Origin of the sequence: Xanthomonas sp. BRIP62411 (assembly GCF_003993525.1) — a bacterium.
Lineage (GTDB): Bacteria > Pseudomonadota > Gammaproteobacteria > Xanthomonadales > Xanthomonadaceae > Xanthomonas > Xanthomonas euroxanthea.
Genome location: NZ_QEZI01000018.1, coordinates 287702 through 344275 on the forward strand (window position 1 = coordinate 287702; position 56574 = coordinate 344275).

The 56574-nt window shown below is 63.6% G+C and carries 59 protein-coding genes (2 of these 59 only partly in view); 11 read left to right on the plus strand and 48 right to left on the minus strand.

Going from position 1 to position 56574, the window contains the following annotated elements:
* Positions 1-738: the 3' portion of an L-threonine 3-dehydrogenase gene (gene tdh / locus EO139_RS16055; RefSeq protein WP_206515153.1), read on the plus strand. 297 nt of this gene lie to the left of the window's left edge; the window shows 738 of its 1035 coding nt (coding positions 298-1035); its start codon lies beyond the left edge, outside the window; the stop codon is at positions 736-738.
* Positions 739-1352: 614 nt separating this feature from the next.
* On the opposite strand, the gene EO139_RS16060 is transcribed toward tdh, so the two are convergent.
* From EO139_RS16060 to EO139_RS16080, 5 genes are all read right to left on the minus strand, one after another.
* Entirely contained in the window at positions 1353-2069 is a 717-nt protein-coding gene (locus tag EO139_RS16060) for a TorF family putative porin (RefSeq protein WP_104649509.1), read from the minus strand.
* A gap of 288 nt (positions 2070-2357) precedes the next feature.
* The gene (locus tag EO139_RS16065) at positions 2358-3389 is read right to left on the minus strand and encodes a sulfate/molybdate ABC transporter ATP-binding protein (RefSeq protein ID WP_119129749.1); all 1032 of its coding nucleotides are present in this window, start codon (positions 3387-3389) and stop codon (positions 2358-2360) included.
* A gap of 7 nt (positions 3390-3396) precedes the next feature.
* Positions 3397-4350 carry a sulfate ABC transporter permease subunit CysW gene (gene cysW / locus EO139_RS16070; RefSeq protein WP_104582285.1) on the minus strand — a complete coding sequence of 318 codons (954 nt, stop codon included), beginning with the start codon at positions 4348-4350 and terminating at the stop codon, positions 3397-3399.
* Positions 4347-5207 (minus strand): sulfate ABC transporter permease subunit CysT, encoded by an 861-nt coding sequence (cysT, locus tag EO139_RS16075; RefSeq protein WP_119129705.1) that lies wholly within the window; start codon positions 5205-5207, stop codon positions 4347-4349. The genes cysW and cysT overlap by 4 nt, the downstream gene beginning before the upstream one ends.
* Before the next feature lie 3 nt (positions 5208-5210).
* Positions 5211-6311 carry a sulfate ABC transporter substrate-binding protein gene (locus EO139_RS16080; protein WP_104649506.1) on the minus strand — a complete coding sequence of 367 codons (1101 nt, stop codon included), beginning with the start codon at positions 6309-6311 and terminating at the stop codon, positions 5211-5213.
* 89 nt (positions 6312-6400) lie between these two features.
* On the opposite strand from EO139_RS16080, the gene kbl reads away from it, so the two are divergent.
* Together kbl and EO139_RS16090 are read left to right on the plus strand one after the other, a co-directional pair.
* Positions 6401-7609 (plus strand): glycine C-acetyltransferase, encoded by a 1209-nt coding sequence (kbl, locus tag EO139_RS16085; RefSeq protein WP_119129704.1) that lies wholly within the window; start codon positions 6401-6403, stop codon positions 7607-7609.
* The gene (locus EO139_RS16090) at positions 7609-7998 is read left to right on the plus strand and encodes an HNH endonuclease (RefSeq protein ID WP_104649504.1); all 390 of its coding nucleotides are present in this window, start codon (positions 7609-7611) and stop codon (positions 7996-7998) included. Before kbl ends, EO139_RS16090 begins: the two co-directional genes overlap by 1 nt.
* Here the strand turns inward: EO139_RS16090 and EO139_RS16095 are convergent.
* From EO139_RS16095 to EO139_RS16105, 3 genes are all read right to left on the minus strand, one after another.
* Positions 7952-8803 (minus strand): pseudouridine synthase, encoded by an 852-nt coding sequence (locus tag EO139_RS16095; RefSeq protein ID WP_126971444.1) that lies wholly within the window; start codon positions 8801-8803, stop codon positions 7952-7954. The two genes, EO139_RS16090 and EO139_RS16095, sit on opposite strands and share 47 nt — an antisense overlap.
* Before the next feature lie 19 nt (positions 8804-8822).
* A complete protein-coding gene (locus tag EO139_RS16100) occupies positions 8823-9338 on the minus strand; it encodes a hypothetical protein (protein ID WP_024938551.1) in 516 nt (171 codons plus the stop codon).
* 189 nt (positions 9339-9527) lie between these two features.
* A complete protein-coding gene (locus tag EO139_RS16105) occupies positions 9528-10625 on the minus strand; it encodes an OmpA family protein (RefSeq protein ID WP_104532906.1) in 1098 nt (365 codons plus the stop codon).
* 416 nt (positions 10626-11041) lie between these two features.
* On the opposite strand from EO139_RS16105, the gene EO139_RS16115 reads away from it, so the two are divergent.
* The 5 genes from EO139_RS16115 (at position 11042) to EO139_RS16135 (ending at position 18475) form a co-directional block, all read left to right on the plus strand.
* Positions 11042-12064, plus strand: a complete 1023-nt coding sequence (locus EO139_RS16115; RefSeq protein ID WP_126971446.1) for a zinc-binding alcohol dehydrogenase family protein — start codon at positions 11042-11044, stop codon at positions 12062-12064.
* 543 nt (positions 12065-12607) lie between these two features.
* Positions 12608-14647 carry an NADPH-dependent 2,4-dienoyl-CoA reductase gene (locus EO139_RS16120; protein ID WP_126971448.1) on the plus strand — a complete coding sequence of 680 codons (2040 nt, stop codon included), beginning with the start codon at positions 12608-12610 and terminating at the stop codon, positions 14645-14647.
* Positions 14648-14958: 311 nt separating this feature from the next.
* Positions 14959-16257 (plus strand): MFS transporter, encoded by a 1299-nt coding sequence (locus tag EO139_RS16125; protein ID WP_232087965.1) that lies wholly within the window; start codon positions 14959-14961, stop codon positions 16255-16257.
* A 1078-nt stretch (positions 16258-17335) separates the two neighbouring features.
* A complete protein-coding gene (locus tag EO139_RS16130; RefSeq protein ID WP_104582275.1) occupies positions 17336-17797 on the plus strand; it encodes a cell wall hydrolase in 462 nt (153 codons plus the stop codon).
* A gap of 63 nt (positions 17798-17860) precedes the next feature.
* Positions 17861-18475, plus strand: a complete 615-nt coding sequence (locus EO139_RS16135) for a glutathione binding-like protein (RefSeq protein ID WP_119129699.1) — start codon at positions 17861-17863, stop codon at positions 18473-18475.
* A gap of 192 nt (positions 18476-18667) precedes the next feature.
* On the opposite strand, the gene EO139_RS16140 is transcribed toward EO139_RS16135, so the two are convergent.
* Both EO139_RS16140 and EO139_RS16145 read right to left on the minus strand, forming a co-directional pair.
* Positions 18668-19654 (minus strand): malate dehydrogenase, encoded by a 987-nt coding sequence (locus tag EO139_RS16140; RefSeq protein WP_104582273.1) that lies wholly within the window; start codon positions 19652-19654, stop codon positions 18668-18670.
* A 116-nt stretch (positions 19655-19770) separates the two neighbouring features.
* Positions 19771-20265 carry a peptidylprolyl isomerase gene (locus tag EO139_RS16145; RefSeq protein WP_016904578.1) on the minus strand — a complete coding sequence of 165 codons (495 nt, stop codon included), beginning with the start codon at positions 20263-20265 and terminating at the stop codon, positions 19771-19773.
* Positions 20266-20483: 218 nt separating this feature from the next.
* Here EO139_RS16145 and typA point away from each other — a divergent pair, with 218 nt between their 5' ends.
* The 3 genes from typA (at position 20484) to EO139_RS16160 (ending at position 24520) form a co-directional block, all read left to right on the plus strand.
* Positions 20484-22313 carry a translational GTPase TypA gene (gene typA, locus EO139_RS16150; RefSeq protein WP_104560414.1) on the plus strand — a complete coding sequence of 610 codons (1830 nt, stop codon included), beginning with the start codon at positions 20484-20486 and terminating at the stop codon, positions 22311-22313.
* 70 nt (positions 22314-22383) lie between these two features.
* On the plus strand, positions 22384-22803 hold the full coding sequence (locus EO139_RS16155; protein ID WP_181116471.1) for a DUF2127 domain-containing protein: 420 nt from the start codon (positions 22384-22386) through the stop codon (positions 22801-22803).
* Between the two features lie 106 nt (positions 22804-22909).
* Positions 22910-24520, plus strand: coding sequence for an amidase (locus EO139_RS16160; protein ID WP_206515156.1), 1611 nt, complete (start codon positions 22910-22912; stop codon positions 24518-24520).
* Here EO139_RS16160 and EO139_RS16165 read toward each other — a convergent pair.
* The 38 genes from EO139_RS16165 to rplJ form a co-directional block, all read right to left on the minus strand.
* Positions 24510-25637, minus strand: coding sequence for a mechanosensitive ion channel family protein (locus tag EO139_RS16165; RefSeq protein WP_104582270.1), 1128 nt, complete (start codon positions 25635-25637; stop codon positions 24510-24512). The two genes, EO139_RS16160 and EO139_RS16165, sit on opposite strands and share 11 nt — an antisense overlap.
* Before the next feature lie 85 nt (positions 25638-25722).
* Entirely contained in the window at positions 25723-27114 is a 1392-nt protein-coding gene (locus EO139_RS16170) for a 3-deoxy-7-phosphoheptulonate synthase class II (RefSeq protein WP_126971450.1), read from the minus strand.
* 48 nt (positions 27115-27162) lie between these two features.
* Positions 27163-27681 carry a disulfide bond formation protein B gene (locus EO139_RS16175; protein ID WP_104582268.1) on the minus strand — a complete coding sequence of 173 codons (519 nt, stop codon included), beginning with the start codon at positions 27679-27681 and terminating at the stop codon, positions 27163-27165.
* Between the two features lie 325 nt (positions 27682-28006).
* Positions 28007-28390, minus strand: a complete 384-nt coding sequence (rplQ, locus tag EO139_RS16180) for a 50S ribosomal protein L17 (protein WP_003486665.1) — start codon at positions 28388-28390, stop codon at positions 28007-28009.
* A 180-nt stretch (positions 28391-28570) separates the two neighbouring features.
* Positions 28571-29569 (minus strand): DNA-directed RNA polymerase subunit alpha, encoded by a 999-nt coding sequence (rpoA, locus tag EO139_RS16185; RefSeq protein WP_002811635.1) that lies wholly within the window; start codon positions 29567-29569, stop codon positions 28571-28573.
* 53 nt (positions 29570-29622) lie between these two features.
* Positions 29623-30249, minus strand: coding sequence for a 30S ribosomal protein S4 (gene rpsD, locus EO139_RS16190; RefSeq protein ID WP_002811641.1), 627 nt, complete (start codon positions 30247-30249; stop codon positions 29623-29625).
* Between the two features lie 15 nt (positions 30250-30264).
* Positions 30265-30657, minus strand: coding sequence for a 30S ribosomal protein S11 (gene rpsK, locus EO139_RS16195; RefSeq protein ID WP_003486671.1), 393 nt, complete (start codon positions 30655-30657; stop codon positions 30265-30267).
* A gap of 10 nt (positions 30658-30667) precedes the next feature.
* On the minus strand, positions 30668-31024 hold the full coding sequence (gene rpsM / locus EO139_RS16200; protein ID WP_003486672.1) for a 30S ribosomal protein S13: 357 nt from the start codon (positions 31022-31024) through the stop codon (positions 30668-30670).
* A 349-nt stretch (positions 31025-31373) separates the two neighbouring features.
* Positions 31374-32741: a preprotein translocase subunit SecY gene (secY, locus tag EO139_RS16205; RefSeq protein ID WP_016900648.1), complete on the minus strand. Its 1368-nt coding sequence runs from the start codon at positions 32739-32741 to the stop codon at positions 31374-31376.
* Positions 32742-32748: 7 nt separating this feature from the next.
* The gene (rplO, locus tag EO139_RS16210; RefSeq protein ID WP_016900650.1) at positions 32749-33192 is read right to left on the minus strand and encodes a 50S ribosomal protein L15; all 444 of its coding nucleotides are present in this window, start codon (positions 33190-33192) and stop codon (positions 32749-32751) included.
* 4 nt (positions 33193-33196) lie between these two features.
* Entirely contained in the window at positions 33197-33388 is a 192-nt protein-coding gene (gene rpmD / locus EO139_RS16215; protein ID WP_104582267.1) for a 50S ribosomal protein L30, read from the minus strand.
* Complete coding sequence (rpsE, locus tag EO139_RS16220) at positions 33381-33923, minus strand: 30S ribosomal protein S5 (protein ID WP_003486682.1); 543 nt, start codon at positions 33921-33923, stop codon at positions 33381-33383. The genes rpmD and rpsE overlap by 8 nt, the downstream gene beginning before the upstream one ends.
* Positions 33924-34081: 158 nt before the next feature.
* Complete coding sequence (gene rplR / locus EO139_RS16225; protein WP_016900655.1) at positions 34082-34441, minus strand: 50S ribosomal protein L18; 360 nt, start codon at positions 34439-34441, stop codon at positions 34082-34084.
* An 89-nt stretch (positions 34442-34530) separates the two neighbouring features.
* The gene (rplF, locus tag EO139_RS16230) at positions 34531-35058 is read right to left on the minus strand and encodes a 50S ribosomal protein L6 (protein ID WP_104608441.1); all 528 of its coding nucleotides are present in this window, start codon (positions 35056-35058) and stop codon (positions 34531-34533) included.
* A 15-nt stretch (positions 35059-35073) separates the two neighbouring features.
* Positions 35074-35472, minus strand: a complete 399-nt coding sequence (rpsH, locus tag EO139_RS16235; RefSeq protein ID WP_010371096.1) for a 30S ribosomal protein S8 — start codon at positions 35470-35472, stop codon at positions 35074-35076.
* Between the two features lie 205 nt (positions 35473-35677).
* Positions 35678-35983 (minus strand): 30S ribosomal protein S14, encoded by a 306-nt coding sequence (gene rpsN, locus EO139_RS16240; protein ID WP_005917137.1) that lies wholly within the window; start codon positions 35981-35983, stop codon positions 35678-35680.
* 18 nt (positions 35984-36001) lie between these two features.
* Positions 36002-36544, minus strand: coding sequence for a 50S ribosomal protein L5 (gene rplE, locus EO139_RS16245; RefSeq protein WP_010371090.1), 543 nt, complete (start codon positions 36542-36544; stop codon positions 36002-36004).
* Between the two features lie 11 nt (positions 36545-36555).
* Positions 36556-36873 carry a 50S ribosomal protein L24 gene (rplX, locus tag EO139_RS16250; RefSeq protein ID WP_003486696.1) on the minus strand — a complete coding sequence of 106 codons (318 nt, stop codon included), beginning with the start codon at positions 36871-36873 and terminating at the stop codon, positions 36556-36558.
* Positions 36874-36888: 15 nt separating this feature from the next.
* Positions 36889-37257 carry a 50S ribosomal protein L14 gene (rplN, locus tag EO139_RS16255; RefSeq protein ID WP_003486699.1) on the minus strand — a complete coding sequence of 123 codons (369 nt, stop codon included), beginning with the start codon at positions 37255-37257 and terminating at the stop codon, positions 36889-36891.
* A gap of 14 nt (positions 37258-37271) precedes the next feature.
* Positions 37272-37541: a 30S ribosomal protein S17 gene (gene rpsQ / locus EO139_RS16260; protein ID WP_102252624.1), complete on the minus strand. Its 270-nt coding sequence runs from the start codon at positions 37539-37541 to the stop codon at positions 37272-37274.
* Positions 37542-37552: 11 nt separating this feature from the next.
* Complete coding sequence (gene rpmC, locus EO139_RS16265; protein ID WP_006450638.1) at positions 37553-37738, minus strand: 50S ribosomal protein L29; 186 nt, start codon at positions 37736-37738, stop codon at positions 37553-37555.
* Positions 37738-38151: a 50S ribosomal protein L16 gene (gene rplP / locus EO139_RS16270; protein WP_011036127.1), complete on the minus strand. Its 414-nt coding sequence runs from the start codon at positions 38149-38151 to the stop codon at positions 37738-37740. The genes rpmC and rplP overlap by 1 nt, the downstream gene beginning before the upstream one ends.
* Positions 38152-38156: 5 nt before the next feature.
* Positions 38157-38891, minus strand: coding sequence for a 30S ribosomal protein S3 (rpsC, locus tag EO139_RS16275; RefSeq protein WP_102252623.1), 735 nt, complete (start codon positions 38889-38891; stop codon positions 38157-38159).
* A 17-nt stretch (positions 38892-38908) separates the two neighbouring features.
* The gene (rplV, locus tag EO139_RS16280) at positions 38909-39244 is read right to left on the minus strand and encodes a 50S ribosomal protein L22 (protein WP_002811686.1); all 336 of its coding nucleotides are present in this window, start codon (positions 39242-39244) and stop codon (positions 38909-38911) included.
* Between the two features lie 13 nt (positions 39245-39257).
* Positions 39258-39527 carry a 30S ribosomal protein S19 gene (gene rpsS / locus EO139_RS16285; protein WP_005993369.1) on the minus strand — a complete coding sequence of 90 codons (270 nt, stop codon included), beginning with the start codon at positions 39525-39527 and terminating at the stop codon, positions 39258-39260.
* 6 nt (positions 39528-39533) lie between these two features.
* Positions 39534-40361, minus strand: a complete 828-nt coding sequence (gene rplB / locus EO139_RS16290) for a 50S ribosomal protein L2 (protein ID WP_126971452.1) — start codon at positions 40359-40361, stop codon at positions 39534-39536.
* 10 nt (positions 40362-40371) lie between these two features.
* The gene (gene rplW / locus EO139_RS16295; protein WP_002811694.1) at positions 40372-40671 is read right to left on the minus strand and encodes a 50S ribosomal protein L23; all 300 of its coding nucleotides are present in this window, start codon (positions 40669-40671) and stop codon (positions 40372-40374) included.
* On the minus strand, positions 40668-41273 hold the full coding sequence (gene rplD / locus EO139_RS16300) for a 50S ribosomal protein L4 (protein ID WP_016900669.1): 606 nt from the start codon (positions 41271-41273) through the stop codon (positions 40668-40670). The genes rplW and rplD overlap by 4 nt, the downstream gene beginning before the upstream one ends.
* Positions 41274-41285: 12 nt before the next feature.
* A complete protein-coding gene (rplC, locus tag EO139_RS16305) occupies positions 41286-41936 on the minus strand; it encodes a 50S ribosomal protein L3 (protein WP_006450633.1) in 651 nt (216 codons plus the stop codon).
* Between the two features lie 11 nt (positions 41937-41947).
* Positions 41948-42259 (minus strand): 30S ribosomal protein S10, encoded by a 312-nt coding sequence (gene rpsJ, locus EO139_RS16310; protein WP_003486723.1) that lies wholly within the window; start codon positions 42257-42259, stop codon positions 41948-41950.
* Positions 42260-42722: 463 nt separating this feature from the next.
* Positions 42723-43913 (minus strand): elongation factor Tu, encoded by a 1191-nt coding sequence (tuf, locus tag EO139_RS16315; protein ID WP_104582262.1) that lies wholly within the window; start codon positions 43911-43913, stop codon positions 42723-42725.
* A 48-nt stretch (positions 43914-43961) separates the two neighbouring features.
* The gene (gene fusA, locus EO139_RS16320; protein ID WP_046345811.1) at positions 43962-46079 is read right to left on the minus strand and encodes an elongation factor G; all 2118 of its coding nucleotides are present in this window, start codon (positions 46077-46079) and stop codon (positions 43962-43964) included.
* Between the two features lie 137 nt (positions 46080-46216).
* On the minus strand, positions 46217-46684 hold the full coding sequence (gene rpsG, locus EO139_RS16325) for a 30S ribosomal protein S7 (protein ID WP_005993356.1): 468 nt from the start codon (positions 46682-46684) through the stop codon (positions 46217-46219).
* Between the two features lie 12 nt (positions 46685-46696).
* Entirely contained in the window at positions 46697-47071 is a 375-nt protein-coding gene (gene rpsL / locus EO139_RS16330; protein WP_002811712.1) for a 30S ribosomal protein S12, read from the minus strand.
* 222 nt (positions 47072-47293) lie between these two features.
* Entirely contained in the window at positions 47294-51508 is a 4215-nt protein-coding gene (gene rpoC / locus EO139_RS16335) for a DNA-directed RNA polymerase subunit beta' (RefSeq protein WP_104582265.1), read from the minus strand.
* A 100-nt stretch (positions 51509-51608) separates the two neighbouring features.
* On the minus strand, positions 51609-55760 hold the full coding sequence (gene rpoB, locus EO139_RS16340) for a DNA-directed RNA polymerase subunit beta (protein ID WP_104535790.1): 4152 nt from the start codon (positions 55758-55760) through the stop codon (positions 51609-51611).
* A 294-nt stretch (positions 55761-56054) separates the two neighbouring features.
* Positions 56055-56420, minus strand: a complete 366-nt coding sequence (gene rplL / locus EO139_RS16345) for a 50S ribosomal protein L7/L12 (protein ID WP_008574194.1) — start codon at positions 56418-56420, stop codon at positions 56055-56057.
* A 54-nt stretch (positions 56421-56474) separates the two neighbouring features.
* A protein-coding gene (rplJ, locus tag EO139_RS16350; protein WP_104582264.1) for a 50S ribosomal protein L10 crosses the window boundary here: on the minus strand, positions 56475-56574 show its final stretch. It continues 434 nt past the right edge of the window; the window shows 100 of its 534 coding nt (coding positions 435-534); the start codon falls outside the window, past its right edge; it ends in the stop codon at positions 56475-56477.

A 56574-nucleotide genomic window follows, 5' to 3' on the forward strand; every position in this document is an offset into this window, starting at 1 on the left:
TGCCGCAACTGCCGCGGCGGCCGCCCGCACCTGTGCCCCAACACGGTCGGCATCGGCGTCAACGTCAACGGTGCCTTCGCCGAGTACATGGTGATGCCGGCCAGCAACCTGTGGCCGATCCCCGACCAGATTCCCTCCGAGCTGGCCGCGTTCTTCGACCCCTACGGCAACGCCGCGCACTGCGCGCTGGAGTTCGATGTCATCGGCGAGGACGTGCTGATCACCGGCGCCGGTCCGATCGGCATCATCGCCGCCGGCATCTGCAAGCACATCGGTGCGCGCAATGTGGTGGTCACCGACGTCAACGACTTCCGCCTCAAGCTGGCCGCCGACATGGGCGCCACGCGCGTGGTCAACGTGTCCAAGACCTCGCTCAAGGACGTCATGGCCGACCTGCACATGGAAGGCTTCGACGTGGGCCTGGAAATGAGCGGCAACCCGCGCGCCTTCAACGACATGCTCGACTGCATGTACCACGGCGGCAAGATCGCCATGCTCGGCATCATGCCGCGCGGCGCCGGTTGCGACTGGGACAAGATCATCTTCAAGGGCCTCACCGTGCAGGGCATCTACGGCCGCAAGATGTACGAGACCTGGTACAAGATGACGCAACTGGTGCTGTCGGGCTTCCCGCTGCACAAGGTGCTGACCCACCAGTTGCCGATCGACGACTTCCAGAAGGGCTTCGACCTGATGGAAGAAGGCAAGGCCGGCAAGGTCGTGTTGAGCTGGAACTGACCGGCCAATACGTTTCAACGCAAAAGGCGCCGCGAGGCGCCTTTTGCATGTCCGTTTTCAGAGCGCAGGCAACGCAAGCAAAGCTTAGTGGGTCGAGGGCGCGGCGGCCTCACTGCACCAATAAGTTAGTTGGTGCTCAGGTAAAAAAACACGCTTATTGCTAGGCGGTGAGACGCCCAGAGTTCCATAGATTGCTTGTTGGCAGTCCGCCCGTTGCTCAGCGCGCGACGGGAAAATTGTCGGACGCAAGGTGATCCGGACGATGCACGCCATGGTCTGCTTGCAACCACGCACCGACCATCTCAACTGGTCCTTGCCCGCTCACCGTCGCGGGACCTTACGCGGCATGGATGCCGCGTAAGAGCCTACAGGGACGTACTTGCGGCGTGTCCTGCGATGGTCGGCGGGCAAGGGCCCTGCAGCCAGGCAGCAGATCAGCGGCTCTGCATCTGCAAGTGATCCATCCGCACGTTGCAATCACTTAAAGACAAGACAAACGCAATTTGAGTCTTGGGGTCTTTCAACTTCAGGGCACCTAGGAGTCCGAGCATCGACTCTTCCCGCCTCATCACCACATAGCCAGATCGTCAAAACCGCTGTTCAGGCAATTGCCCTCACGGCCAGGTGACTGTCGCAGTCGCCACCAGATGGTTCTGCGAATTCTGCCGCCCGAAGCCGAATTCCGCCGCTTCGCTGGTGTCGTAATAGCCCACGCTCAGACCCAATGGACCGAACACCTTGCCGACATTCACGCCAAAGTCGTTGTAGTCGTGGTCCACCTGGCTCAGCGAGGAGGTATAGACGCTGTGCCCCGCATGCGCGCCGAAGGTGAAGTCGTGTGGCAGCGACCAGTTGGCATCCAGCGCGTAGTAGTAGCCATCGGTCTTGGTGCCATAGAGATCGTTGGTATAGGCAACGGTAAGGCTATAGGTCTTCAGGAACGTGGTCTTGGTGATCAGCTCGGCGTAATTGGACGCGCCCGCTCCCAGATACTGGTAGCGATTGACCATCACATCGAAATTGAAGTTGGTGCCCAGGTCGGTGTTGTAGCCGACAAAACCATCCACTTCCCAATCCGGGTCGCCGGCACCGTAGTCGACGTTGGAGGTCCAGGTGCCGATGTACAGGCCGAACGGCGTCTTGTAGGTGAGCCCGGCCTGGAAGGCGGGCTCCTCATTGGTCTGCGAAATACCGCGGAACAGGTAGTCGCTGGTCACCGCAAAAGTACCGCTAAAGGGGGAAGCGGAGGCTTCTTCGTCCTGCGCCTGTGCCAACGGCGCGACACCAAGCAGCAGCAACGACAGACAACACGCGAGCGAGGACGGCTTCATGGACATCTCCTGGAGCGATGGGCGGTCGGATTGCGCGAGGCGGGACTGCCATGCCTTATTAGTCCAACCGTCATTGCAGCGCAACAGACAAGTCGCGCTCGCTTGACCTGGCGCACAAGCTTGAGAGCAGATGACGCCGGTCAGGGTTCTGTCTCATCGACCGCCCGCGCGGAATCTTGATGGGCCGGGAGTGGAGATTGGAGATTGGGGATTGGGGATTAGCAGGGATTCGCTTCGCTTTTGCGAATTCCCAATTCCCAATCCCGAAATCCCGAATCCCGGCCCAAATCAGACCGGAAACACACCGTAATGCCGCGCTGCCAGCCGCAGCTGCTGCCCAGGCTGGAAGCTGCCCGCCGATGCCGGCAGCTCCACTTCCACCTCGTTGCCTGCCGGCTCCAGCGTGGCGCGCAGCCGCAGACGCGCCCCGCTGCGCTGCGACCAGGCCACCGTGGCCGGCCAGCCGGCATCGTCCGGCACCAGATCTTCCGGCCGCACGTAGACTTCTACCGGGCCGGCCGCCAACGCGGCATTGGCTGCCGGCAAGGCATGCCCGGCGACCTGGATCTGGCCTTGCGCCAGCACTCCCGGAATGCGGTTCACCGCGCCCACGAACGAATACACGAACGGCGAGGCCGGCTTGTCGTAGATCATCGCCGGCGTGTCGAGCTGCTCGATGCGGCCGCGATTGAGGATCGCCACCCGGTCGGCCAGCTCCAGCGCTTCTTCCTGGTCGTGGGTGACGAACACCGTGGTCAGGCCGGTGCGCTCGTGCAGCTCGCGCAGCCAGCGGCGCAGGTCGCGGCGCACCTGCGCATCCAGCGCACCGAAGGGCTCGTCCAGCAGCAACACGCGCGGCTCGATCGCCAGTGCACGCGCCAGCGCCACGCGCTGCCGCTGGCCGCCGGACAGCTGGGTGGGATAGCGGTGCTCGAGGCCCTGCAACTGCACCAGCGCCAGCAACTCTTCCACGCGTGCGCGGATGCGTGCTTCGGCCCAGCGCTCGGCGCCGCGCCGCACCCGCAGGCCGAAGGCGATGTTCTCGAACACGTCCATATGCTTGAACAGTGCATAGTGCTGGAACACGAAACCGACCCGGCGCGACTGCACGCTCATGCGGGTGGCGTCTTCGTCGCCGAACAGCACCTGGCCGCCATCGGCATGCTCCAGCCCGGCCATGATCCGCAGCAAGGTGGTCTTGCCGGAGCCGGACGGCCCCAGCAAGGCCAGCAACTCACCCTGACGCACGTCCAGGGTGATGTCGTCCAGCGCGGTGAACGTGTCGAACTGCTTGCGCAGGCGGTGGATGCGGATGCCCATGTTCACCTCAATGTCGGTGGTTGGCGGCGAGCGAATCGCCGTGCCGCCATTCCAGGTACGTCTTCAGCGCCAGCGTCAGCAGCGCAGTCAATGCCAGCAACGAGGCACACGCAAACGCGGCGCTGTAGGCGTATTCGTTGTAGAGGATTTCCACGTGCAGGGGCAGCGTGTTGGTGCGCCCGCGGATATGCCCGGACACCACCGACACCGCACCGAACTCGCCCATCGCGCGCGCCGCGCACAGCAACACGCCATACATCAGGCCCCAGCGGATGTTGGGCAGGGTCACCCGCCAGAACATCTGCCAACCATTCGCGCCCAGGCTCAGTGCGGCCAGCTCCTCGTCGCTGCCCTGCTGCTCCATCAGCGGCATCAGCTCGCGCGCGATGAACGGGAAAGTGACAAACGTCGTCGCCAGCACGATGCCGGGCAGCGCAAACACGATGCGCGGCAACTGGACCAGCAACTCGCCAAAAAACGGCAGCTGCAGCCGCCAGCCTTCGTCGATCAACGGCCATGCCCAGCCGCTGCGGCCGAAGATCAGCACGAAGATCAGGCCGGCCACCACCGGCGATACCGAAAACGGCAGGTCGATCAGGCTGATCAGCAAGCGCTTGCCGGGGAACCGGTGCTTGCTGACAGCCCACGCTGCCGCCACGCCGAACACCAGGTTCAGCGGCAGCACGATGGCAGTGACGATCAGGGTCAGCTTGATCGCCGACAGCGCATCCGGGTCGACGATCGCACGCAGGAAGGTCTCCCAGCCGCCGCGCAGCGCCTCGGCGAACACCAGCACCAGCGGCAGCAGCAGAAACGCCAGCAGGAACAGCAGCGCACCCACAATCATCAGCCACTGCACCCAACGCGGCTCGTTGGTGGCCGAGTCGGTGATCCGGCGCGCCTGTTCGGTCATCTGGCGGGTCTGCACCATGGCGGGCAGCGGCGAGACAGCATCGTTCATGCAGTCCTCCGTTGATAGCGCAGCAGGCGTGCCTGCAGCGTATTGACCACCAGCAGGATCACGAACGACAGCAGCAGCATCGCCGCGGCAATGGCGGTGGCGCCGGCGTAGTCGAATTCCTCCAGCCGGATGGTGATCAGCAACGGCGCGATCTCGGTGGAATTGGGCAGGTTGCCGGCGATGAAGATCACCGAACCGTACTCACCCACGCCGCGCGCGAATGCCAGCGCGAACCCGGTCAGGACCGCCGGCCAGAGCCCCGGCAGCACCACCCGCCACACGGTCTGCCAGCGCGATGCGCCCAACGTGGCGGCGGCCGCTTCCAGTTCGCGCTCGCTCTCGGCCAGCACCGGCTGTACCACCCGCACCACGAACGGCAACCCCACGAACACCAGTGCCAGCACGATGCCCAGCTGGGTGTAGGCCACCTTGATGCCGACCGCTTCCAGCCAGCGCCCGACCCAGCCGTTGCCGCCGTACAAGGCGGTCAGCGCGATGCCGGCCACCGCGGTCGGCAACGCGAACGGCAGGTCGATCACCGCATCGAACAGGCGCTTGCCCGGAAAGTTGTAGCGCACAAACACCCAGGCCACCCAGGTGCCCATCACCGCATTGAAGGCGCCGGCCGCAAACGCGGTGCCGAAGCTCACCCGCAACGCCGACAGCACGCGCGGCTCGCTCCACACCCGCCACAGGCCGTCCCAGCCCAATCCGCTGGTCTTGATGAAGATGCCCAGCAGCGGGATCAGCACGATCAGTCCCAGCCAGGTCAGCGTGATTCCAAGACTCAAGCCCAGCCCGGGCATGACGCGTCGGCGCGGTGCCGGCGCTGGGTGGGGTGCAACCGACATCTGCATCGCCTACTTTTTTGCCTGGATCTGGTCGAACACGCCACCGTCGGCGAAGTGTTCCTGCTGCGCCTTGTCCCACGACCCGAACGCGTCCTGGATGGTCACCAGCTTGATGTCCGGGAACCGTGCCAGATCGGCGGGATCGGCAAATTCCGGGTGGCGTGGGCGATAGAAATGCTTGGCCGCCAGCTTCTGCCCTTCCGGCGCATACAGGTAGCGTAGATACGCCTCGGCCACATCGCGGGTGCCGTGCTTGTCGACGTTCTTGTCGACCAGCGCCACCGACGGCTCGGCCAGGATCGACAGCTTCGGCACCACGATCTCGAACTTGTCCTTGCCCAGCTCCTCGCGCGCCAGCAGTGCCTCGTTTTCCCAGGCCAGCAGCACATCGCCGATGCCACGCTGCACGAACGTGGTGGTGGCGCCGCGCGCGCCGGTATCGAGCACCGGGACGTTGCGGAACAACGCCTGCATGTAGCGCATGATGCGCTCGCGGTCGCCCTTGAAGATGTGGTCGGCGTATGCCCAGGCAGCCAGGTAGTTCCAGCGCGCGCCGCCGGAGGTCTTGGGGTTGGGCGTCACCACCGCCACGCCCGAGCGCAGCAGGTCCGGCCAATCGTGGATGTTCTTCGGGTTGCCCTTGCGCACCAGGAACACGATCGTCGAGGTGTACGGCGCGCTGTTGTCGGGCAGGCGCTTCTCCCAGTCGCTGTCGATCAGCTTGGCCTTTTCGGCGATCGCGTCGACGTCGTAAGCCAGTGCCAGCGTCACCACGTCGGCTTCGATGCCATCGATCACCGCGCGCGCCTGTTTGCCGGAGCCGCCGTGCGAGGTCTCCACCGTGACGGTGTCCTGCGGATGCTGCTGCTTCCACTGCGCGGCAAAGGCGCTGTTGTAGTCGCGGTAGAACTCGCGGGTGGGGTCGTAACTGACATTGAGCAAGCCGATGTCGCGCGCGCCCGCCTGGCCGGCCAGGACCAGCAGGCTGCACAACACGGTCGATACAAGACGGAAGCGGGGGTGGGTCACAGCAATCTCCAAACCGTTGGGGCGCAGCTGAACAGCAAGCATGCCATGCTGCGCAGCGGCACGCAGGCGGTGAAATGACATCAAGGCCGCGCCTTATGCCGATTTTGCATGACGTAGTGGTATGCCACCGTGATCGTTAAAATCATGCGTCTCTTGCCACTGCGATCGCCATGACCAACGCTCCCGCCGCGCTGACCGCCCATTACGCCGCCGAACTGGACACCATCCAGGCCCAGGGCTTGTTCAAGTCCGAGCGCATCATCACCGGCCCGCAGTCGGCCCGGATCACCCTGGCCGATGGCCGCAGCGTACTCAACTTCTGCGCCAACAACTATCTGGGTCTGGCCGACCACCCGGACATCATCCAGGCCGCCAAGGACGCGCTGGACACGCACGGTTTCGGCATGGCCTCGGTGCGCTTCATCTGCGGCACCCAGGATCTGCACAAGCAGCTCGAGCGCACCATCGCCGACTTTTTCGGTACCGAGGACACCATCCTCTACGCCGCCTGTTTCGATGCCAACGGTGGCCTGTTCGAACCGCTGCTCGGCGAAGCCGACGCGATCATCTCCGATGCGCTCAACCACGCTTCCATCATCGACGGCGTGCGCCTGTGCAAGGCCAAGCGCTTCCGCTACGCCAATTGCGACATGGCCGATCTGGAAGCGCAGCTGCAGGCCGCCGATGCGGCTGGCTGCAAGACCAAGCTGATCACCAGCGACGGCGTGTTCTCGATGGACGGCTTCATCGCCCCGCTCGACGAGATCACCGCCCTCGCCCGCAAATACAACGCGCTGGTGCATATCGACGAATGCCATGCCACCGGCTTTCTTGGCGCCACCGGCCGCGGCTCGGCCGAGGTCAAGGGCGTGCTGGACCGGATCGACATCATCACCGGCACGCTGGGCAAGGCGATGGGCGGTGCGTTGGGCGGCTTCACCACCGCCAGGCGCGAAGTCATCGAACTGCTGCGCCAGCGCTCGCGCCCGTATCTGTTCTCCAACTCGTTGCCGCCGCATGTGGTGGCCGCCGGCATCAAGGCCTTCGAGATGCTGGAAGCCGCCGGCGAGCTGCGCACGCAACTGGTCGACAACACCCGCTATTTCCGCGAGCGCATGACCGCCGCCGGCTTCGACCTCAAGCCCGGCGTGCATCCGATCAGCCCGGTGATGCTCTACGACGCACCGCTGGCGCAGAAGTTCGCCGAGCGCCTGCTGGAAGAAGGCATCTACGCAATCGGCTTCTTCTTCCCGGTGGTGCCCAAGGGGCAGGCGCGCATCCGCACCCAGATCAGTGCCGCGCATACCCGCGCGCAGCTGGATCAGGCGATCGACGCGTTCATCAAGATCGGCCGCGAACTCGACGTCATCAAGGACTGATGCGCACGGTACTGCGCCAACGGCTGCTGCTGGCGGCGCAGACCGATACGCAGGCGCAGCTGCTGGACGGCAACTGGGAAACCCGTTGCCTGCATTGCCGTCGGCGCCTGCAGCTGCGCGCCGATGGCGAACCGCTCGGGCACACCACGCTGGAACACGTGGTCCCGCAGGCCTGGTTTGGCCGTCGCGCGGCGGCAGCGCTATGCGCGCTGGTCGACGACGATGCCAATGCAGCGCGTAATCTCGCCCTGGCCTGTGCCAGCTGCAACCACGCCAAGGGCCGTCGCCACGATGCCAACGGTGCCGGCGACGCCCGCGCCGTGGAGGTGGTCAGCGCCTTGCTCAGCGCGCGCCTGGTGCGTTGGCGGGAGCCGCCGTCAGCGCGCTGACTTCCTCCGGACTGAGCATCCGCCACGCCCCCTTGCCCAACTCGCCCATCGCCAGCGAGCCGATTGCAACCCGCACCAACCGCAGCACGCCGATCTCCACCGCCGCCAGCAAGCGGCGAATCTGCCGATTGCGACCTTCGTCCAGCACGATCTCCAGCCACGCATTGCGCTCGCCTTCGCGCAGCACGCCGACCCGCCTGGCGCGCAGCAGCACGCCCTCGCCGTCCGGGTCGGGATCGACCACGCCGGCCTGCAGCTGCGCCAGTTGCGCAGCGCTCGGGCGGCAATCGATCTGCACGTGATAGGTCTTGTCCGGCCCGGTCGCCGGGTCGGTCACGGCCGCTGCCCATTGCGGGTCGTTGCTGAAGAGCAGCATGCCTTCGCTGGCCTTGTCCAATCGCCCGACCGGGGCGATCCACGGCAGGCCGGCGCCATCGAAGCAGCGATACACCGTGTCCCTGCCCTGCTCGTCGCGCACAGTGGTGACCACGCCGCGCGGCTTGTTGAGCATCAGGTAGCAGCGCGCCGGCCCGGACAACGGGTGTCCGTCGATGCGGATGCTGGACTGCTGGTCGGCACGGACCGGATATTCGGGATCGTGCACCACGCGTGCCGCCACGCTGACCCGCCCTGCAGCGATCCAGCGCGCAGCTTCAGTACGCGAACACACGCCCAGTTTGGACAGCACGCGCGCCAGCCCGTGGCGCGGCGCGCTGGTCGCCGTGGTCATGCCGGAGGCGCGTGACGCGCCCGCCGGACCACGCGTGCGCTGCCGGGACGTCGCCGGCGCAGGCCGCCGGGTCATGCCGTCCCGACCGCGCTGCTTACTTGTTTTCGACCGACTTGGCGTCGGCCGCGGGCGTTGCGGTTGCCGCAGCAGCCGGCGCCGGCGCAGCCACCGGACGCGCCTTGACCACGCGCACGCCGCGCGCCTTCATCCAGGCGTCGAATTCTTCGGCGGTCATGCGCTTGCCGTTCTGGCTCATGTCAAAGCGCCACGGCGTGTTGTCGAATGCGGTGGTGGCCTTGTAGGCGGCCGGATCGTTCGGATTGACGGTGCCGCCGGGCGGAATGACCTTGGCGAGGTCCTGGCAGCCTTCCACGCGCAGACGCAGCAACACGCGGTCCACCGACTGCTCGGTGGTGTACGGCTGTGCCAGCACGCCAGTGGGCATGCCCAGCTGCACGCTACGGGTGTAGAACTCGGCGGCCGCCGGCGCGATGACGGTGGCGGGCAACGGCAACGGCTGGGACACCGTGCTGCCGGCACAGTTCGGAGCGGCGTAGGCGGCGGGAATCAGGGCGAGACAGAGCAATCCAGCCGTAGCGGTACGCAGCATCGGGTTCTTCCAGTATGAGTGTGGTGTTGACGCGGCGAGTGTAGGCAGCGATGAACGCTGTTTCAACCGGAAGCGTGCCTGGATGGCAACGCAGACAGGATTTGCACTGTCCGGGTACAGATTTCCGGTTCCCACAAAGACAAAACCCGGCGCAAGGCCGGGTTTTGTATGCAACAGCTAGCGGTCCAATTAGTTCTGGACGTTCAGCTCGGTACGACGGTTCTTCGCACGGCCTTCCGGATTGTCGGAACCATCCGGGTTGGCGTTCGGAGCAATCGGACGGCTCTCGCCGTAGCCGATCGGACCAACCAGACGCGACGCATCGACGCCGTTCTTGGTCAGGTAGTCGTACACGGTGGTCGCACGACGCTCGGACAGCTTCTGGTTGTACGCGTCGGTACCCTTCGAGTCGGTGTGACCGGCAACCTCGACCTTCAGGTCGGGGTAACGCTTCAGGATCTCGGTCGCTTCGCTCAGGATCGAGACGGCGTCCGGACGCAGGGTCGACTTGTTGAAGTCGAAGTTCACGCCCTTCAGGTCGATCGACACAGGCACCGGGCAACCGTCCGGACCGATGGTCTGGCCAGGCTGCGAAGCCGGGCACTTGTCGTCGCAGTTGTTGACGCCGTCACCGTCGTCATCCAGGTCTGCGCAGCTCGGGGCAACCGGAGCCGGAGCCGGCGGCGGAGCGGTCGACGGAGCCGGTCCCAGCGGGATCACGACGCCGACCGAAGCCAGCACGTCGCCGAACCAGTCTTCCTGCGGAGCAGCAACGCTCTGGTCGTTGAAGTCAGCGCGGTAGGCCAACTCGGCACGCACGGCGACGCGCTTGTCGAAGGTGGTCTGCAGACCGACACCAGCCTTGGCGGCAAAGTTGCCGTCCTTCTGCTGGCCCGGCGAAACCGGGTTCGGGGTCGCGTCGAACTCTTCTTCCGAACGCTGGTAGCCCAGACCGAACAGCAGGTAGGGGTTCCAGCCGCGGCCTTCCTGGATGAAGTGGCGACGCAGGTCGAACGAGATGCCGTACTGGCTCCAGTTCTGGTCCTGGTTGGCATCGAAGTTCGGGTTCTGATAGTTCAGCTCGCCGTCGATCGACCAGTTCGGGCTAACGAACTTGCCCAGACCCAGGGTGACGAACGGGGCGTCATTGGTCAGACGATCGCTGTCCTGGAAGTTGAAGCCAGCGCTACCGGTCAGGTACCAACGGTCATCGAACTCCTGCGCGGAAGCAGCCTGGGCAACCGCCAGACCGCCGAGCAACGCGGCAGTGAGAATTTTCTTGTTCATGTGTATACAGCTCCTTCTTTGGGAGATAAAACCGATAGAGGCGTTGTTCTTGGTAAAGATGCTCGTCACATCCAGAGCCATCGGGGCGCAGATTAAGCCGGCTTCAGTGAAGATCGCGTTAACGGTCATATAACATGTGAAAGCAATCACCAGGGCCGGCGATCCCTTTCAATACTACGTATACAGTTTCATGAAGGGAAGGACCGCGCACGCAGTTTGCACATCCCGGCTGCATGAACCGCAGCCCAATTAAGCCAGTTGAATACGCTGGCGGATCCAGCCTTCCGGCCCGCTGCGCACTGATGCGTCAACCACATTGGTGAACGCCAGGCCCCGTCCGAGCTGAATTGTCGGGTCGGTGGTTGCGGCGCGACGGCGACACAACGCACCCTGAACTCCCCACCTGGAGCGACCCGATGAAAGCTGTCGTCATCACCCGTCACCTGCCGATCGACGATCCCGCCGCATTGCTTGACATGGAACTTCCAGCCCCGTCAGCCCCGTCGGGGTATGACTTATTGGTGCGTGTCGAGGCGATCTCGGTCAATCCGGTCGACACCAAGGTGCGCGCGCCCAAGCCGCAGACACTGGATGCGCCGAAGATCCTGGGCTACGACGCGGCCGGCGTGGTCGAAGCGGTGGGGCCCGATGTCACCGCGTTCGCAGTCGGCGACGAAGTGTATTACGCGGGCGACATCGGGCGACCGGGCAGCAATGCGCAATATCAGCTGGTCGATGCGCGCATCGCCGGCTGCAAGCCCACCTCGCTCAGCTTCGCCCAGGCCGCGGCTCTGCCGCTGACCACCTTGACCGCATGGGAGCTGCTGTTCCAGCGCATGCCGTTCTCTTTCGACGGCGCCCGCAATCGCGGCAAGCACCTGCTGATCATCGGTGGCGCGGGCGGCGTGGGCTCGATCGCGATCCAGCTGGCGCGGCATGCCGGCTTCAGCGTGATCGCCACCGCCTCGCGGCCGGAGACCATCGAATGGACGCGGCAGATGGGCGCCCAGCATGTGATCGACCATCACCAGCCGCTGCTAACGCAGTTGCAGGCGCTGGGAATGCAGAGCGTGGACGCCGCCCTCAACCTGGCCGACACCGATCGCTACTGGCAGCAGCTGGGCGAGATCCTGGCGCCGCAGGGGCATGTGGGCCTGATCGTGGAGCCGCGCGGCCCGCTGTCGATCGGCGATCCCTACAAGGCCAAGTGCATCGGCATCCACTGGGAACTGATGTTCACCCGCGCCCGCTACGCAACCGAGGACATGGTCGAGCAACACCGCATCCTCAACCGCGCCGCCAGCCTGATCGATGCGGGCGAGTTGCGTACCACCCACACCGAAACGCTGTCGCCGATCAATGCGCAGCACTTGCGCGAGGCGCATCGGCGCCTGGAAAGCGGCAGCACGATCGGCAAGCTGGTGCTGGCGGGTTGGTGATCGGCCTGCGCGCTTGAGTTCGGCTGTTGCGTGGTGCGCGGGCCGGTTGGCTTGCACATTAGAAGGCGGCAGGGCCACGGCGCGCGCAGGTGAATCAGCAGCAATGCGGGACCGGCATCCGGATCGCAGGCAGCGTTGCAGCTGTGGCATCTGCGCACTCGCAGCCATGTGAGTAGCAGTGCGCGCAAGGCAATCTGTTCCGCAGCAACACGCGGATGGATCGACCTTGCTCTATAGAGAGTCGCCATTGCGGCCATGGCGACCCGCGTGACGCGTCGGATGCGGCTGCCGATCAGGGGCCGTTGATCGGGAAGCCGGCAAGCCGGATCGACCGCCAGGCCTCCCAGACGGTCTCATCCAGCAAGCGGGATCGCACCAGGGACGTGCCGCGCTGCCAACGGGTACGCGGCCTGCTGCGGACGCCACCCGCCCTGTCCTGCCCCTGCCCCAGGCGGCCGACTGCACCCGCTGTGCGCGTCAGGACTTGCCGCCACGCCCGTTTGCCGGCATCGTGCGCACTCCGTACGCCAGCGTATCCACACCATGTCGCCCGCCACCGGCCCGTCCGTCTCGCCCTATCCGCACCTGTTCACACCGCTCGATCTGGGTTTCACGCAACTGCGCAACCGCGTGCTGATGGGCTCGATGCACACCGGCCTGGAAGACCGTGCGCGCGATTTCCCCAGATTGGCCGCGTATTTCGCCGAGCGTGCCGCCGGCGGTGTCGGGTTGATCGTCACCGGCGGGTTTTCGCCGAACGTGGTGGGCTGGCTCAAGCCGTTCGGCGGCAAGCTGTCGTGGCCGTGGGAGGTGCGCCCGCATCGTCAGGTCACCCAGGCGGTGCATGCACACGGCGCCAAGATCTGCCTGCAGCTGCTGCACGCGGGGCGCTACGCCTATCACCCGCTGTCGGTGGCCCCGTCCCGGCTCAAGGCGCCGATCAACCCGTTCACTCCACGCGCGCTCTCGGCACGTGCGGTGGATCGGCAGATCGCAGCCTACGCGCGTGCGGCGCGGCTGGCGCGCGACGCCGGCTACGACGGCGTGGAGGTGATGGGATCGGAAGGCTACCTGATCAACGAATTCACCGCTGCGCGCACCAACCAGCGCAGCGATGCCTGGGGTGGCGATGCGGTGAAACGCATGCGCTTTGCGGTGGAGATCGTGCAACGCATCCGCGACGCCTGCGGGCCGGACTTCATCATCATCTACCGGCTGTCGCTGGTGGACCTGGTCGACGGCGGCAACCAGTGGCAGGACATCCTGACCCAGGCGCAGGCGATCGAAGCGGCAGGCGCGACCATCATCAATTCCGGCATCGGCTGGCACGAGGCACGCATTCCGACCATTGCCACGTCGGTCCCACGTGCGGCGTTTGCCGGCGTGACCGCCAAGCTCAGGCCGCACTTGCACATCCCGGTGGTGGCGACCAACCGCATCAACATGCCGGAGGTAGCCGAACGCATCCTCGCCGACGGCGCGGCCGACATGGTGTCGCTGGCGCGCCCGCTGCTGGCCGATCCGCAGTGGGCCAACAAGGCCCGCGCCGGCCAGTCGCAGGCCATCAATACCTGCATCGCCTGCAACCAGGCCTGCCTGGATCATGTGTTCGACAACAAGCTGGCGAGTTGCCTGGTCAACCCACGCGCAGCGCACGAAACCGAACTGATCTACGCACCGACCCCTGACCCCAAGCGCATTGCGGTGGTGGGTGCCGGCCCGGCCGGTCTGGCCTGCGCCACGGTGGCGGCCGAGCGCGGCCACCGCGTCACCCTGTTCGATGCAGGCGATGCAATCGGTGGGCAATTCAACGTCGCCAGGCGCATCCCGGGCAAGGAAGAATTCACCGAGACGCTGCGTTACTTCGGTCACCGCATCGACGCGACCGGGGTGCAGTTGCATCTGAATACCCGCGTGCAAGCGGCCGATCTGAAGGACTTCGACGAGATCGTGCTGGCCACCGGCATCGAGCCGCGCAAGGTGGATTTCCCCGGCGCCGATCACCCGATGGTCGTGAGCTATCTGGACGTGGTGCTGGGCCGTCATGTGGCTGCCGAGAAAGTCGCGATCATCGGGGCCGGCGGGATCGGCTTCGATGTGGGCGAATTTCTCGTGCACACAGGGCAATCGCCGTCGCTGGACCCGGCGCGCTGGATGGCCGAATGGGGCGTGGACCCCAGCTTCGAGACCCCCGGCGCATTGGCCAAGCCGCAGCCCGAGCCCCACGCCCGCCAGGTCTGGCTGCTGCAGCGCAGCCCCGGCAAACCCGGCGCGCGCCTGGGCAAGACCACCGGCTGGATCCACCGTGCCACGCTCAAGGCCAAGGGCGTCAAGATGCTCGGCGGTGTGGAGTATCTGGGTGTGGACGACGCCGGCCTGCGGATCCGCGTGGAAGGTAACGAGCAACTGCTCGATGTCGGCACGGTGGTGGTCTGCGCCGGGCAGGAACCACGCCGCGACCTGCTTGCCGCGCTGCAGGCGGATGGCCGGCAACCGCATCTGATCGGCGGCGCGGATGTTGCCGCCGAACTGGATGCCAAGCGTGCGATCAATCAGGCCTGCCGCTTGGCGGCGACCCTGTAACGCGCGTTTGGCAGCGCGCTGAAAGGCCACGGCGGCCTGCTCACGGCGCCACTCGAACATGTGTACGAGCGCGGGTGTGCGCCGGATGGGCGCACCGTCACCGCTGCGGGTGGCAGCGGCAGGGCGATGACCGGTCTGTGCGTCAGATGCCGCCTCAGGGTTCTCTAGCGAGGTCGGATGCGCGTATCGGGGTGGACTCCGACGCCGTTGGCGATCGCGCCAGACGGTACAAGCGCCTCTGATTGGCGCGGCACCGGTAGATTCTTTTTCCTGTCGTGCAGCTCGGCTATAAACCGGCGATGCGCTCCACCCTGACTGCACCGCCCCACATGCTGCCGCCGGCAGCATTGCGGGCCTATGTTGCGGCGCATTTCGGCAAAAGCCTGCTGTGGTACACCGGCGAGTTGCTGCTGATTTTTGCGTTGACCGAATACGTTGGATTGAGCGCGGTGGCGGCTGGCGCGTCGGTCGCCGGCGGATTGGTGATCAGTGCAGTGATGGGCATGGTCGCCGCGCGACGCTGGAGTGCCCACGCCAGCCTGGCCTGGGCCGGGCGTTCGCAATGGCGTGGCATTGCGTTGGCAGCCCTCGCCCTGGCACTGGTGTTCGTGACGCCAGCGCTTCCTGCCGGTGCCAGGCTGATCAGCGTGTTGCTGCTCAGCCTGCCCTTCCGCGCGGCCTATGCGATCGGCGACGTGGCACAGAACACCTTGTTGGGGTTGGGCCACTGGCCCTGGCGCGGTGCGCGCGGCGTCAGTGCGCTGCGCCTGATCGGCAGCGGTCTGGCCGCGCTATCGGTCAGCGCAGCGATCGGCCTGGTGCTGAAGGCTGGGGCATATGCCGGCGCATCGACAGCGTTGATGGTCGTCGCGCTGGTCAGCAGCATCGCACTGCTGTCGGCATGGTGGTTACGCAACACGCTGCAGCCTTACGCGCACGCAGTTGCCGCCGCTCCGTTACCGCCAGCCACGTCGGAGTGGCAGCGCAATCAGTTGCTGCCCGTGGCGGTCATCGCAGCACTGGCGTTGGCGTTGCCGACGTTCACCAAATTGGCGCCGTATCTGGCGCAATCGCGCATCGGCTCGGCCGGATGGGGCAGCGCGGTGTTGATTGCGTACGCGTTGGGCAGCGTCTGCATACAGCCCTTGGCAGCGCGTTGGCCGACCGTGGCGCTGCGTCGATTGGGCCTGAGTGGAGTTGCACTGTCCGGGCTGGGATTGATCTTTGCCATCGCCATGGCTCGACACTGCGTGCTGGATGCCGGCCTGGCCTTCGGCATGGGTGTGGCGGCGGGAAGCGCCGGGCAATGGGTCTGGGCGCGCCACGCAGAACTCGCCTCGCGCCATGGCCCCGCACGGCAGGCCCGCGCCTGTGCCGCACTCACTGCGACAGCCCAACTCGCACTGGCGGCCGGCAGTGGCGTGATCGGACTGCTGCTGAACGTCTCCGGCTATCCGCATGGGCACGCTGCGCAGCTGGCGTGGGCGATGGCCCTGGGGCCGATACTCTGCGGCGTGTCATGCATGCTGATCGCCTGGATCGGCAGCGCGTTGGCGATGTCTGAAAAACGCAGACCTGTTGCAACGGTGCTGCCAACGAGTCAGGCATGAAATCTCGATCAGGCCACAACGACGTAACGCGTACGCGCAAGGTGCTGTGCCGACCGCAATCACGTGCTTCGGCGATCGCCATGCACGTCTGCACGCTTGCAGGTTCTGTAGGTTCTGCAGGTTCTGCAGGTTCTTTTTTTTCATCAAGTCGAACTTGATGCGCGTGGTTCAACGTGCCTAGTTCTTCTGGAAATAAACAGTGCGCGTACGCAAGGCGGCAGTAAGCGCACGATGCAATCGCAATGTCGTCAACGACGATGCGCCGCTGCCACCGTCAAGAAATCGTGCGACGGGGTCTGGCGATTTCGGCGGCATCTCTGAGTGCTGCCACTGCAGCGCATCCTTGCGTGATGCAGGTGCAGGCGTGGCGAGCGACCTGGGGATGCGATGCGACAGCAATAGCTGTCATGACGCGTCGCGGATACCCACCCCCATCAATTCGCATCGAACACGCTACCGCCTCCTCTGGCTCTAGGGACTGCAACACAGGGTTGTACGCTGCATGCGCAAGCGCAAGCGCACGATGCATGATCCCGGCAGCACGGCATCCGCACTGACAGTTCTTTCCTGCACCCTGCGTTCGCATGTGGATGTCCAACCGCTGCTGCGGCAAGACGCCGGCGTACAAGCACATTCATCAGTGACGATGATGTGTAGCGCACCATGCCGACGGCACTGCATGCGTGGCCTGCACATGAGGCGTTGCGTGTCGCAAACAACGCGCAGACGCGCAACACTGCATGCGCATTGCGCCGATGTTGATTGCCACATCCGCTGTCGCCACCACGATGCGACGCACACGACGGATTCAGCGCGCTGTCGTGCTCGAGCCAAGCGGTAGATGTAGCAAGCACTCACACGCGTCAACCCCGCCTATTCAGCCGCGATTCTGTGATCGACGCCTACCTTGCGCCAACTTTTTGACCCACCGCATTTGGTGGGCACCTCCGGTAGATCCTTGTTTCGCCGGAGACCGGGCGACCCGTGGCAGGCCGCCTCCCCATGACGCCAAGCCCTCTGTACTGGTGCATCCACCTTGGATGCTCTGCGGATCGGCCCATACGGAGCAAGGAGTTCTATGAAACTGGTTTGGATACTTTGGCTGTCGCAATTGTTGCCTCAGCCAGCTGCAGATTCGTTGTGCTTGAGCACCACCGTGTACCTGGAAGCGCGTGATCAGACCTTGCGCGGCCAGCAAGCCGTCGCGGAAGTTGCGTTGCGTCGTCTGGACAGCGGTTTGTGGGGCGATTCGATGTGTCAGGTGGTCACCGCGCGCAAGCAGTTCGCGCCCACCATCGTGGCCCCGGGAACGCAGCTGAAAAATGACGATGCCTGGAACAAGGCGCTGCATGTGGCGCTGGCTGCAGAGCGCAACTGGGCGCTACCGGTGGGTCAGCGCAAGGAAATCGTGCCGGGCGCCAGCCACTTTGCCGCAAGCGCGATCGCCAGCCCGAGCTGGCGCAATGCATACCAGGTGGCCACCATCGGCGACCACACGTTCTATCGCGTGCAGAAGCTGCGTCCGCGCACCGCATCCTGACGTCACCCACGCACTCACGCGTTGCCGCTAAGCTTGCGTCTTCGTCTTTGTGCGGGAATTCTCATGAAGCTGTACACCAAGCCGGGCGCGTGTTCGCTGGCAGATCACATCGTGCTGCGTTGGTCGGGGCTGCCCTTCGAGCTGGAAGTGGTCGACGCCGCCACGATGAAGTCGCCCGGGTATCTGCGCCTCAATCCAGCCGGTGCGGTGCCGTTGCTGGTCGTCGACGACTGGGCGCTGACGCAGAACGCGGCCATTCTGAACTACATCGCCGACGTCGCACCGCTCACCGGGCTGTCCGGCGATGGCAGCGCGCGCAGCCGTGCGGAAATCAATCGCTGGATCGCCTTCGCCAATGCCGATGTGCATCCGACCTTCAAGCCGATTTTCGGCAGCACCGCCTATCTGCAGGCCGAGGCGCTGATTGCGCGCAGCCATGACGACGCACGCAACAAGCTGCGCGCCCTGTACGAACGTGTCGACGCGCATCTGCAGGGGCGCAACTGGCTGGCCGGCGACACCCACACCGGCGCCGATGCGTATCTGTTCGTGACGCTGCGATGGGCGCAGAAGGCGGGCGTGGACCTGAGCGGGCTAAGCGCCGTGGCTGCTTTCGTGCAGCGCATGCTCGACGATGCCGATGTGCAGGCCGCGCTAAAGGCCGAAGGCCTGGCCTGAGCCGAGCGTACCGCGTGATGTGATCGATGCGGCGGCAACGCGTATCGCATCGGCCTTGCAGGATCGATGGGCGTGATGGCGCGCTTCCCGCGCCACCGACCGGCGCATGTAACGCAACGCATCACGGAAGCGACGCATAAAAAAACGCCGGGCAGTGCCCGGCGTTCTTCATGTACTGCCAAGCCGGGAAACTCAGCCCAGCAGATGCGACACGCCGCTGCGCTCTTCTTCCAGCTCGGCCAGGGTCTTGTCGATGTACTTCTGGCTGAAGTCGTCGATCGGCAGATCCTTGACCAGGGTGTACTCGCCGTTTTCGGTGGTGACCGGGAAGCCGAAGATCACGCCTTCCGGAATGCCGTAGGAGCCGTCGGACGGCACGCCCATCGTCACCCACTTGCCATTGCTGCCCAGCACCCAGTCACGCACGTGATCGATGGCGGCATTGGCGGCCGACGCTGCCGAGGACAGGCCGCGCGCTTCGATGATCGCCGCGCCGCGCTTGCCAACGGTCGGAATGAAGGTGGACGCATTCCATTCCTGGTCGTTGATCGCATCACCGATGGACGCACCATCGGCGGTGGCGAAACGGTAGTCCGGATACATGGTCGGGCTGTGGTTGCCCCACACCACCAGCTTCTCGATGCCGCCGACCGGCTTGCCGAGCTTCTGCGACAGCTGGCTGAGCGCACGGTTGTGGTCCAGACGCAGCATGGCGGTGAAGTTCTTCGGGTTCAGATCCGGCGCCGACTTCATTGCGATGTAGGCATTGGTGTTGGCCGGGTTGCCGACCACCAGCACCTTGACGTCACGCTTGGCCACCTTGTTCAACGCCGCGCCCTGCGCGGTGAAGATCTTGGCGTTCTCCAGCAGCAGGTCCTTGCGCTCCATGCCCGGGCCGCGCGGGCGCGCACCGACCAGCAGGGCGACATCGATGTCCTTGAACGCCACTTCGGCGTCGTCGGTGCCGACCACACCGGCCAGCAACGGGAATGCGCAGTCTTCCAGCTCCATGATCACGCCCTTGAGCGCGGCCTGGGCCTTTTCATTGGACAGTTCCAGCAATTGCAGGATCACCGGCTGATCCTTGCCCAGCATTTCGCCGGAGGCGATGCGGAACAGCAGGGCATAGCCGATCTGGCCGGCAGCGCCGGTCACGGCAACACGAACAGGTGCTTTCATGGGGAGTTTCCTCTGCTAAAAAACATGGGTGGAGGTGCACGCTGGCGTGGCGCGAGGCCTGGCGGCGCGCAGTGACAGACGAACGGCCGCACACGGCGGCCGTTCGGGAAAAGCCGTCAGGCGGCGAGGATCTTGTTCCACTCCGCGACGCGGTCGGCCTTGGCGGCCAGCACGGCGTCGGTATCGCCTTCGATCGTCACCTTGTTGATCACATCGCCCTGGGCGACGGCATCGACCACGTCCAGGCCCTGGGTGACCTTGCCGAACACGGTGTGCTTGCCGTCCAGCCACGGGGTGGCGGTGTGGGTGATGAAGAACTGGCTGCCGTTGGTGTTGGGGCCGGCATTGGCCATGGACAGCACGCCACGCTCGTGGCCGACGCCGTTGTTGGCTTCATCCTCGAACCGGTAGCCCGGGCCGCCGCGGCCGGAACCTTCCGGGCAGCCGCCCTGGATCATGAAGTCGGCGATGACGCGGTGGAAGCTCAGGCCGTCGTAGAAGCCGCGCTGGACCAGGTTGACGAAGTTGGCGACGGTCAGCGGGGCCTTGTCGGCGAACAGCTCGACCACGATCGGGCCGCGGGTGGTGTCGAAATGGGCGATCAGGGACATGGAAATCCTTGCAGGTTTCAGGGTGTATGACAGCCCATTAGAATACACCCGGCCGTGCAGGCGACCGTGCAGGTTGGACCATCGTCGGGGGTCTCACGGCAAGCTGAATGGGCGTTTTGGACCGCTCGACGGCCGAACGCAACGGCACGGCAACGAAACCGCTATAATGTCGGGCTTACCTCATCTCAAGACTGGCGCCAGACAGGGGCCCTTTCCGCATGTCTATCGAAAAACTCCGCAATATCGCCATCGTCGCGCACGTCGACCACGGCAAGACCACCCTCGTCGACTGCCTGCTGAAGCAGTCCGGCACCCTGTCCGAGCGCACCGTGCTGGCTGAGCGCGTGATGGACAGCAACGACCAGGAAAAGGAGCGTGGCATCACGATCCTGGCCAAGAACACGGCCATCACCTGGAACGGCAACCGCATCAACATCGTCGACACCCCGGGACACGCCGACTTCGGTGGCGAGGTCGAGCGCGTGCTGTCGATGGTGGACTCGGTGCTGATCCTGGTCGACGCGATGGACGGCCCGATGCCGCAGACCCGCTTCGTGACCCAGAAGGCGTTTGCGATGGGCTTCAAGCCGATCGTGGTGGTCAACAAGATCGACCGTCCCGGCGCACGCCCGGACTGGGTGATCGACCAGGTGTTCGACCTGTTCGACAAGCTCGGCGCCACCGATGAGCAGCTGGACTTCCCGATCGTCTACACCTCGGCCCTGAACGGCTACGCCAGCCTGGATTCGAGCGTGCGCGACGGCGACATGACCCCGCTGTACGAAGCGATCATGCAGCACGTGTCGGCACCGGACGTGGATCCGGACGGCCCGTTCCAGATGCGCATCAGCCAGCTGGACTACAACAACTTCGTCGGCGTGATCGGCATTGGCCGCATCCAGCGCGGCGTGCTGAAGAAGAACATGCCGGTCAGCGTGATCGACCGCGAAGGCAAGAAGCGCCAGGGCAAGGTGCTGCAGGTGCTGGGCTTTTTGGGCCTGGAGCGCATCGAGCAGGACACCGCCGAGGCCGGCGACATCGTCGCCATCTCCGGCGTGGCCGAGCTGACCATTTCCGACACCGTGTGCGCGCTCGACGCGCCGGAAGCGTTGCCGGCGCTGACCGTGGACGAGCCCACCATCTCGATGACCTTCCAGGTCAACAACTCGCCGTTCGCCGGCAACAAGGACCTGTCCGGCGGCAAGTTCCTGACCAGCCGCCAGCTGCGCGACCGTCTGGACCGCGAGAAGGTGCACAACGTGGCACTGAAGGTCGAGGAAGGCTCCGACGCCGACAAGTTCCTGGTCTCCGGCCGTGGCGAGCTGCATCTGTCGGTGCTGATCGAGAACATGCGTCGTGAAGGCTACGAGCTGGCCGTGTCGCGTCCGGAAGTGATCATCAAGGAGATCGACGGCAAGCAGATGGAGCCGATCGAACAGCTCGTGGTGGACATCGAAGAACAGCACCAGGGCGGCGTGATGGAAAAGCTGGGCACCCGCAAGGGCCAGCTGAAGAACATGGAGCCGGACGGCAAGGGCCGCGTGCGCCTGGATTACATGATCCCGGCGCGTGGCCTGATCGGCTTCCAGAACGAGTTCCGCACCCTGACCCAGGGCTCGGGCCTGCTGTTCCACGTGTTTGACCATTACGGTCCGAAGGAACAGGGCGCCATCGCCAAGCGCCAGAACGGTGTGATGATCGCCAATGCCGCCGGCGCCACCCCCGCCTATGCGCTGGGGCCGTTGGAAGAGCGTGGCCGCCTGTTCGCTGCAGAAGGCGACAACGTGTACGAAGGTCAGCTGATCGGCATCCACTCCAAGGACAACGATCTGACCGTCAATGCGATCAAGACCAAGCCGCTGACCAACATGCGCGCCTCGGGCAAGGACGATGCGATCAAGCTGACCCCGGCGATCAAGTACACGCTGGAACAGGCGCTGGACTTCATCGAGGACGACGAGCTGGTCGAAGTCACCCCGAAGGAAATCCGCCTGCGCAAGAAGTTCCTCACCGAAAGCGACCGCAAGCGCGCTGGCCGTTCCGGCTAAGCACGACCGGTCCATCATCGTGCGCAACACGCCCTACAGCCCGGATCCGCGCGCGCATCCGGGACTGCATGTGATCGCCTTGCTGGAGACGGTCAAGGGGGCGCTTGCGCTGTTGGCGGCGACGGGCCTGGAAATTCTGGGCCCGCTCCCGCTGCAGAACGCGGTCAGCACGCTGATCCGCCGCTTCAATCTGGATCCCGACCACGGCGCACTGCCGTCGTTGCTCAAGACCATCAGCCCCGACGCCGTCCATCTGGCCGCAGCCGCAATGCTGGCCTACGGCCTGCTGCACGTCGTGGAAGCCTGGGGTCTGTGGCGTGCCAAGGCCTGGGCGTCGCTGCTGGGCTGCCTGTCGGCGGCCATCTATCTGCCTTTCGATATCTACGCCATCGTCCGCCATCCCGGCTGGACTGCCTGGGGCGTGCTGGCAATCAATCTGATCGTGGTCGGCGTGCTGGCACGCGACCTGATCAAGCGCCGGCGGCGCTGACGCACCCTGCCCGTCTGCGGGCACCTCATACACGTTGTCACCCCGACGCAGCGCCGTTAGCCTGCAAACAGTCCTCCGGGGAAGACCACCCATGCGATCTACCACCTTGTCCTTCGCGCTACTGCTGGCGCTGTGCGGCTGTGCGCATGCCGACGACGGCCTGGCGCCTGCCGGTGCCCATGCAGCCGCTGCCAGGCAAGACACTCTGAGCGATGCCGACGTCGTTGGCCTGCAGGCACGCATGGCGTCCGGCAAGACCAGCAGCCTGGATCTGACCCGCGCATACCTGCGCCGCGTGGCGACCATCGATCGCGCCGGCCCCACCCTCAATTCGGTGATCGAACTCAACCCGCAAGCCGAAGCCGACGCACGCGCACTGGACGCCGAACGCCGCGCCGGCCATGTGCGCGGGCCCCTGCACGGCATTCCGGTGTTGCTCAAGGACAACATCGATGCGCTGCCGATGGTCAACAGCGCCGGTTCGCTGGCGCTTGCCGATTTCAGGCCAGGCCGCGACGCCTTTGTGGTGCAACGCCTGCGCACGGCCGGCGCAGTGATCCTGGGCAAGACCAATCTGAGCGAATGGGCCAATTTCCGCTCCACCAAGTCGAGTTCCGGCTGGAGTGCACGCGGTGGTCTGACCCGCAACCCTTACGCGCTGGATCGCAACCCCTGCGGCTCCAGCGCCGGCACCGGCGCGGCGATCGCCGCCAGCCTGGCCACCGTCGGTATCGGCACCGAGACCGACGGCAGCATCACCTGCCCGGCCTCGGTGAACGGTCTGGTCGGGCTCAAGCCGACCGTGGGCCTGGTCAGCCGCGATGGCATCATTCCGATCTCGGCCAGCCAGGACACTGCCGGCCCGATGACGCGCAGCGTCGCCGATGCTGCCGCCGTGCTGCAGGCGATCGCCGCGCCCGACCCGCAGGATCCGGCCACGCGCACTGCGCCTGCGCCCACCCCGAACTACCTGGCACACCTCAAGCCCGATGGCCTGCGCGGCGCGCGCCTGGGCCTGCTGCGCAATCCTCTGCGCGAGGATCCCGCGATCGCCGCCGCCTTGGACCGCGCCGTGCAGACCCTGCGCGCGGCCGGTGCCACCGTGATCGAAACCCGCCTGGTGACCGATGGCCAGTGGGATGCTGCCGAACAGACGGTCTTGCTGGTCGAGTTCAAGGCCGGCCTGAACGCGTATCTGCGCAGCCGCCCCGCCCCGGTGTCGAGCCTGGAACAGGTGATCGCCTTCAACCGCAGCCACGCGCAGCGCGAGATGCCCTACTTCGGGCAGGAACTGTTCGAGCAGGCACAGGCCGCGCCCGGGCTCGACGATGCCGCGTATCTCACCGCCCGCGCCACGGCCAAACGGCTGGCCGGGCCGGAAGGCATCGATGCCGCGTTGCAGGCCGATCGCCTGGATGCGCTGATCGTGCCCACCACCGGTGCCGCCTGGGTCACCGACCTGGTCAAGGGCGACACCTTTCCCGGTGCCGGCTACGGTGCGGCCGCGGTGGCTGGTTATCCCAGCCTGAGCGTGCCGATGGGCCAGACCCAGGGCCTGCCGCTGGGCCTGTTGTTCATGGGCAGCGCCTGGAGCGAGCCACGCCTGATCGAACTGGCCTACGCGTACGAGCAGCGCAGCAAGGCGCGGTTTGCGCCCAGCTACGCGCTGGCGGCACCAGGCGCGTCACCGGCAGCACCGCCTGCAGCTACACCGTAGTCGCAGGCTCGCCGTCTTCGGCACCGGGCGAGCGCACGCTCTCCGGGGCGATCGGCGCGGCGGCGCGCAGGGGTGGCTTTTCCTGCGCGGCGATTTCGGCACGGATTCTCGGCAAGGCGTACGGGTGCTCGCGGGTCAGGAAGTCGATCATGCGCTCGCGGCTGATGCAGCGCAGGTCGAACGCATCGCCGGAATTGCGCGCACTCACCAGCAGACGCACCTGGATCGTGCTCTCGCTGGTTTCGGTCACCTGGGTCACGCAGACCCGCCCATCCCAGAGCGGCTCGCTCTTGCAGATGCGCTCCAGCTCGGCACGCACCGCCGCGATCGGGGTGCGGTAGTCCAGCCACAGGAATGCGGTGCCGAGCAGGTCGGCACTGCTGCGTGTCCAGTTCTGGAACGGGTTTTCGATGAACCAGGTGAGCGGCACCACCATCCGTCGCTCGTCCCAGATCCGCACCACCACGTACGAGCTGCCGATTTCCTCGATGCGTCCCCATTCGCCTTCCACGATCACCACATCGTCCAGCCGGATCGGCTGGGTCAGAGCGATCTGCAGGCCGGCGATCAGGTTGCCGAACACCGGCTTGGCCGCGATACCGGCCACCAGCCCGATGATGCCGGCCGAGGCCAGCAGCGTCTTGCCGATCTGGCGCACCTGTTCGAAGCCAAGCAGCACCACCGAGATGCCGAGCAGGATCACCGCGCCCATCACCACCCGGCTCAGCACGCGTGTCTGGGTCTGGATGCGCCGGGCGGTGAGGTTGTCGGACACCTCGATCGGATTGCTGCGCAGGATCGCCATCTCGCCAGCGGCGACCGCACGCACGAACAACCAGGTCACGCAACCGACGATGCCGACGTGCAGCAGGTGCTGTACCGCTGCCAGCGTCTTGCCGGCCAGTGGCGTCGCTTCGGTGGCGATGCCCAGAAACAGCAGCGGCAGGATGAAGGCAGCCGGCAGCGTGACCACGCGGATGATGCGTGCGCGGCGGTAGTCGCGGCCCTGCATGCGGCGAAACAGCCACAGCATCAGCGACCAGGTGACGATGCCCGCCAGCAGCGAGGCACCAAGCGGGATTGCGTATTCGCGGATGACGTTCCAATCGGCAGTCAAACCGTTCCTCCTGTGGGGGGAAAGAGGGATGGCTGCAACAGCATGCCGCACGCGGCATGAGCATCACGTCATGCGCACGGCGGCCTCACCCGCCCAGCGGCTGCGCCGCCACCTGCTGTTGCTTGCGCACGATTGCCATTGCGATTTCCAGCGACTGCTCGTAGTTCAGGCGTGGATCCACGCTGGACCGGTAGGCGCGTTCCAGATCGCGCTCGGTCAACTCGCGCGCGCCACCGGTACATTCGGTGACATCTTCGCCGGTGAGTTCCAGATGCACCCCGCCCAGCCGCGTCCCGGCTGCCGCGTGCAGATCGAACGACAACTCGACCTCGCTGCGGATATTGTCGAAACGGCGTGTCTTGTAGCCATTGCCGGTGCTTTCGGTATTGCCGTGCATCGCATCGCACACCCACAACACCCGACGCCCGTCGCGCCGGACCGCCTCCAGCAGCGGCGGCAACTTTTCGGCGATCTGCGCCGCCCCTATGCGGTGGATGAAGCTCAGGCGGCCAGGTTCGTCTTCCGGATTGAGCACATCGATCAGACGCAGCAGCTGATCCGGCTGCACCGACGGCCCCACCTTGATTGCAATCGGGTTGCGTACCCCACGCAGATATTCCACATGCGCGCCATCCAGCGCGGCGGTGCGCATGCCGATCCACGGGTAATGCGTGCTCAGGTTGAACCAGCCCCACTGACGCGGCACCTGGCGGGTCAGGCCCTCCTCGTACGGCAGCAGCAACGCCTCGTGCGAGGTGTAGAAGTCGATGCGATTGAGGTTGTAGACCTCGGCGCCGGACAGGGTTTCCATGAAGCGCACCGCATCGCCGATCGACGCCACCATCTTCTGGTAGTCCGCAGCCAGCGGCGAATAGCCCACCCAGTCCAGATTCCAGTATTCGGGATGGTGCAGGTCGGCAAAGCCGCCGTCGATCAGGGCGCGCACGAAATTCATCGTCATCGCCGAGCGCGAATGCGCGGTGATCATGCGCTGCGGATCCGGCACGCGAGCCGCTTCGGTGAAGGCGGGTGCGTTGATCACATCGCCGCGGTAGCTCGGCAAGGTCACCCCATCGCGGGTCTCGGTATCGGCCGAGCGCGGCTTGGCGTACTGCCCGGCAAAGCGCCCGACCCGCACCACCGGCAGGTGCAGGCCGTGCACCAGCACCAGGCTCATTTGCAGCAGCACCTTCAGGCGATTGGAGATCGTGCCCGATTCGCAATCGCTGAAATTTTCGGCGCAATCTCCGCCCTGCAGCAGGAAGCGCTTGCCCTCCTGCGCCTCGGCCAGCTGGCGCTTGAGCGCGAAGATTTCCCAGGAGGTCACCAGCGGCGGCAACTGCCGCAACTCACCCAGGGTGTGCTCCAACGCAACGGCATCCGGGTACACCGGCATCTGCAGCGCCGGCCGCTGCCGCCAACTCTGCGGCGACCACTGGTCTGCCTGGTTGACGGACGAATGAGGGGAAGCGGACATCGTGAACTCCAGAAAGCGTGGGCGCCGGCCAGTGCCGGAACGGAACGATCAGAACAGTTTGCGCGGACCACGCTGCCTGAACCCGGCATACAGCGCCCACAGTGCCAGGCCCACGAACCAGAGCATGCTCCACATCGGCATGCTCAGGCCCAGGAAGCGCCAATCGATGTTGCCGCAGTCGCCGGTGCCGGTCAGTACCGTGCGGAACACTTCGAACGGCCCCATCGTCTCGCTCAGGAAGCTCAACGGCGGCCCGCACGACGACATCATGTCCTTGGGCCGGATCTGCACCCAGACATGCCGCGCCGCGATGCCCATGCCCACACCGGCAGCGAGGAAACCCAGTACGCCATAGACCTTACGCGTGCCCGCGGCGCGCGGCCCATGCAACGCGCCCAGCAGAAACAACACCGCCAGCGCCGCAAAGGCGATCCGCTGGAAGATGCAGAGCGGGCATGGCTCCAGACCAAGATGCAGCTGCACATAGATCGCATAGGCAAGCAATCCTGCGCATCCAAGAAAGCCCAGCAAAAACTGCGCCCGGAAACCCCAACGAAATGGATTCATCGCTACCGCTTGCCTAGGACCGAATGTCCGATTATCAGCCATCGCCGCCGCGGTGACCACGGATGCCTGCATCGGGCAGGTTGCAGCGCGAAGTCCCGTCCAGCCATGCCTATCGCCCGCCACGCGCCACCCTGCATGCTGGCGATGCAGCCCTGACGCAGCCACCGTCGCAGCAGGCTGCTTGGCGATGGTTGACCCCTGCAGGTCGCTGCACTGCATTGCGGCTGTGACATCGACGCCAAGGCGACAGACCCGGCTCGGGGCCTGCAATGAAAAAGCCCGGCGCTAGCCGGGCTTTTCAAGATCCTTGCGAAGGGCGAACCGATTACTCGGCCACTTCCTCGGCGACGACCGGACGGTCGACCAGCTCGACATACGCCATCGGCGCATTGTCACCGGCACGGAAGCCGGCCTTCAGGATGCGCAGGTAGCCGCCGGGACGGGTCGCATAACGCGGGCCCAGTTCGACGAACAGCTTGCCCACGGCTTCCTTGTCGCGCAGGCGGGCAAACGCCAGACGACGGTTGGCAACGCCATCGACCTTGCCGATGGTGATCAGCGGCTCGGCGACGCGACGCAGTTCCTTGGCCTTCGGCAAGGTGGTCTTGATCAGCTCGTGCTTGAACAGCGAGGCGGCCATATTGCGGAACATGGCTTCGCGGTGCGCGCTGGTGCGGTTGAACTTACGGCCGGATTTCTGGTGACGCATGAGTGTGATTTCCTAAGGAATGTTGAGACTGCTTTGAGAGACGTTGTCGCCATCCTGGCGCTGTTGAATGGACTGCGGTTGGTCCGAGCCGGCCGTCCTTCGACCGGATGTCACCGCGGGCTTTGGCCCGTCGATGTAAAAACAGCATGGGCGCCCGAAGACGCCCATGCGGGTGATGCATTAACCAAGCATGCCGTGCTGGGCGACACCGGCCGGCGGCCAGTTCTCCAGCTTCATGCCCAGTGCAAGGCCGCGCTGTGCCAGCACTTCCTTGATTTCGGTCAGCGACTTCTTGCCAAGATTCGGGGTCTTGAGCAGTTCCACTTCGGTCTTCTGGATCAGATCGCCGATGTAGTAGATGCTCTCGGCCTTCAGGCAGTTGGCCGAACGCACGGTCAGCTCGAGGTCGTCGATCGGGCGCAGCAGCACCGGATCCACGCCGCTGGCAGCCGGCTTGGCCGCACCGCGATCGCGGTGGGTGAAATCGCCGAACACCGACAGCTGATCGCTGAGGATGTCGGCGGCGGTGCGCACGGCTTCCTCGGCATCGATGGTGCCGTTGGTCTCGATATCGATCACCAGCTTGTCGAGGTCGGTGCGCTGTTCAACGCGCGCAGCTTCCACGGCATAGGCAACGCGACGCACCGGCGAGAACGACGCATCCAGCATCAGACGACCGATGGTGCGGGTCTCTTCGTCCGGACGACGACGCGCAGCAGCCGGCTGATAGCCGAAACCACGCTCGATCTTCAGGCGCATGTTCAGCGCCGTGTCCTTGGTCAGGTGGCAGATCACGTGGTCGCCGTTGATGATCTCGACGTTGTGATCGGTCCTGATGTCGGCCGCAGTGACCGTACCCGGACCCTGCTTGGACAACGACAGCGTCGCGCTGTCGCCACTATGCATACGAATCGCCACGTCTTTCAGGTTGAGCAGGACGTCAAGCACGTCTTCCTGCAGCCCTTCGACCGTGGTGTACTCGTGCAGCACGCCGTCGATCTCGACCTCGGTGATCGCAAAACCCGGGATCGACGACAACAGCACACGACGCAGGGCATTGCCCAGCGTGTGCCCGTAACCGCGCTCCAAGGGCTCGATCACGACCTTTGCGCGATTGTCGGTAAGACGTTCGATCTGCGGACCACGGGGGCGCAGAACCTGGTTGGCGGTAACCGTCATGTTGCGGGGTCTCCTGCGAACCTCCGGCGGTGCCGGAGGCTCTCCAATGTGAATTACTTCGAATACAACTCGACGATCAGCGCTTCGTTGATATCCGAAGGCAGGTCAGCGCGATCCGGAACGGCCTTGAACACGCCGCTGAACTTCTTCGAATCGACTTCGACCCACGACGGCGTCATGTCGTGCTGCTCAGCCACGGTCAGGGCTTCCTGCACGCGGAGCTGCTTCTGTGCCTTTTCCGACAACGTGATCGCATCGCCAGCCTTGATCTGGTACGACGCCAGATTCACCGACTTGCCATTGACCAGCACGCCACGGTGCGACACCAGCTGGCGCGCGGCCGGACGGGTGACGGCAAAGCCCATGCGGTAGCAGACGTTGTCCAGACGGGTTTCCAGCAACTGCAGCAGGTTCTCGCCGGTGTTGCCCTTCTTGGTCGAGGCCTTCTTGTAGTAGTTGCGGAACTGACGCTCCAGCAACCCGTAGATGCGCTTGACCTTCTGCTTTTCACGCAGCTGGGTAGCGTAGTCGGAGAGCTTGCCTTTGCGAGCCGCGCCGTGTTGGCCGGGCTTCTGCTCAAGCTTGCACTTGGAGTCCAGCGCACGCGCCGGGCTCTTGAGGGAAAGATCGGCGCCTTCGCGGCGGGCGAGCTTACAGGTAGGACCGATATAACGAGCCATTTCTTATCGCTCCCTTTAGACGCGACGCTTCTTCGGCGGACGGCACCCGTTGTGCGGGATTGGCGTCACGTCGATGATGTTGGTGATCTTGTAGCCCACGTTGTTCAACGAACGCACGGCCGACTCACGGCCCGGACCCGGACCCTTGATACGTACTTCCAGCGACTTCACGCCGTAGTCGAGCGCAGCGCGGCCAGCCTTTTCGGCGGCAACCTGAGCAGCGAACGGGGTCGACTTGCGCGAACCACGGAAGCCGGCGCCGCCGGACGTAGCCCACGACAGCGCATTGCCCTGGCGATCGGTGATGGTGACGATGGTGTTGTTGAACGAAGCGTGGACGTGGGCGACGCCGTCAGTGATGACGCGCTTGATCTTCTTCTTCGTTTTCTTTTCTGCTGGCTTTGCCATGATCTATCCCTTACTTCCTGATCGCCTTGCGCGGACCCTTGCGGGTGCGGGCGTTGGTACGGGTGCGCTGACCACGCAGCGGGAGACCACGGCGATGACGCAGACCGCGATAGCAGCCCAGGTCCATCAGTCGCTTGATCGCGATACCGATTTCGCGGCGCAGGTCGCCTTCGACGACATACTTGCCGACTTCGGCGCGCAGGCGCTCGATTTCGGGTTCGGACAGATCACGAATCTTCGTGGTCGAGGTAACGCCTGCGGATTCGCAGAGCTTCTTCGAACGGGTACGGCCGATGCCGTAGATGCTTTGCAACCCGACCCAGACGTGCTTCTGGGCTGGCAGGTTGACGCCTGCAATACGCGCCATGACGCGATTCTCCAACTGAGTGATGGCCCGACAGCGCCCAGGCGCCATCCGGCAGGATGGATCAAAAGTGAACTCGGAATTGTAGCAAGGCCTCGGATTGCTTTGAAGCCCGTGGAACCAAAAGTTCCATGGACCCGGCGTGGGGAGTGTGCCCTCGCTCCGGCGCCGGACGATGTTGATCCAGAAAACTTCTCCGAATCGCCTGTACTACTCCCGCACAGGACCACCTCGTCACACCCGCGCGCGAGACGTCGCGCGAGCCGCCCTTCTGATCGGAAGATTGTGGCCCGGGAACCAGGCCGTCTTCACGCAATGAAGATCTAGTGTACCACCTAACCGCCCGCGAGACTTAACTGCGCGCCAGACCGCCGCGCGAGCCACCCTTGAGGTTGGCCTTCTTCAGCAGGCTCTCGTACTGATGCGACATCAGATGCGCCTGGATCTGCGCAATGAAGTCCATCACCACCACCACGGCGATCAGCAACGACGTACCACCGAAGTGGAACGAGGTGCCCAGCTGCGTGCGCATGATTTCCGGCAGCAGGCAGACGATCACCAGGTACAACGAACCCGCTGCGGTCAGACGTGTCAGCACGCCGTCCACATAATCCGCCGTCGCCTTGCCAGGGCGGATGCCCGGAATCAGCGCGCCCGACTTCTTGAGGTTGTCGGCGGTTTCCTGCGAGTTGAACACCAGCGCGGTGTAGAAGAACGCAAAGCCGATGATCAGTGCCGCAAACACCAGCATGTGCACCGGCTCGCCCGGCCCGAGCGCATTGGCGATCTTCTGCAGCCAGGAGCCCACGCCGCTGCCGGACGCCGCCTGACCGGACCACATCGACAGCGTCGCCGGGAAGGCGAGGATGCTGGAGGCGAAGATCGGCGGAATCACGCCTGCCATATTGAGCTTCAGCGGCAGGAACGAGGTCTGGTTCATGTACGCATTGCGACCGCCCTGGCGGCGCGCGTAGTTGACCGTGATACGTCGCTGCCCGCGTTCGACGAACACCACAAACAGCGTGAAGGCCAGAATGGTGATGACGATCAGAAGCAGTGAAATGAAGCTCAGATTGCCTTCGCGGAAGGCCTCGACGGTCTGGATCGCCGCCGACGGAAGACCCGCCACGATGCCGGCGAAGATGATCAGCGACACGCCGTTGCCGATGCCACGCTCGGTGACCTGCTCGCCCACCCACATCAGGAAGATGGTGCCGGCGGTCAGCGCGATCACTGCGGTGAGCACGAAGCCCATGCCCGGCGCATACACCACCGGAGCACCACCGGGCGCGGTCTGATTCTGCAGTGCCAGCGCGATACTACCGCCCTGCACCACTGCCAGAAGCACCGCACCGATACGCGAATACTGGGTGATCTTGCGTCGGCCGGATTCGCCTTCCTTCTGCATCGCCTTGAGGGCGGGAAAGATGTGCGTGGCCAACTGGATCACGATCGATGCCGAGATGTACGGCATCACGTTCAACGCGAAAATACTGAAACGGTGCAGGGCGCCGCCCGAGAACATGTTGAACATGTCCACGATGCCGCCGCCCTGCGCCTGCATCAACGAAAGCATGGCATCGGGATTCACGCCAGGCACCGGCACATAGCAGCCGATGCGATAGACGATCAATGCCCCGAGGACGAACAGCAGCCGCTGGCGAAGTTCCGTGAACTTGCCGAGCCCGCCACCGAGGTTACCAATGCCAGCCTGCGCCATCTGCCGATTACTCCTCTACGCTGCCGCCGGCAGCTTCGATTGCTGCCTTGGCGCCTGCACTTGCAGCCACGCCCTTCAGCACGAACTTCTTGCTCAGCTCGCCCTTCAGCACGATCTTCGCCTTCTTGGCGCGGCTCGGGACCAGATTGGCCGCACGCAGCGCTGCAAAGTCGATCTCACCGGCTTCCAGCTTGTCCAGCTGGTAGGACAACACTTCGGCACTGTCACGCGCCATCTTGGAACGGAAACCGATCTTCGGCAGACGGCGCTGCATCGGGGTCTGGCCGCCTTCGAAGCCGGCCTTGATCTTGCCGCCGCCCTTGCGCGCGAACGAACCCTTGTGGCCGCGGCCACAGGTCTTGCCAAGGCCGGAGCCGATGCCACGGCCGACGCGGGTGCGCTCGGTGCGGGCGCCGTCGGCGGGCTTGAGGTCATTAAGATGCAAAGTCATGGGATTAGTCCTCAACCTTGACGAGGTAGTGAACGGTGTTGATCAGGCCGCGAACCTGCGGGCTGTCCTTCAGTTCACGCACATCGTTGAGCTTATTCAGGCCCAACGCACGCACCGACAGGCGGTGACGCGACTGGGTTCCACGCAGGCCACGCACCAGGCGCACCGTCACGGTCTTGTTGGTGTCCTTAGCCATGGTTGAGCTCCTCCACCTTCTTGCCGCGCTTGGCCGCAACACGCGCCGGCGACTGCACTTCCGACAGACCCTTCAGGGTTGCACGGACCAGGTTGATCGGGTTACGCGAACCAACCGCCTTGGCCAGCACGTTCTTGACGCCAACCGCTTCCAGCACAGCGCGCATGGCGCCGCCGGCGATGACGCCCGTACCTTCCGAGGCCGGCTGCATGTAGACGCGTGCTGCGCCATGGCCGGACTTGACGGCATGCCACAAGGTACCGTTGTTCAGATCGACGGTGGCCAGGTTCTTGCGCGCCTGTTCCATCGACTTCTGGATGGCGACCGGCACTTCGCGCGCCTTGCCATACCCGAAACCGACCTTGCCCAGACCATCGCCGACCACGGTCAGCGCGGTGAAGGTGAACTGGCGACCGCCCTTGACCGTCTTGCTGACGCGATTGACCGCGACCAGCTTTTCGATCATGCCATCGTCGACTTTCTCTTCGCGGTTACGGTCGCGATCACGACCCCGCGGTGCACGTTCTTCTGCCATCTTGATTCCTTGATTGATTGAGTATGTACGGCTCGAAGCCGCTTATGGTTGTGAAATCACGCGGTGTTCCCGGCTCCGTTGCAAAAGAACGGGACGGTCCGGCATCTCCCTGCCGGCGGTATCGCGGACGTGACCGATGGCCACGTCCGCAGCAGTGCTTAGAACTGCAGGCCGCCTTCGCGAGCTGCATCGGCCAGCGCCTTGATACGGCCATGGTAGCGGTAGCCCGAGCGGTCGAACGCGACCTTCTCGATGCCCGCAGCCTTGGCGCGCTCGGCGATCAGCTTGCCGACCTTGACGGCCGCATCGCTGTTCTTGCCGTTCTTCAGGCCTTCCTTGACGTCGGCCTGCAGGGTGTTCGCCGCGGCGATCACCTTGGAACCGTCGGCGGTGAAGACCTGCGCATACAGATGCTGGCCGGTGCGCAGCACCGACAGGCGAGCGACGCCCAGCTCACGGATGTGCGAACGGGTGGACTTGGCGCGACGCAGACGGGCGATGTTCTTGTTGATGCTCATGATATTTATCCTACGGAAGCTGAAGGAAGCAGGCTTTTGCATCGGAAGTCCGGCCATGGATGGCCGGGCTCCTAGCAGAGGGACCTGCGTTACGCCTTCTTGGCTTCCTTGCGAATGATGACTTCACCGGCGTACTTCACACCCTTGCCCTTGTAGGGCTCCGGCGGACGGAAACCGCGAATCTTGGCGGCGACTTCGCCGACGCGCTGCTTGTCGGCGCCCTGGACCACGATCTCGGTCTGGGTCGGGGTCGACAGCGTGATGCCTTCCGGCGCCACGAACACCAGCGGATGCGAGAAACCGAGCGCCAGGCTCAGATCCTTGCCCTGCATGGCGGCGCGGTAACCGACGCCGACCAGCTCGAGCTTACGCTCGAAGCCTTCGGACACACCCTTGACCATGTTGGCCAGGATGGCGCGCACGGTACCGGTGATGGCGATCTGCGACGGGTCATTGGCCGACAGCGTGGCAACGTCGCCGTCGATGGCGATTTCGACGCCAGTCGGCTTCGGCAGGGTCAGGGTGCCCTTCGGACCCTTGACGCTGACCAGCTCGGGCTGGACGTTGAGTTCAACACCCTTCGGAAGGGAAACAGGCTTCTTGGCTACACGGGACATGATCGATTCCTTCCCTTAGGCCACGAAGCACAGGACTTCACCACCAACGCCGGCTTCGCGAGCCTGCGCATCGGTCATGATGCCCTTCGACGTGGAGATGATGGCGATACCCAGGCCACCCAGGACCTTGGGCAGCTCGGTCTTGCCGCGGTACTGGCGCAGACCCGAGCGCGAGAAACGCTTCAGGGTCTCGATGACCGGACGGCCTTCGAAATACTTCAGCACGATTTCCAGCTCCGACTTGTTGTTCTCGGTCGCTGTCACGCGTAGGTCTGTGATGTAACCCTCGTCCTTCAGGACCTGGGCGATCGCAACCTTGATCTTGGACGACGGCAATTTCACCGTCTGCTTACCAACCGCGGCCGCATTCTTGATGCGTACCAGCAGGTCGGCGATGGGATCAGTCATGCTCATATGAGTACCTTTGAGTGCACCGATATCCGCTTTCGCGAAAATCTTGTGTTTTCCTGGGGATGGGCCAGGACCCTTTACGCCATGCCGCGCCCATGCGGGCAAGACAGAAGCGGAAGTATACGACAAAAGAGCCCGACTTGCGTCGGACTCCCCTGTTGAACAGAACGATCCTGTTCAAGCCGGCCGCGAACGGCCGGCAATGCTGTTACCAGCTTGCCTTGCGCAGGCCCGGAACGTCACCGTTCATCGTGGCCTTGCGCAGCATGTTGCGACCCAGACCGAACTTGCGGTAGACACCGCGCGGACGGCCGGACAGCTCGCAACGGTTGCGGTGGCGGCTCGGCGACGAATCGCGCGGCAGCTTCTGCAACTTGGTCGACGCATCGATCTTCTCTTCGTAGGACGCATCCTGACTGGAGAGGATCTTCTTCAGCGCATCACGCTTGCCGGCGAATTTCTTCGCCAGCTTTGCACGCTTGATGTCGCGGTGGATCATGGAGGTCTTTGCCATTTCGGATGTCCTCGACGGTCAGTTACGGAACGGGAACTTGAACGCTGCCAGCAGCGCCTTCGCTTCCGCATCCGTCTTGGCGGTGGTGGTGATGGCGATATCCATACCGCGAATCGCGTCGACGGCGTCGAAGTCGATTTCCGGGAAGATGATCTGTTCCTTCACACCCATGTTGAAGTTGCCACGACCGTCAAAGGAGCGACCGGAAACACCACGGAAGTCGCGCACGCGCGGCAGCGAGATGTTGATCAGACGATCCAGAAACTCGTACATCTTGGCGCGACGCAAGGTGGTCTTGCAGCCGATCGGCCAACCGTCACGAATCTTGAACGATGCGACCGAAACGCGCGACTTGGTGACCACCGGCTTCTGGCCGGAGATCTTGGACATGTCGGCGACCGCATTTTCCAGAATCTTCTTGTTGGTAGCCGCCTCGCCCACGCCCATGTTGAGCGTGACCTTGACCAGCTTCGGCACTTCCATCGGATTGGTGTAGCCGAATTCCTTCATCAGGGCCGGCACCACGTTTTCCTTGTAAAACTTTTCGAGACGAGTGTTCATGATCGCATTCCTCAGGCGTCGAGCGCCTCACCGCTGGAGCGGAACACACGCAATTTGCGTCCATCCTCCAGCACCTTGAAGCCAACGCGCTCGCCCTTGCCCGTTGCCGGGTTGACGATATTGACGTTGGAGATATGGATCGACGCTTCACGCTCGACCACGCCGCCGGCGACACCCGCCTGCGGGTTCGGCTTGGTGTGGCGCTTGATGACGTTGGCATTGGAGACGATCACGCGATCGCCGTCCACACGCACAACTTCACCCTGCTTACCCTTGTCCTTGCCGGTGTTGATGACGACCTGGTCGCCCTTCTTGATACGGTTAGCCATGTATATGTCCTCCGCTCACAGCACTTCGGGAGCGAGCGAGACGATCTTCATGAACTTCTCGGAACGCAGCTCGCGCGTCACCGGCCCGAAGATGCGGGTCCCGATCGGCTCCTGCTTATTGTTCAACAGCACAGCGGCGTTGCCATCGAAGCGGATCAGCGAACCGTCGGGACGGCGCACACCCTTGCGGGTACGCACCACGACGGCGTCGTAGACTTCGCCCTTCTTGACCTTGCCACGCGGAATGGCGTCCTTGACGGTCACCTTGATGATGTCGCCAATGTGTGCGTAGCGGCGCTTGGAGCCGCCCAGCACCTTGATGCACATCACTTCCTTGGCACCCGAATTGTCGGCGACATCGAGGTAGCTCTGCATCTGGATCATGATTCAGATCTCCCTTATTCGGCCGAACGGGTGACGATTTCGACCACCCGCCAGTTCTTGGTCTTGGACATTGGAGCAATCTCGGTCACACGCACGACGTCGCCTTCGTTGCAGGCATTGTCGGCGTCGTGTGCGTGGAGCTTGGACGAGCGCTTGATGTACTTACCGTACAACGGGTGCTTGACCTGGCGCTCCACCAACACGGTGACCGTCTTGTCCATCTTGTTGCTGACGACACGGCCTTCGACCGTGCGCAGCGTTTGCTTTTCGTTGTTGTCGCTCATCGCGGCCGTCCTTACTTGGTGCTGCCGAGCAGGTACTTGACGCGAGCAATCTCGCGGCGCACCCGGCGGGTATCGTGGGTCTTCGGCAGCTGGCCGGTGACCTGCTGCATACGGAGCGAGAACTGCTCCTTACGCAGATCGGTCAGGTGGGCCTTCAGTTCGTCAGCCGACTTCTCGCGGAGTTGTTTGATATCCATCAGCGCACCGTCCGGGTCACGAAAGTGGTGGTCACCGACAATTTCGCGGCGGCAAGGCGGAAGGCCTCACGTGCGATATCTTCGGGAATCCCCTCGATTTCATAGATCATGCGGCCCGGCTGAATCTGCGCGACCCAGTACTCCACGTTGCCCTTACCGGAGCCCATGCGGACTTCGATCGGCTTCTTGGTGATCGGCTTGTCGGGGAACACACGGATCCACATCTTGCCGCCCTTCTTGACGTGGCGGCTGATCGTACGACGTGCTGCTTCAATCTGACGCGCGGTCAGCTGACCGTGCGCGGTTGCCTTGAGGCCGTACTCGCCGAAGCTGACGGCGTTTCCGCTCCATGCCAGGCCGTCGTTACGGCCCTTGTGCATCTTGCGGTATTTGGTTCGCTTGGGTTGCAACATTGCCGTTACCTCGCTTCACGAGCCGGGCGCGAAGGACGGTCACCACGGTCGCCGCGATCGTTACGATCGTTGCGCGGGCTGTCGTCCTGCTTCTCCTGGCCAACCTGGGAGAAGTCGAAGACCTCACCCTTATAGATCCAGACCTTGATGCCGATGATGCCGTACGTCGTGGACGCCTCGGCAAAACCGTAATCAATGTCGGCACGTAGCGTGTGCAGCGGCACGCGGCCTTCGCGGTACCACTCCGAACGGGCGATTTCTGCACCGTTGAGGCGGCCAGCCACGTTGACCTTGATGCCCAGGGCACCCAGGCGCATCGCGTTGCCGACCGAGCGCTTCATTGCACGGCGGAACATGATGCGACGCTCAAGCTGCTGCGCGATCGACTCGGCGACCAGCTGCGCATCCAGCTCCGGCTTGCGCACTTCGGTGACGTTGATGTGGGCAGGAACACCCATCATCGCGCTCACTTCCTTGCGCAGCTTTTCGATGTCCTCGCCACGCTTGCCGATCACCACGCCCGGACGGGCGGTGTGAATGGTCACGCGGGCGGTTTTGGCAGGGCGCTCGATCAAGATCTTGCTGATACCTGCCTGCGCGAGCTTCTTGCGCAGCATTTCACGCACTTTCAGGTCGGCTGCCAGATAGGCGGCGAAGTCGGCCTTGTTTGCGTACCACTTGGAATTCCAGTCCTTGGCGATGCCAAGGCGAATTCCAGTCGGATGAACTTTATGACCCATGGTCTTTTCCTTTCCGCTTACTTGGCGGCGCCGACAATCACAGTGATGTGACTGGTGCGCTTGAGGATGCGGGTACCGCGGCCTTTCGCCCGCGCCATGAAACGCTTCAGGGACGGACCTTCATCAACCATGATGGTCTTGACCTTCAGCTCGTCGACATCCGCGCCCTGATTGTTCTCGGCATTGGCAATCGCCGACTCCACAACCTTCTTGATCAGGTGCGCAGCCTTTTTATCCGAGAACTTCAGCAGATTGACCGCACGTTCGGCGGACAAACCACGCACCTGGTCAGCGACCAGGCGGGCCTTCTGCGGGGAGATGCGCGCGGTGCGCAGGATTGCTTTCGCTTCCATCGTCATCTCTCCCTTACCTGCTCGACTTCTTGTCGCCACCGTGACCCTTGAAGGTCCGGGTGACGGCAAATTCGCCGAGCTTGTGGCCGACCATATTCTCGTTGACGAGCACCGGAATGTGGTTCTTGCCGTTATGCACGGCGATGGTGATGCCTACCATTTCCGGCAGGATCATCGAACGGCGCGACCAGGTCTTGATCGGCTTCTTGCTACCCGCAGCGGACTCCACCTTCTTTGCAAGGTGGTGATCGACGAACGGGCCCTTCTTGAGTGAACGTGCCATGGTCGATTAGCCCCTACGATCGCGGACGATGAATTGCTGGGTGCGCTTGTTCTTGCGCGTCTTGTAACCCTTGGTCGGAACACCCCACGGGGTGACCGGATGCGGATTACCCTGGCCAGCCTTGGCCTCACCACCACCGTGCGGGTGATCGACCGGGTTCATGGCCGCACCGCGAACGGTCGGGCGAACACCGCGCCAGCGCTTGGCGCCAGCCTTGCCCAGCTTCTCGAGGTTGTGCTCGTCGTTGCCGACTTCGCCGATGGTGGCGCGGCACTCGACCGGCACCTTGCGCATTTCGCCCGAGCGCAGACGCAGCGTGGCATAGATGCCTTCGCGAGCGACCAGCTGGACGGCTGCACCGGCAGCACGTGCGATCTGAGCGCCCTTACCCGGCTTCAGCTCGATAGCGTGGACCGTCGTACCGACCGGGATGTTGCGCAGCGGCAGCGTGTTGCCGGTCTTGATCGGTGCGTTGGCACCGGCAATGACCTGATCGCCAGCCTTCAGGCCCTTGGGGGCGATGATGTAGCGACGCTCGCCGTCGACATAGCACAGCAGGGCGATATGAGCGGTACGGTTCGGATCGTATTCGATCCGCTCCACACGCGCCGGAATACCTTCCTTGTTGCGCTTGAAGTCGATGATGCGGTAGTGCTGCTTATGACCACCACCGACGTGACGCACGGTGATGCGGCCATGGTGGTTACGACCACCGGACTTGCTCTGCGAATCGAGCAGCGCCGCGTGCGGTGCGCCCTTGTGCAGATCGGGAGTAACCACGCGCACGGCGGAACGACGGCCGGGAGAGGTGGGTTTGAACTTCATCAATGGCATGGGATGGACCTCAGGCCTTGGCCGTTACGTCGATGGACTGACCATCAACCAGGCGGACGTACGCCTTGCGCCAATTGCCACGGCTGCCAGCACGGTTACGGAAGGACTTGCTCTTGCCCTTGACGTTGACCACGTTGACCGCTTTGACCTTGACGTCGAACAGCTGCTCAACCGCGGCCTTTACATCGGCCTTGGTGGCTTCGTTCGAAACTTCGAAGACATACTGGTTGGAGATTTCCTGCAGGCGCGCGGTCTTTTCGGAGACTCGCGGAGCACGCAGCACGCTGAAGATTTTTTCGTTGCTGCTCATGCCAGCCACTCCTCGACCTTCTTGACCGCATCGGCGGTGATCACGACCGTATCGGCCCCGACCAGAGCGACCGGATCCAGACCCTGCACATCACGCACCTGCACATACGGCAGATTGCGGGCGGACAGATACAGGTGCTCGGAGGCTTCCTCGGTGACGATCAGCGGGCGCTTGCCCACATCCAGTCCCTTCAGCTTCTCGATCAGACCCTGGGTCTTGGTGGTTTCGACGTCGAACGCATCGACGATCATCAGGCGACCCTGGCGATTAAGCTCAGAGAAGATCGCGCAGATGGCCGCACGGTACATCTTGCGGTTGACTTTCTGTTCGAAGCTGCGCGGCTTGGCCGCGAAGGTCACGCCGCCGCCGACGAAGATCGGAGCCGTCAGCGCGCCATGGCGCGCACCGCCGCCCTTCTGCTTCTTCGACTTCTTGGTCGTGCCCGCAACTTCCGAACGCGTCTTCTGTGCCTTGGTACCAGCGCGACCGGCATTGCGATAAGCGACGACGACCTGGTGAACCAGATCTTCGCTGAATTCGCGACCGAACACGGCATCGGAGACCGAGACCTTGTTGTTGCTACCCGTGATAACGAGTTCCATCGTCATCTCTCCTTATGCCTTGCTCGCCGGACGGACGATCACGTCGCCACCAGCTGCGCCAGGCACGGCGCCGCGGATAGCAATCAGACCACGCTCGACGTCGACCTTGACCACTTCCAGGTTCTGCGTGCTTTGCTGCACGGCGCCCATGTGGCCCGACATCTTCTTGCCCGGGAAAACGCGACCCGGGGTCTGGCGCTGACCCAACGAACCCGGCGCGCGATGCGACAGCGAGTTACCGTGAGTTGCATCGCCCATACGGAAGTTGTAGCGCTTGATGGTGCCCTGGAAACCCTTACCCTTGGTGACGCCCTGGACGTCGACCTTCTGGCCGACCTCGAAGATGTCCGCCTTGATTTCGCCGCCGACGGCGAAATCGCCGAGCTGGGCATCTTCAACGCGGAATTCCCACAGGCCGCGACCCGCTTCCACCTTCGCCTTGGCGAAGTGGCCAGCAGCCGGCTTGTTGACCAGCGCGGCACGACGGGCACCAACGGTAATCTGCACGGCGCTGTAGCCGTCAGCTTCGACGGTCTTGATCTGCGCGATGCGGTTTGGAGTTGCTTCGATCAGCGTGACCGGTACCGAGCGACCGTCTTCGGTGAAGACGCGGCTCATACCAGCCTTGCGGCCTACGAAGCCCAACGAATATTTCTTCGTCATGGTCGTAGTCCTCAGGTCAACTTGATCTGAACGTCGACGCCAGCCGCGAGTTCGAGCTTCATCAGCGCGTCCACGGTCTTGTCGTTCGGGTCGACGATATCGAGCACACGCTTGTGCGTGCGGGTTTCGTACTGGTCACGCGCATCCTTGTCGGCATGCGGGGATACGAGGATGGTGTAACGTTCGATCTTGGTCGGCAACGGGATCGGGCCACGCACTTGCGCGCCGGTCCGCTTAGCCGTTTCGACGATCTCGCTGGCCGAACGGTCGATCAAACGATGATCGAACGCCTTCAACCGAATCCGGATCTTTTGTTCCGACATGACGGAAGCTTCCTTCGTTAAAAGAGCGACGGGCAAGGCCTCTGGGATACCTGCCCCGATATTCCTGACGTAGATGAAATCGCCGTGCATCCTGCTGACGAGGGCATTTCCTCCGCCCAAAAACTGAGGCAGACCGGTAAACCGGCCTGCCCAGACGGAAAAGTATAATGCGCGACAAGAGCACGGTCAACAACAGGTGAGTTGTTGAGTGCTCCATGCAACGCGACCTTCCCGGTCTGGCGAACACGAGCGGCATCCTGCCGTTCTTTTCGCTGTAACTCAGCGCCCTACCCAGGGACACCGAGCCGCGCATTATAGCGAGGCACCTTTACATGCGCAAGCGCCCTACCCGATAAAGACGCCGGCCGTGCACGCACCTCCGACTCGGCCCACGAAAAAGGGCCGGCTTGCGCCGACCCTTGTTCGTGCAGATCCAGCGACCGAAGCCGCCGGATTGCAGGACTTACTTGACGATCTTGGCAACCACGCCGGCGCCGACGGTACGACCGCCTTCACGGATGGCGAAGCGCAGACCTTCGTCCATGGCGACCGGGTTGATCAGGGTCACGACCATCTTCACGTTGTCGCCCGGCATCACCATCTCCACGCCTTCCGGCAGCTGGCAGGCGCCAGTGATGTCGGTGGTGCGGAAGTAGAACTGCGGACGGTAGCCCTTGAAGAACGGGGTATGACGGCCACCCTCGTCCTTCGACAGCACGTAGACTTCGGCTTCGAACTCGGTATGCGGCTTGATCGAACCCGGCTTGCACAGCACCTGGCCACGCTCGACGTCGTCACGCTTGGTGCCGCGCAGCAGCAGACCGGCGTTGTCGCCTGCCTGACCCTGGTCCAGCAGCTTGCGGAACATTTCCACGCCGGTGACGGTGGTCTTCTGGGTATCACGGATACCGACGATTTCAATTTCGTCGCCAACCTTGATGATGCCGCGCTCGATACGACCGGTCACCACGGTGCCGCGGCCGGAGATCGAGAACACGTCTTCAACCGGCATCAGGAACGGGCGGTCGACGTCGCGGGTCGGCTCCGGAATGAACGAATCCAGCGCCTCGACCAGCTTCAGGATCGCCGGCACGCCGATGTCGCTCTGGTCGCCGTCCAGCGCCAGACGCGCCGAACCGTGAATGATTGGCGTGTCATCGCCCGGGAAGTCGTACTTGCTGAGCAGCTCGCGCACTTCCATCTCGACCAGCTCGAGCAGCTCGGCGTCGTCGACCATGTCGGCCTTGTTCAGGAACACGACGATGTGCGGCACACCGACCTGACGCGAGAGCAGGATGTGCTCGCGGGTCTGCGGCATCGGGCCGTCGGCGGCCGAACACACCAGGATCGCGCCGTCCATCTGCGCCGCACCGGTGATCATGTTCTTGACGTAGTCGGCGTGGCCGGGGCAATCGACGTGCGCGTAGTGACGGGTCGGGGATTCGTATTCGACGTGTGCGGTCGAAATCGTGATGCCGCGCGCCTTCTCTTCCGGCGCCGCGTCGATCGCGTCATACGCCTTGAACTCGCCACCGAAACGCTCAGCACCGATCTTGGTCAGCGCGGCTGTCAACGTGGTCTTGCCATGGTCGACGTGACCGATGGTGCCGACGTTCACGTGCGGCTTGGTGCGCTCAAATTTAGCTTTTGCCATGACTAACTACCTCTAATTGAAAAATTTGTGAGAAGCGGCTGAGCGAACTCAGCCCTTCTTGGTGACGGCGTCGGCGATGTTGGCCGGTGCCTCTTCGTAGTGGTCGAATTCCATCGAGAACGTCGCACGGCCCTGGCTCATCGAGCGCAGCGAGGTCGCATAACCGAACATCTCGCCCAGCGGAATCATCGCGTTGATGATCTTGCCCGACGGGCTGTCGTCCTGACCCTGCAGCACGCCACGACGGCGGCTCACGTCGCCCATCACGTCACCCAGGTAATCCTCCGGGCTGACGATTTCGACCTTCATGATCGGCTCCAGCAACACCGGGCTGGCTTTCGCAAAGCCCTGCTTGAACGCCATCGACGCGGCCAGCTTGAACGCCATTTCCGAGGAGTCGACGTCGTGGTACGAGCCGAACACCAGCTTGACCTTCACGCCCACCACCGGGAAGCCGGCGATCGGACCACTGGTGATCGTCTCGCGCAGACCCTTTTCGACCGAGGGGATGAATTCCTTCGGGATGATGCCGCCGGTGATGTCGTTGATGAAGAGGAAATCGTCCTTGACGTTGTCGCTCTTGCGATCTTCCTCGGTCATCGGCGACAGCTCGATCACCACGTGACCGTACTGACCCTTACCACCGGACTGCTTGGCGTGCTTGTAGTCGGACTTGACGTCGGACTTGCGGATCGTTTCGCGATAGGCCACCTGCGGCTTGCCGACGTTGGCCTCGACATTGAACTCGCGACGCATACGGTCGACGATGATGTCCAGGTGCAACTCGCCCATGCCCGAGATGATGGTCTGGCCGGATTCTTCGTCGGTCTTGACGCGGAACGAGGGATCTTCCTGCGCCAGACGGCCCAGGGCCATGCCCATCTTTTCCTGGTCCGACTTGGTCTTGGGCTCCACCGCCATCGAGATCACCGGCTCCGGGAACACCATGCGCTCCAGGGTGATGACCTTGTCCTGCGCACACAGCGTGTCGCCGGTGGTGACGTCCTTCAGACCCACGGCAGCGGCGATGTCACCAGCGCGCACTTCCTTGATCTCTTCGCGATTGTTGGAGTGCATCTGCAGGATGCGGCCCACGCGCTCTTTCTTCGACTTGACCGGGTTGTAGACCTGGTCGCCGGAGTTCAACGTGCCCGAGTAGACACGGAAGAACGTCAGCGAGCCCACGAACGGGTCGGTCATGATCTTGAACGCCAACGCCGAGAACGGCGCGGTATCGGTGGCAGGACGGGTGTCTTCCTTCTCGTCCTCGTCGATACCCTGGACCGGCGGACGGTCGGCCGGCGACGGCAGCAGGTGCACGACGCCGTCGAGCATGGCCTGCACGCCCTTGTTCTTGAACGCCGAGCCACAGAACACCGGCACGATTTCGACCTTCAGGGTGCGCTCGCGCAGACCCACCAGGATCTCCTCTTCGCTCAGGTCGCCCTCGTTGAGGTACTTGTCCATCAGGTCTTCGCTGGCTTCGGCAGCCGCCTCGACCATGAACGAACGCGCCTCGGTCGCGATCTCGACCAGGTCGGCCGGGATGTCGCGGTATTCGAAGGTGGTGCCCTGCGATGCGGTATCCCAATGGATCGCCTTCATCTTGAGCAGGTCGACCACGCCCTCGAAGCCGTCTTCGGCGCCGATCGGCACCTGCATCGGCACGGCGTAGGCACCCAGACGGGCCTTCAACTGCTCGACGACCTTGTCGAAGTTGGCACCGGTACGGTCCATCTTGTTGACGAAGGCCATGCGCGGCACGGAGTACTTGTTGGCCTGGCGCCACACGGTCTCGGACTGCGGCTGCACGCCACCAACGGCGCACAGCACGAACACCGCACCGTCGAGCACGCGCAAGGAGCGCTCCACTTCGATGGTGAAGTCGACGTGCCCGGGGGTATCGATGATGTTGAAGCGGTGCTGCGGCATGGACTTGTCCATGCCCGACCAGAATGCAGTGGTCGCAGCGGAGGTGATGGTGATACCACGCTCCTGCTCCTGCTCCATCCAGTCCATCACTGCAGCGCCGTCATGGACTTCGCCGATCTTGTGACTGACACCGGTGTAGAACAGGATGCGCTCGGAGGTGGTGGTCTTGCCGGCATCGATGTGGGCCATGATGCCGAAGTTGCGGTAACGCTCGATAGGGGTGGTGCGGGCCACGGGGAGCCTCTCAATTTCTTGGATTTCGGATGGCCGAACGCCGCCTTTCGGCGGCCTTCGGATTGGATGCGACGCCAAAGGCGTCGCAAACAGCACTCAGATGGTGCTGAAGGGCCCCGTTACCAAGGCCCACGAGGTCACCAGCGGTAATGTGCGAACGCCTTGTTCGCCTCCGCCATACGGTGCGTCTCTTCGCGCTTCTTGATCGCGCCGCCACGGCTTTCCGAGGCGTCCAACAGTTCTGCAGCCAGCTTGCGCGGCATGGTGTTCTCGCCACGCTTGCGCGCGGAATCGATCAACCAGCGCATTGCCAGCGCCATGCGACGGGAGGAGCGCACTTCGACGGGCACCTGATAGGTAGCACCACCGACGCGACGCGATTTAACTTCGACAGCCGGGGCCACGTTGTCCAGTGCTTTCTGCACCAGCTCGACGGCATTCGGATTCTTTTCGCCAATGACGTCCATCGCGCCATAGACAATTTTCTCAGCAACCGACTTCTTGCCACTTTGCATCACCATATTGATGAAGCGGGCAATGGTTTCGCTGCCATGCTTTGGATCAGGCAGGACGGTGCGCTGCGGAGTAGAACCTTTACGGGACATTGGAGTGTTTCCTTAGCTCTTCGGGCGCTTGGCGCCGTACTTGGAACGACCTTGACGGCGCTTTGCGACGCCGGCGGCGTCCAGCGAACCACGGACGGTGTGATAACGCACACCGGGAAGATCCTTGACGCGGCCACCGCGAATCAGGACCACGGAGTGCTCCTGCAGGTTGTGGCCTTCACCACCGATGTAGCTGATGACCTCTTCCTGGTTCGTCAGGCGCACCTTGGCAACCTTACGCAGGGCCGAGTTCGGCTTCTTCGGGGTAGTGGTATAGACGCGTGTGCAGACGCCACGGCGCTGCGGACACTTGTCCAGTGCCGGAGAGGCACTCTTGTAGGTGGTCGCTTGCCGAGGCTTGCGGACCAGCTGATTGATCGTCGTCATCAGTTGATTCTTCTGATTGAGAGGCCGAGACGGCCTTGCACGAAAACAAAGGCAGGCCGAAAAACGGCCCGCCGAGACAGGGAAGTATAGCTGGCAGGACGAAACTCCGTCAACTTCACGGAAATCTAACCCTGCTGGCCCATCCAAAGGCCGGAAAACGGAGGGCCTCCTGCCCTCCTTTTCGCTTGGCTTACGGCGATCTTGCGATCGCCGTCGGAGCGCTTACTCCTCGTCCGCGCCAGCGTCGGCCACGGCTGCGACCGGTTCGGCAACCGTCGGCTTGCCCGACAGCGTTTCCATTTCCGAGTCGGTCAGACCCGACGACTTGCGACGTCCGGCGTGATACGCCAGACCCGTACCGGCCGGGATCAGACGACCCACGATCACGTTTTCCTTCAGACCGCGCAGGTTGTCGCGGGTGCCGCGCACGGCAGCCTCGGTCAACACGCGGGTGGTCTCCTGGAACGAGGCCGCCGAGATGAACGACTCGGTGGCCAACGAGGCCTTGGTGATACCCAGCAGCACCGGATCGTACTTGGCCGGCAGCTCGTTGCGCTTGACCAGGCGGGCATTTTCCTCGATGACGCGCTGGCGCTCGACCTGCTCGCCGTTGAGGAACTTGCTGGTGCCCTGGTCGGTGATCTCGACCTTGCGCAGCATCTGGCGGGTGATCACCTCGATGTGCTTGTCGTTGATCTTCACGCCCTGCAGGCGATACACGTCCTGGATTTCCTTGACCAGATACGCGGCCAGCGGCTCGACACCCAGCAGACGCAGGATGTCCTGCGGGCTCGGCTCGCCGTCCACCACGGTCTCGCCCTTGGTCACATGCTCGCCTTCGAACACGATGATCTGGCGGTACTTGGGAATCAGCTCTTCGTGTTCCGAACCATCGGTGTCCTTGATGATCAGGCGCTGCTTGCCCTTGGTGTCCTTACCGAAGCTGATGATGCCCGAGCGCTCGGCCAGGATCGCCGGATCCTTCGGCTTGCGCGCTTCGAACAGATCGGCAACGCGCGGCAGACCACCGGTGATGTCGCGGGTCTTGGACGCTTCCTGCGGGATCTTGGCGACCACGTCGCCCACGCCGACGGCGGCGCCGTCCTGCAGGTTGACGATGGAGCGCGGCGGCAACAGGTACTGCGCCGGCAGATCCGTATTCGGGATCGTCAGGTCGTTGCCCTTGCCGTCGACGATGCGCACGATCGGGCGCAGCTCCTTGGCATGTGCACCGCGACGCTTCGGGTCGGTGATTTCGCGCGAGGCCAGACCGGTCAGTTCGTCGGTCTTCTCGATGACGGTGACGCCGTCGACGAAGTCGATGAAGCGGATGAAACCGGCCACTTCCGACACGATCGGGTGGTTATGCGGATCCCAGTTCGCCACGCCCTGCCCGGCCTTGACCGCATCACCATCCTTGGCGGTGATGGTGGCACCGTACGGCAGCTTGTAACGCTCGCGCTCGCGGCCATGGCCGTCGAGCACGGACAGTTCGCCCGAACGCGAGACAGCGACCAGCGCGCCGCTGGCGTGCGCCACAGACTTCAGGTTGTTGAACTTCACCGAGCCGGTGGTCTTGACGGTGATGTTGTCCACCGCCGCCGCACGCGATGCCGCACCACCGATGTGGAACGTACGCATGGTCAGCTGGGTACCCGGCTCACCGATCGACTGCGCCGCAATGACGCCGACCGCCTCACCGATGTTGACCTGGTGACCGCGGGCGAGATCGCGACCGTAGCAGCGTGCGCACACGCCGAACGAGGATTCGCAGCTGATGGTCGAACGCACCTTCACCGACTGCACGCTGGCGTCTTCCAGCTTGGCAACCCAGGCTTCGTCCAGCAGCGTGTTGCGGGTGACGATCGGCTCTTCGTCGTTGCCCGGCAGGTACACGTCCTCGGCCACCACACGGCCCAGCACGCGCTCGCGCAACGGTTCCACCACGTCGCCGCCTTCCACGATCGGGGTCATGATCAACCCTTCGGTGGTGCCGCAATCGACCTCGGTGATCACCACGTCCTGTGCCACGTCGACCAGACGACGGGTCAGATACCCCGAGTTCGCGGTCTTGAGCGCGGTATCGGCCAGACCCTTACGGGCACCGTGGGTGGAGTTGAAGTACTCCTGCACGTTCAGGCCTTCGCGGAAGTTCGCCTTGATCGGCGTCTCGATGATCGAGCCATCCGGACGCGCCATCAGGCCACGCATGCCGGCCAGCTGACGGATCTGCGCCTGGCTACCACGCGCACCGGAGTCGGCCATGATGTACAGCGAGTTCATCGACTTCTGGTCGATGGTCTCGCCCTTGGCATTTTCGACCTTCTCGGTACCGATGGTGTCCATCATCGCCTTGGCGATGCGCTCGCTGGTGCGCGACCAGATGTCCACGACCTTGTTGTAGCGCTCGCCGGCGGTGACCAGACCGGACTGGTACTGTTCCTGGATCTCCAGCACTTCGGCTTCGGCCTCGGTGAGGATGCCCTTCTTCTCGTCCGGGATCAGCATGTCGTCGATGCCGATCGACACGCCTGCGCGGGTCGCATAGGCATAGCCGGTGTACATCAGCTTGTCGGCGAACACGACAGTGTCCTTCAAGCCCAGCAGACGGTAGCTGGAGTTGATCAGACGCGAGATGTTCTTCTTGGTCATCTCGGTGTTGGCCAGCTGGAACGGCAGGCCTTCGGGCAGGATTTCGCTCAGCAGCGCACGCCCGACCGTGGTGTCCACGATCGAGGTGCCGCTGCTGCGCTTGCCGTCGGCTTCCACGTCCACCTGGGTGATGCGGACCTTGACCTTGGCGTGCAGTTCCACCACGCGGTTGTCGTAGGCGCGCTTCACTTCGCTGGTGTTGGCGAACACCATGCCTTCGCCCTTCTTGTTCTCCAGGGCGCGGCTCATGTAGTACAGGCCCAACACCACGTCCTGCGACGGCACGATGATCGGCTCACCGTTGGCCGGCGACAGGATGTTGTTGGTGGACATCATCAGCGCACGCGCTTCCAGCTGGGCTTCCAGCGAGAGCGGCACGTGGACGGCCATCTGGTCACCGTCGAAGTCGGCGTTGAACGCAGTACACACCAGCGGATGCAGCTGGATGGCCTTGCCTTCGATCAACACCGGCTCGAACGCCTGGATGCCCAGGCGGTGCAGGGTCGGCGCACGGTTCAGCAGCACCGGGTGCTCGCGGATCACTTCTTCCAGGATGTCCCAGACTTCGGCTTCTTCGCGCTCGACCAGCTTCTTGGCGGCCTTGATGGTGGTGGCCAGACCGCGACGCTGCAGCTTGGCGAACACGAACGGCTTGAACAGCTCCAGCGCCATCTTCTTCGGCAGGCCGCACTGGTGCAGCTTGAGGTACGGACCGACGGTGATGACCGAACGACCGGAGTAGTCCACGCGCTTGCCGAGCAGGTTCTGACGGAACCGGCCCTGCTTGCCCTTGATCATGTCGGCCAGCGACTTCAGCGGACGCTTGTTGGTGCCGGTGATGGCACGGCCGCGACGGCCGTTGTCCAGCAGCGCATCGACCGATTCCTGCAGCATGCGCTTCTCGTTGCGCACGATGATGTCCGGCGCATTGAGCTCGAGCAGACGACGCAGACGGTTGTTGCGGTTGATCACGCGGCGGTACAGATCGTTCAGATCCGAGGTCGCGAAGCGGCCGCCATCCAGCGGCACCAGCGGACGCAGGTCCGGCGGCAGCACCGGCAGCACGGTCATGACCATCCACTCCGGACGGTTGCCCGATTCCAGGAAGGCTTCGATCAGCTTGATGCGCTTGGTGAGGCGCTTGAGCTTGGTTTCCGAACCGGTGCTGGCGATTTCCTCGCGCAGGCGGGTCATTTCCGACTGCAGGTCGATCGTGCGCAGCAATTCGTACACGGCCTCGGCGCCCATGGCGGCGTCGAAGTCGTCGTTGTACTCCTGGCGTGCGGTCAGGTACTGCTCTTCGGTCAGCAGCTGACGGCGCTCGAGCGGGGTCAGGCCCGGCTCGGTGACCACGTAGGCTTCGAAGTACAGCACGCGCTCGATGTCACGCAGGGTCATGTCCAGCATCAGGCCGATGCGCGAGGGCAGCGACTTGAGGAACCAGATGTGCGCGACCGGCGAGGCCAGGTCGATGTGACCCATGCGCTCGCGACGCACCTTGGCCAGGGTGACTTCGGTGCCGCACTTTTCGCAGACCACGCCGCGGTGCTTCATGCGCTTGTACTTGCCGCACAGGCACTCGTAGTCCTTGATCGGTCCGAAGATGGCGGCGCAGAACAGGCCGTCACGCTCGGGCTTGAAGGTCCGGTAGTTGATGGTTTCGGGCTTCTTCACTTCGCCGTAGGACCACGAACGGATCAGGTCCGGCGATGCCAGCGCGATCTTGATCGCGTCGAAATCCAGCGTCTGGCGCTGTTGATTGAAGAGGTTGAGCAGGTCTTTCATTTGATATCTCCGGGTCGGAGGAATTTCGTATCTGAGATGAAACCGAGGGACTTACGTTCCGGATCCCGGCACCGCGTTGCGGCACCGGGATCCGGCGCGATCACTCTTCCAGTTCCATGTTGATCGCCAGCGAGCGGATTTCCTTCACCAACACGTTGAAGGATTCCGGCATACCCGCGACCATCTCGTGCTCACCATCGACGATGTTCTTGTACATCTGGTTGCGGCCCTGCACGTCGTCGGACTTCACCGTCAGCATTTCCTGCAGGGTGTAGGCCGCGCCGTAGGCTTCCAGCGCCCAGACTTCCATCTCACCGAAGCGCTGACCACCGAACTGCGCCTTGCCGCCCAGCGGCTGCTGGGTGACGAGCGAGTACGGACCGGTCGAGCGCGCATGCATCTTGTCGTCGACCAGGTGGTTCAACTTCAGGTAGTGCATGTAGCCGACCGTGGTCTTGCGATCGAACGCTTCGCCGGTACGACCGTCGTACAGCTGGGTCTGACCGCTCTGCGGCAGCTCGGCCAGTTCCAGCATGCGCTTGATTTCCGCTTCGCTGGCGCCGTCGAACACCGGGGTGGCCATCGGCACGCCATCGATCAGGTTCTTGCCCAGGTTGAGCAATTCCTCATCGCTGAACTGCGACAGGTCCACGCGCTGGGCATTGATCGCGCTGTCGTGGTTGTAGATGTCGTCCAGGAACTTGCGCAGCTCGCTGACCGCCGCCTGGGCTTCCAGCATGCGCTGGATCTTGCGACCCAGGCCCTTGGCAGCCCAGCCCAGATGCACTTCCAGAATCTGGCCGATGTTCATACGCGACGGCACGCCGAGCGGATTCAGCACGATGTCGACCGGCTCGCCGGTGGCCATGTACGGCATGTCCTCGACCGGCACGACATTGGAGACCACACCCTTGTTGCCGTGGCGGCCTGCCATCTTGTCGCCCGGCTGGATGCGGCGCTTCACTGCCAGGAACACCTTGACCATCTTCAGCACGCCCGGTGCGAGGTCATCGCCCTGGGTGATCTTGCCGCGCTTGTCGGCAAAGCGTGCTTCAAATTCCTTCTCGTGCGCCTGGATCTGCTTCTGTGCGCGCTCGATGGCGTCGGCGGCGTCTTCGTCCTTCATGCGCAGCTGGAACCAATCGGACTTCTTCAGCCCGTCCAGATACGCGTCGGTGACGTTGTCGCCCTTCTTCAGGTTCGGACCGCCGTTGGCAACCTTGCCCACGATCTGCGAACGCAGACGTGCGTAGATGGCCGCTTCCAGGATGCGGAACTGGTCGTCGAAGTCCTTCTTGACGCGCTTGATCTCGGACTCTTCGATCTGACGCGCACGCTTGTCCTTCTCGATGCCGTCGCGGGTGAAGACCTGCACGTCGATGACGGTGCCGTCCATGCCCGGGGGCACGCGCAGCGAGCTGTCCTTCACGTCGGACGCCTTCTCACCGAAGATCGCACGCAGCAGCTTTTCTTCCGGGGTCAGCTGGCTCTCGCCCTTCGGCGTGACCTTGCCGACCATGATGTCGCCGGCGCGCACTTCCGCACCGATGTACACCACGCCGCTCTCGTCCAGACGGTTCAGCGCCTGCTCGGACACGTTCGGGATGTCGGCGGAAATTTCCTCCGGCCCCAGCTTGGTGTCGCGTGCAACGCAGGTCAGTTCCTCGATGTGGATCGTGGTGTAACGATCCTCTTCCACCACGCGCTCGGAGAGCAGGATGGAGTCTTCGAAGTTGTAGCCGTTCCACGGCATGAACGCGATCAGCATGTTCTGGCCCAGCGCCAGTTCACCGATGTCGGTGGACGGACCGTCGGCCAGCACGTCGCCGCGCGCGATCACGTCACCCACGTTCACCAGCGGACGCTGGTTGATGCAGGTGTTCTGGTTGGAGCGGGTGTACTTGATCAGGTTGTAGATATCCACGCCGGCATCGGTGCCGCCGCCGATTTCCGCCTCGTTGACCTTGACCACGATGCGGGCCGCGTCGATCTGCTCGATCACGCCACCACGCAAGGCATTGACGGTCACGCCCGAGTCGCGCGCAACCGCACGCTCGATGCCGGTACCGACCAGCGGCTTCTGCGAACGCAGCGTCGGCACGGCCTGGCGCTGCATGTTGGCGCCCATCAGTGCGCGGTTGGCGTCATCGTGCTCCAGGAACGGCACCAGCGCCGCGGCGACCGACACGGTCTGCATCGGCGAGACGTCCATGAAGTGCACTTCGGCCGGCGGCTTCAGCAGCGACTCGCCCTGGAACCGGCACGGCACGAACTGCTCGGTGAGCATGTTCTTGGCATCGGTCAGCGCGTTCGCCTGGGCGATCACGTACTCGTTCTCTTCGATCGCCGACAAGTATTCGACGTCGTCGGAGACCTTGCCGTCCAGCACCTTGCGGTACGGCGTCTCGAGGAAGCCGTACTGGTTGGTGCGGGCAAACACGGCCAGCGAGTTGATCAGGCCGATGTTCGGGCCTTCCGGGGTTTCGATGGTGCAGACGCGGCCGTAATGGGTCGGATGCACGTCGCGCACTTCGAAGCCGGCGCGCTCGCGGGTCAGGCCGCCCGGGCCCAGTGCGGAGACGCGACGCTTGTGCGTCACTTCCGACAGCGGGTTGTTCTGGTCCATGAACTGCGACAGCTGCGAGGAGCCGAAGAACTCTTTGATCGCCGCAGCCACCGGCTTGGCGTTGATCAGTTCCTGCGGGGTCAGACCCTCGGACTCGGCCATCGACAGGCGTTCCTTGACCGCGCGCTCGACGCGGACCAGGCCCACGCGGAACACGTTCTCGGCCATTTCGCCGACCGAACGCACGCGACGGTTGCCCAGGTGATCGATGTCATCGACCACGCCGCGCCCGTTACGGATCTCGGTGAGCACCTTGATCACTTCCAGGATGTCGGAGGTATCGGTGTGTTCGGCGACCAGGCGCTTGGATTCTTCGTCGTTGCGCTCGGCAAAGTACTTCTTGTCGTACAGCACCGACTCGCCCAGCACGTCCTTGCGGCCGACGCGACGGTTGAACTTCATGCGGCCGACCGTGGACAGGTCGTAACGCTCGAAGGTGAAGAACAGGTTGTGGAACAGGTTCTGTGCGGCTTCCTTGGTCGGCGGCTCGCCCGGACGCATCATGCGGTAGATTTCGACCAGCGCTTCGAGCTGGGTCTTGGTCGGATCGATGCGCAGGGTGTTGGACAGGTACGGACCGCGGTCCAGATCGTTCACCCACAGGGTGCCGACCGCATCGACGCCGGCCTTGCGGAAGGCCGCCAGCTGGTCTTCGGTGATCTCGTCGTTGGCATTGGCCAGCAGTTCGCCGGTCGAGCCATCGACCACGTCGTGCGACAGGATGCGGGTGAGCAGATAGTCGTCCGGCACGGCCAGCGCGGCAACGCCGGCGGCTTCGAGCTGCTTGACGTGACGGGCGGTGATGCGCTTGCCCGCTTCCACGATGACCTTGTCGCCATCGGCCAGGTCGAAGTTCAGCGTTTCACCACGCAGACGCTCCGGCACCAGCTCCAGCTGCACGCCTTCGTCCGGGTTGATGTGGAAGGTGTTGATCTCGAAGAACTCGGCCAGCATCTCTTCGTTGCTGTAGCCGAGCGCACGCAGCAGGATCGACACCGGCAGCTTGCGGCGACGGTCGATACGGGTGAACAGCGCATCCTTCGGGTCGAACTCGAAGTCCAGCCAGGAACCGCGGTACGGAATGATGCGGGCGCTGTACAGCAGCTTGCCCGAGCTGTGGGTCTTGCCACGGTCGTGGTCGAAGAACACACCCGGCGAGCGGTGCAGCTGCGAGACGATGACGCGCTCGGTGCCGTTGACGATGAAGGTGCCGTTGTCGGTCATCAGCGGGATTTCGCCAAGATAGACCTCCTGCTCCTTCACGTACTTGATGGCCTTGGTCGACGACTCGCGGTCGTAGATCACCAGACGCACGGTCACGCGCAGCGGCGCGCCATAGCTCATGCCGCGCTGACGGCATTCACGCTCGTCAAACACCGGCTGACCCAGCTTGTAGCCGACGTATTCCAGCGCGGCGTTGCCGCTGTAGCTGGAAATCGGGAACACCGACTTCAGTGCCGCGTGCAGACCGAGGTCCTTACGCTTGGTCGGCTCCACGTCTTCCTGCAGGAATTCGCGGTAGGAATCCACCTGGATCGCAAGCAGGAACGGCACTTCGAGAATCGAGCGCTGCTTGCCGAAGTCCTTGCGGATACGCTTTTTTTCGGTGAACGAATAAGACGTCATGAGTCTTCACCCTAGGCTGCGGGGGCCGCGTCGCGGCGGCCCTGAAATAACAAAATTGTCAGTTGGAAGTCGCTGGTATTGCCGGCACCAGCACGCCTTCTCCCGCTACTTCCAACTACCAACTCGGTGAAGCAGGGATTGGGGATGACGAGATTGGGAATACGCGAAGATTGCCTTCGAATCCCGAATGCCGACTCTCAAATCCCGGCCTTCCATCAACGGCCAAAGGCCGGGAGCTTTACGCTCCCAGCCTTCAGTGCATCACCATGAAACGCTGGCGATGCAAGGTACTGCTTACTTGATTTCGACAGTCGCGCCAGCTTCGGTCAGTTCCTTCTTGATCTTCTCGGCTTCGTCCTTCGAAGCGCCTTCCTTCAGCATGCCACCGGCTTCGGTCAGGTCCTTGGCTTCCTTCAGACCCAGGCCGGTCACGGCGCGGACGGCCTTGATGACGCCGACCTTGTTGGCGCCGCAGTTGGTCAGCACCACGTTGAACTCGGTCTGCTCTTCGACCACGGCGGCCGGGCCAGCTGCAGCAGCAGCGACCGGAGCGGCGGCGGAGACGCCGAACTTCTCTTCGATGGCCTTGACCAGCTCCATCACTTCCATCAGGGACTTCTCGGCGATGGCGTCGACGATCTGTTCGTTGGTAAGGGACATTGTGATTACCTTTAAATGATTTTCTGGATTGGGGTTCTAGCGAACGCTAGGACATCAAGCTTCGGCAGTCTCGGCGACCGGCGCGGCGGCTTCGTCGCCACCACCCTGCTTGTCGCCCACGGCCTTGACGGCACGGGCAAACATGGCAGCCGGT

Coding starts and splice junctions, on each gene's coding strand:
- EO139_RS16060 (WP_104649509.1), bottom strand. CDS start 2,069: ATGAAGCCGTCCTCGCTCGCGTGTTGTCTGTCGTTGCTGCTGCTTGGT.
- EO139_RS16065 (WP_119129749.1), bottom strand. CDS start 3,389: ATGGGCATCCGCATCCACCGCCTGCGCAAGCAGTTCGACACGTTCACC.
- cysW (WP_104582285.1), bottom strand. CDS start 4,350: ATGAACGATGCTGTCTCGCCGCTGCCCGCCATGGTGCAGACCCGCCAG.
- cysT (WP_119129705.1), bottom strand. CDS start 5,207: ATGCAGATGTCGGTTGCACCCCACCCAGCGCCGGCACCGCGCCGACGC.
- EO139_RS16080 (WP_104649506.1), bottom strand. CDS start 6,311: ATGTCATTTCACCGCCTGCGTGCCGCTGCGCAGCATGGCATGCTTGCT.
- kbl (WP_119129704.1), top strand. CDS start 6,401: ATGACCAACGCTCCCGCCGCGCTGACCGCCCATTACGCCGCCGAACTG.
- EO139_RS16090 (WP_104649504.1), top strand. CDS start 7,609: ATGCGCACGGTACTGCGCCAACGGCTGCTGCTGGCGGCGCAGACCGAT.
- EO139_RS16095 (WP_126971444.1), bottom strand. CDS start 8,803: ATGACCCGGCGGCCTGCGCCGGCGACGTCCCGGCAGCGCACGCGTGGT.
- EO139_RS16100 (WP_024938551.1), bottom strand. CDS start 9,338: ATGCTGCGTACCGCTACGGCTGGATTGCTCTGTCTCGCCCTGATTCCC.
- EO139_RS16105 (WP_104532906.1), bottom strand. CDS start 10,625: ATGAACAAGAAAATTCTCACTGCCGCGTTGCTCGGCGGTCTGGCGGTT.
- EO139_RS16115 (WP_126971446.1), top strand. CDS start 11,042: ATGAAAGCTGTCGTCATCACCCGTCACCTGCCGATCGACGATCCCGCC.
- EO139_RS16120 (WP_126971448.1), top strand. CDS start 12,608: ATGTCGCCCGCCACCGGCCCGTCCGTCTCGCCCTATCCGCACCTGTTC.
- EO139_RS16130 (WP_104582275.1), top strand. CDS start 17,336: ATGAAACTGGTTTGGATACTTTGGCTGTCGCAATTGTTGCCTCAGCCA.
- EO139_RS16135 (WP_119129699.1), top strand. CDS start 17,861: ATGAAGCTGTACACCAAGCCGGGCGCGTGTTCGCTGGCAGATCACATC.
- EO139_RS16140 (WP_104582273.1), bottom strand. CDS start 19,654: ATGAAAGCACCTGTTCGTGTTGCCGTGACCGGCGCTGCCGGCCAGATC.
- EO139_RS16145 (WP_016904578.1), bottom strand. CDS start 20,265: ATGTCCCTGATCGCCCATTTCGACACCACCCGCGGCCCGATCGTGGTC.
- typA (WP_104560414.1), top strand. CDS start 20,484: ATGTCTATCGAAAAACTCCGCAATATCGCCATCGTCGCGCACGTCGAC.
- EO139_RS16170 (WP_126971450.1), bottom strand. CDS start 27,114: ATGTCCGCTTCCCCTCATTCGTCCGTCAACCAGGCAGACCAGTGGTCG.
- EO139_RS16175 (WP_104582268.1), bottom strand. CDS start 27,681: ATGAATCCATTTCGTTGGGGTTTCCGGGCGCAGTTTTTGCTGGGCTTT.
- rplQ (WP_003486665.1), bottom strand. CDS start 28,390: ATGCGTCACCAGAAATCCGGCCGTAAGTTCAACCGCACCAGCGCGCAC.
- rpoA (WP_002811635.1), bottom strand. CDS start 29,569: ATGACGGTTACCGCCAACCAGGTTCTGCGCCCCCGTGGTCCGCAGATC.
- rpsD (WP_002811641.1), bottom strand. CDS start 30,249: ATGGCTCGTTATATCGGTCCTACCTGTAAGCTCGCCCGCCGCGAAGGC.
- rpsK (WP_003486671.1), bottom strand. CDS start 30,657: ATGGCAAAGCCAGCAGAAAAGAAAACGAAGAAGAAGATCAAGCGCGTC.
- rpsM (WP_003486672.1), bottom strand. CDS start 31,024: ATGGCGCGTATTGCAGGCGTCAACCTGCCAGCCCAGAAGCACGTCTGG.
- secY (WP_016900648.1), bottom strand. CDS start 32,741: ATGGCGCAGGCTGGCATTGGTAACCTCGGTGGCGGGCTCGGCAAGTTC.
- rplO (WP_016900650.1), bottom strand. CDS start 33,192: ATGACTTTGCATCTTAATGACCTCAAGCCCGCCGACGGCGCCCGCACC.
- rpmD (WP_104582267.1), bottom strand. CDS start 33,388: ATGGCTAAGGACACCAACAAGACCGTGACGGTGCGCCTGGTGCGTGGC.
- rpsE (WP_003486682.1), bottom strand. CDS start 33,923: ATGGCAGAAGAACGTGCACCGCGGGGTCGTGATCGCGACCGTAACCGC.
- rplR (WP_016900655.1), bottom strand. CDS start 34,441: ATGAGCATCAACAAGAACATCGCCCGTCTGCGTCGCGCCAAGTCCACC.
- rplF (WP_104608441.1), bottom strand. CDS start 35,058: ATGTCCCGTGTAGCCAAGAAGCCTGTTTCCCTTCCGAAGGGTGTTGAA.
- rpsH (WP_010371096.1), bottom strand. CDS start 35,472: ATGAGCATGACTGATCCCATCGCCGACCTGCTGGTACGCATCAAGAAT.
- rpsN (WP_005917137.1), bottom strand. CDS start 35,983: ATGGCAAAGACCTCCATGATCCACCGCGACATCAAGCGTGCAAAGCTG.
- rplE (WP_010371090.1), bottom strand. CDS start 36,544: ATGAACACTCGTCTCGAAAAGTTTTACAAGGAAAACGTGGTGCCGGCC.
- rplX (WP_003486696.1), bottom strand. CDS start 36,873: ATGGCTAACCGTATCAAGAAGGGCGACCAGGTCGTCATCAACACCGGC.
- rplN (WP_003486699.1), bottom strand. CDS start 37,257: ATGATCCAGATGCAGAGCTACCTCGATGTCGCCGACAATTCGGGTGCC.
- rpsQ (WP_102252624.1), bottom strand. CDS start 37,541: ATGAGCGACAACAACGAAAAGCAAACGCTGCGCACGGTCGAAGGCCGT.
- rpmC (WP_006450638.1), bottom strand. CDS start 37,738: ATGGATATCAAACAACTCCGCGAGAAGTCGGCTGACGAACTGAAGGCC.
- rplP (WP_011036127.1), bottom strand. CDS start 38,151: ATGTTGCAACCCAAGCGAACCAAATACCGCAAGATGCACAAGGGCCGT.
- rpsC (WP_102252623.1), bottom strand. CDS start 38,891: ATGGGTCATAAAGTTCATCCGACTGGAATTCGCCTTGGCATCGCCAAG.
- rplV (WP_002811686.1), bottom strand. CDS start 39,244: ATGGAAGCGAAAGCAATCCTGCGCACCGCGCGCATCTCCCCGCAGAAG.
- rpsS (WP_005993369.1), bottom strand. CDS start 39,527: ATGGCACGTTCACTCAAGAAGGGCCCGTTCGTCGATCACCACCTTGCA.
- rplB (WP_126971452.1), bottom strand. CDS start 40,361: ATGCCATTGATGAAGTTCAAACCCACCTCTCCCGGCCGTCGTTCCGCC.
- rplW (WP_002811694.1), bottom strand. CDS start 40,671: ATGAGCAGCAACGAAAAAATCTTCAGCGTGCTGCGTGCTCCGCGAGTC.
- rplD (WP_016900669.1), bottom strand. CDS start 41,273: ATGGAACTCGTTATCACGGGTAGCAACAACAAGGTCTCGGTCTCCGAT.
- rplC (WP_006450633.1), bottom strand. CDS start 41,936: ATGACGAAGAAATATTCGTTGGGCTTCGTAGGCCGCAAGGCTGGTATG.
- rpsJ (WP_003486723.1), bottom strand. CDS start 42,259: ATGTCGGAACAAAAGATCCGGATTCGGTTGAAGGCGTTCGATCATCGT.
- tuf (WP_104582262.1), bottom strand. CDS start 43,913: ATGGCAAAAGCTAAATTTGAGCGCACCAAGCCGCACGTGAACGTCGGC.
- rpsG (WP_005993356.1), bottom strand. CDS start 46,684: ATGTCCCGTAAAGGTTCTACTCCGCAGCGCACCGTCCTGCCTGATCCA.
- rpsL (WP_002811712.1), bottom strand. CDS start 47,071: ATGACGACGATCAATCAGCTGGTCCGCAAGCCTCGGCAAGCGACCACC.
- rpoC (WP_104582265.1), bottom strand. CDS start 51,508: ATGAAAGACCTGCTCAACCTCTTCAATCAACAGCGCCAGACGCTGGAT.
- rpoB (WP_104535790.1), bottom strand. CDS start 55,760: ATGACGTCTTATTCGTTCACCGAAAAAAAGCGTATCCGCAAGGACTTC.
- rplL (WP_008574194.1), bottom strand. CDS start 56,420: ATGTCCCTTACCAACGAACAGATCGTCGACGCCATCGCCGAGAAGTCC.